This is a genomic window from Pseudomonas sp. GD03944, assembly GCF_029839275.1.
Taxonomy (GTDB): Bacteria; Pseudomonadota; Gammaproteobacteria; order Pseudomonadales; family Pseudomonadaceae; genus Aquipseudomonas.
In genome coordinates, this window is sequence record NZ_JAOCAH010000002.1 from 339,015 (window position 1) to 396,027 (window position 57,013).

A 57,013-nucleotide genomic window follows, 5' to 3' on the forward strand; every position below is an offset into this window, starting at 1 on the left:
AGAAAATCCTCGGCGCACTTGAAGAGAATCATCTGGCCCTTTACCGGCTCTACGGGCAACTCGATGCCCAACGTCCCCAGCAGCTCGGCACTCCAGGCGCCCGCTGCCAATACAACTTGCTTGCCGCGCACATCACCCTGTTCGGTCCGCACGCCCCGGATACGCTCCCCTTCTCGGATGAAACCCGTCACTGGACACTGCTCACGTACCGTGACATTCGGCATCTGCTGCAACGCTGCCCGCAGCGATTTGACCAGGCGCGGATTGCGCACGTTGGCCACATCAGCCATGGCCACCGCTCGCGTGTAGCCCTCGCCTAGCACGGGCACCGCCTGGTAGACGCGCACCATCTCGACCCGACACAGCGGCCGTTGCTCACGCTCGGCCCACGCCAGCGCATCGGCCTCGTCGTCCAGATCCAGCCAGTACAAGCCTGTTACCTGCACTTCTGGATCGATCCCAGTCTCCGCCGACAGACGCGCGCCCAACTGCGGATAGAAATCCTGCGACCAATGCGCCAGCGCCGTCACCGCTGGGCTGTAGCGCCAGGGGTAGAGCGGCGAGACGATACCGCCACCGGCCCAGGAAGACTCACGGCCGGCCTCGCCTCGCTCCACCAGACAAACCGAGACCCCAGCCAATGCCAGCATGCGGGCACTCAGCAAACCGATGACCCCGCCACCGAGAACAATCACTTCATACGTGTTTTCAGTACTGTGCATTCACGCAACCTGTTCTAGTCTTACTCCAGCAACACCCATCACCCACTCTGGCAAGGACGCTGGAATATGGATCGTTATGCTTGCGGCATTTCGCTTGTCGAATGCCTGTGTACCCTGATCATTGTCAGCATTATCGCAATGATCGCATTGCCCCCGCTCAATACGATGCTGGAAAACAGCAATCGCACCCAAGCCACCAACCAACTGCTCGCCACCCTGCACTTCGCACGCAGCACGGCCGTCTATCAACGAGGCGTGGTTACCGTCTGCCCCGGGGTGACGCAATGCACCGGTGAGCGGGTTTGGAGCGAGTCCCTGATGGTCTTTCACGACACGAATCGAAACGGTCAGCTCGACATGGGCGAACAGGTCATTCGCCTGGAAAGTCTGCTCGATGATTATTCTTGGCGCTGGGCGAGCTTCCGCCAAGGCACCTTCATTCAGTTCGAGGCCAACGGCACCACCCTGGCCCACAACGGCACCTTCACCCTGTGCAAGGAACAACAGCCCCAACGCCAGGTGGTCATCAGCCTCTCGGGCCGCGCCCGGACCCAGGCACCCGCCGGGACCGCTCGTTGCTAAGCGCCGACATTCCGTGGACTTCGTCACAGATAGCGGGCGACAGCAGCGTGTTCCGCTCCTGTTGGTAGCAAAATGCGCCCGCTTGTCCGCCGCGACTAAGCGCAACGCACGCGCGTTGCTAAATTACGCTGGCACAGTAACCCGACCTTTCGGTGCGGGTCGACGCAGAATGATGGTGGGGAACTCATGGGATCAAACAAAGGGTTTACGTTGATCGAGCTGATGATCGTGCTCGCACTCATCACCATCATCGCGCTCATCGCCGCTCCCGGTTACCAAGGGCTGATGTCCGGTAACCGAATGATATCCGTCAGCAACAACCTGATGGGAGCGCTACAGCTTGCACGTAGCGAAGCTGTTACACGCAACCAGTCTGTGTCCGTCTGCAGCAGCAGCAACCAAACCAGCTGCGGCGGCAGTTGGGCGGATGGTGGGATCGTTCTCCTCGCCAACGGAGAAGTTCTAAGAGTGCTGACACCACTTCCAAGCGATATCGCAGTGAATGGCAATACCATCCAATACAACAATGAAGGCCAACTGGCTGCTTCATCAGCACTGACCGTGACGAATAGCGGTGGCGCAAGAACCGTTCAAGTCAATCGAATTGGACAGGTTTCAATCTGTAAAGGGAGCAGTTGCTGATGCAAGCAACATTTCGCAGCAAAGGATTTACCCTGATCGAGGTAATGATTGCATTGATTATCCTCGCAATCGGTCTGCTGGGTATGGCGACCCTGATGACCCAGAGTTTGCAGTCCAGTGAAAGTGCCTATTCTCGTGGTCAAGCCACCCTACTGGCTTACGACATTATCGACCGGATGCGGGCTAACAAGGTACTCGATACCTCCAAACCCTTTCAGAACTATCGTGTCAGCCACGCCACTCTGGGCAATAACTATACGCTGGCCAACCCATCCTCTTGCCCCAACACGGTATGCGCGGCGGATTGCGAAGGGGCGGAAAAAGCCACGAGCGACCTCACTCAATGGTGCCGAGCCCTAAACTCAAGCTTGCCTAACTTACTCCCGGCAACGTCCATTGTCCGCAACGGCACGAATGGCTACAGAGTGCGGGTGGAATGGCAAGAGCCTAGTGGAGAAACCAGCAATGTAATTGTGGAGGCCGAACTGTGAACAATCACCAACAAGGCCTATCTCTTATTGAACTGATAGTTGCCATTTTTATTAGTACCCTCCTTATCTTGGGCGTAACAGAACTGTTCTCCCAAACATCAGCTGCTGATCGGGACAATACAGAACTTGCTCGCATGCAAGAGAGCGGGCGCTTGGCACTGGAAATCATTGGCCAGGATGCTCGCCGCTCTGGCTATCAAGGCTGTGTTGCTGCAGATACCGAAACTCCATTCCCAGGAGGCGGGACTCTGCCGAATGACGCGGTATCCAGCACCGCTGCGAACACCGTAACGTTCCGTTATGCCACACCGAGCAGTGGCTGCGGCACGGTTGCACTCAACTTTGAGCCTGCAATTATTTATACCAGTGCCAATAACACGATCAGCCGCAACAATGATCCCATTTTGGACAATGCGGCGATGCAAATCAATTTCATCCCTGCCGGTAACCCTGCCTTGGCCAAAGCGATAAATATTCAAATCACTGTTTTTGATTCGCGCCAAGGTAACGACAACCTGGGAAATCGGACATTCAGTGCCACTTACGAACTACGGAATCGTCTGTAATGAACGGTTATGCCAAACAGAACGGTATTGTCCTGCTTGTCAGTCTTGTGCTGCTGCTGATGCTGACAGTGATCGCGATCACTGCTGCCTCTCAATCCAATCTGCAGTTGCGCATTTCCTCTAACAGCGAGCAGAAGAATGGTGCATTTCAAGCGGCTGAAAGTGGGATACAACGCTGGACGGCCCAATACTTCGCGATGGATAACAACAATAGCTTCCCGCCCCCGATCGAGACACCAGTAGCACTGGGAACTAAAGAGCAGTTCAGTGTGGCCGTCGTCTACGCAGGCCCTTGCCCAGGGAGCGGAGGTCGCGTTGGTCTCAATTGCTTCGATATCCAGAGCACTGGAAAAAACTGTGACGCAGGAGGCGACTGCCGGACCACCGCCTTACATCGACAAGGTGGCCAGCGCCGCCAGCTCCAGCAGTGACCCTATCGACACCGTATTCTCTCTGGGCCCAGCGAGGCCAAGGAACAGTTACATGAAAAGCACCCATTTCCTGCGCACGACGCTGTCCTCTTGCCTGGCCGTAGCCCTGGTATTGCAAAGCGCGGTCAGCTTCGCTGACGACACTGAAATTTTCTTCGGCGGCCCTAGCGCCAGCGAGGGCATCAAGCCCAACGTCCTGTTCATTCTGGATAACTCCGGCTCCATGGCGTGGCGCCTGGATCGGGACTCCACACCGACGAACTCTTCGCACGGCCCGAGTCGCATCAATGTGTTGAAAGAGTCGTTCAACGACATCATCAGCAATACCAACAACATCAATGTCGGGGTCATGGCGCTTAACCCGCGCACTGACTATGGCAACACCCGCCTGGTCTACCCGGTTGAAAATATCGATGGACCCGTTGGTATCGCGGCGGCCACACCGGAAATCATCGTGTCGGCGGACGATGCCAGCCGACAGGGCGCAACCACCACCATCGACTCCCCCACGCTGGTCATGGGGCATATCAACAATCACCCGGGCAGCACGGTAATTCGTGACCTGGGCAACACCAGCACCTACTCGAATGACAATTCGTCCTATTACCTGAAAGGCAATTACAGCTGCTCGGTGAAAATCGGTACGGCACGTGATTATTGCGACACCGGCACCAAAACACAGCTGAACGCACGTAGCAGCAGCGCAGGGCAGACCGGTATGTTCCTGTTTCGCAACCTGAACATCCCCGCTGGTGCCACCATCGTCTCGGCCACCCTGACGCTGACACCGTCCAATACGCAGACCGCGGCCAATCGCCCTGCCCTCAACATCAAGCTTGAGAACACCAAGACACCGGCGGCAATCAACGACGCCACCCCGGCAAATGACCGGGACTTCTCGATCAGCCGGGACTACACCGCTGCCAGCCTACCTACCTGGACGGCCAATACCCCCTTCGCCATCGACGTCAAGACCAACCTGATGGACACCCTGAAGGCAGGAGCTCCGGCTAACGATCCCATCGGTGATATGGCGCTCCAGATTCGTTCAACCAGCAATCGGGACTACACCTACTACGTAGGTGATCACGCCAGGGCGCCTGTCCTGACGATCGTCTACACCGGCTTTTCCGGAACAATGCGCGAGACTGGCCTGCGCTTCCAGAACGTCGCGGTCCCCCAAGGGGCAACCATCACCTCGGCACGTATCGACTTCGTACCCGCCAGTTCGGATGACCGCCCCGTTACCTTCGAGGTCACCGCGCAGGCTGCCGGGGATGCGGCTCCTTTCAGTGCCTCTGAAAATTTCATGGGTCGCGCCAAGACAACCCTGACTACTTGGGCTCCTGCCGAATGGCGGACGGAAAACCCGCCCGCCTATATCGAAGGACCGAGCGTCATTCAACAGGCGCAGGAAGTGGTCAGCAATGGCAGTTGGTGTGGCAACAACTCCATGGCGTTCTTCTTCCAACCGAGAACGGGTGACGGCAACCGCACCACCTACAGCGTGGATGGCTCGCCCCTCAAACCGGTACTGAAGATCACCTATGAAGGCGGTACCAATGGCTGCTTCCGACCCGTTCTGGAAGCCCGGGTCACCGCTCCCAAGAACGATGCACGCCAGTACACGGCAGAATCCTGCAACTGGTGGGGCCAATGCACAACCAGCCAACCAGTGGTCATCAACGAAGAGGCGATGCCATTTGGTAGCAACACCACGCACATCGGTGCCCGTTATGAAAACCTGCCTGTAGTCCGTGGCGCCCAGGTAGTCGATGCCCAGGTCATTGTTACCCGCAGCGGCACCAGCGGCAGCTCAAACGTCACAGTGCATGTGGAAAACACAGGTAATTCCAGTGAGCTGCTGACCAATAACAACAACCTGGGAGCCCGAACCCTGAGCACCGGTGTCGCCTGTACGCTCACTGGTGCTCAAACCATTTGCAGCGGAACCGCACTGACCACCGCCTTGCAAGCGGTATTCGCCCGTACCGGCAGCGGTGCCAATGGCTGGACTGATGGTAATGCTCTATCGATCGTCCTCAAGCCAACCAGCGACAGCGGCTACAGTACAGTGGCCTATGACAGTAGCCCGTCGGAGTCCATCAAGCTGCGCTTGAAACTCGGCACCGGCGGTTTGGGCACCAACTTCCGCACAGTACGGACCCACGTCAACAGCTTGGTACAAGGCATGAACGCCAGCGGCGGCACGCCAATCGTGCCAGCCCTCTATGACGGTGCGCGCTATCTGTCGGAGAAATATCATGCTGGTAACAACCCAAGCCCTATGACGAGTTCCTGCCAGGCAACCCATCTGGTCTTGCTGACCGACGGTAAGCCGGAAGGCACCTCCAACGACGCCACCAATGGCATCGCCAGCCTGGCAGGGAGCTGCAGCAGCAGCGGATTGGGTTTTGCCGATGAACGCTGCGCCCGCGAACTGGTGCGCTGGATGGCCAAGACCGACCAATCCAGTTTTGCCGGTGACAACCATATCCTGACCCATACCGTTGGTTTTGCGCTTGACGCACGCGGCGCAACAGAAGCGGCACAAATCAAGACATTCCTGGCTGATCTGGCACGAGAAGGTGGTGGCGGTTTCTACTCTGCTGAGAACGCATCATCTCTCTCCAAAGCCTTCAACCAGATCCTGCAGCAGGTACTGGCAACCGACACCACGTTCGTCAGTGCCAGCGCCCCAGTCAACACCTTCAACCGTCAGGACAACAAGGACGAACTGTATTTCTCGCTGTTCCGTCCGTCCGTCACAGACCGGTGGATCGGCAATCTCAAGCGCTATGGCATGGCTACTCGTAACGGCGGTGCTTACATCGTCGATCAGGACGGTCTGGCCGCTATCGATACCAACACTGGCTTCTTCCGTAATGACGCCCGTAGCTGGTGGTCCACCAGCAACGACGGCAGCAACGTGGGGGCAGGTGGTGCCGCCTCTCGCTTGCCGACTCCCAACAGCCGCAACCTGCTGACCAACGTGTCGACCAACAACGCCCTGACGGCGATCACCACGGCCAACGCAGAACTCACCGCCGCCAAGATGGGGGCGGCCAATGCGACCGAACGGGAAAACCTGATTACCTATATTCGGGGTTACGATCCCAACGATCCAGCGGTCGAGCGCAAGTCCTTGGGCGACCCGATTCACGCCACCCCAGCCCTGGTGACCTACGGATGTAATGCCACAACCAATGGCGTTTGTACCAGCGAACAACAAAGCGCGATTTTCGGCACCAACGAGGGCTTTGTGCAGATGTTCGACACCGCGACGGGTGTAGAGCAGTTTGCGTTCATGCCAAACGCCCTGCTGCCAAATATCAAGCGCCTGCGTGCCAATGCCGCCACTGGCAGCAACAGCCATATGTACGGCATGGACAACACCGTGACCGTATGGGCCAACGATGCCAACAACAATGGAGTGATTCTCAACGGCGGCTCCGCCGAAAGCGGCGAATTCGTTTACGCCTACGCCACCATGGGCCGCGGCGGGCGCGGCATTTACGCCCTCGATATCACCAACCGTACTTCACCCAAACTGCTGTGGCAGATCCAGGGCGGTACTGGAGCGTTCGCACGCCTCGGCCAAACCTGGTCGGCCCCGGTGAAGACCAAGATCAAGGTCGGAGGCACCATCACCGACGTACTGGTCTTTGGCGGCGGCTACGATCCCGATCAGGACAATGCCACCATCCGCACCGCTGACGACCAGGGCAATGACCTGTTCATCGTCAACGCCAGGACTGGCGCACTGATCTGGTCGGCATCCGGCGCCGGCATCACCGGCATGAACTACAGCATCCCCAGCGGCGTCAACGTGGTGGGCCTGCAAGCCAACAGTCAGGGTCAGGTATTTACCGATCCAGACGGCCTGGCCGGACAGATCTTTGTGGGCGACATGGGGGGCCAGGTATGGCGCTTCCATGTGAAGAATGGTGCGAGCGGCAATGGCCTGGTAACCGGCGGCCTCTTCGCCAGCGTCGCCGGAGCGGATGTTGCCAGTGCTCGACGGTTCTACCATGAACCGGAAGTTGCACTGGTCACTGTCGAAAACAAGCTGCAACTCACAGTCAACATCGGCTCCGGTTACCGTGGTCATCCGTTGAACAAGGTCATCGATGACCGCTTCTATTCATTCCGTACGGAAAATCTCGGGGGTACCGGTGGCGTTCTGACCGAAGCCGACCTTTACGATGCTACCAGCCTTACCCAGGCGACCGCGGAACAGCGTAAAGCACTGCTCACCAAGAATGGCTGGTATATCCGACTGGTGCCCGATGGTGAGAAGGTGCTCTCGCGCCCGCTGGCCATCGACGGTAAGCTCTACTTCAATACCTACGAACCCAAGGCCAACCAGAACTCCTGCCAGGCGGCCACCGGTGTGACCCGTGCCTACGCAGTCAACTTGCTGGATTCGACGGCGCTGAGCACCACGCGCTATGTGGTGGCCAAGGGCGGCAGCTTACCCTCCAACCCGCAGGTCTATTGCAAAGGCAATAGTTGCTACGTCTACAATGATCCGTCTCAACTGATCCCTCGGAACGAGCCGCCTAACTGCAATAACTCACCCAACCCAGAGAAATGCCGCTGTGATAGCAACCCTGACTTTTGTGTCTGGGCTCCTTCGACGCCCCGCACCTACTGGATTGATGAACAGTGAGAGAAGGTTCAATGAACAAACAAAACGGATTTACTTTACTAGAACTGGTGATCGCAATTGTCATCATTGGAATACTGGTGGCTATTGCAATCCCCCAATACACGAGCTATCTAGAAAAGGCGGCCTGTGAAGATGGAAAATCACTGCTACTTCAAGGTTCTGCGGTAATGGAGCGCAGCAGGGCACGTAATAATGGTGCTTACAACGCCAACGTTGCTCTTCCAGGAAACACCAAGGAATTCGGAATAGCAGTGGGAAGCGTCACTGCCAGCGCCTACACCCTAACAGCTACAGCTATTGGACGCCTCAGTGGTGACCTGACACTCACAGCGACCAACGCACGCAATGGCTCCCTTAAGGCGAAGTGCAGTTGGTAGTGATCTAATCAGCAAATATAAAGCCGGCTAATTAGCCGGCTTTTTTATTACCACCAGAAAGCAGATCAAACCGCCTTCACCCTCAACTCCTTCGGCATGGAGAACGTCACGTTCTCTGGACGGCCATCCAGTTCGCTCTCCCCTTCCGCGCCCCATTCGCGCAGGCGCTCGACTACGCCGCGCACCAGCACCTCAGGGGCGGAAGCACCGGCGGTGATGCCGATGCCGACGGCGCCTTTGAACCACTCTTGTTTGAGGTCTTCGGCACCGTCGATCAGGTAGGCCGGGGTACCCATGCGCTCGGCGAGCTCGCGCAGGCGGTTGGAGTTAGAGCTGTTGGGGCTACCGACCACCAGCAACACGTCGCACTCGGCGGCGAGTTGTTTGACGGCGTCCTGGCGGTTTTGGGTGGCGTAGCAGATGTCGTCCTTGCGCGGTCCGCCGATGGCCGGGAATTTCGCGCGCAGGGCGTCGATGACCTTGCTGGTGTCGTCCATAGACAGGGTGGTCTGGGTCACGAACGCCAGGGCTTCGGGATTGCGGACCTGCAGGCGCTCGACATCCGCTTCGTCTTCCACCAGGTAAATAGCCCCGCCATTGCTGGCGTCGTACTGGCCCATGGTACCTTCGACCTCCGGGTGGCCGGCATGGCCGATCAGGATGCATTCACGCCCTTCCCGGCTGTAGCGCACGACCTCCATGTGCACCTTGGTCACCAGAGGACAGGTCGCATCGAACACCTTCAGGCCACGGCGGGCTGCCTCGCCCCGTACGGCCTGGGAGACGCCGTGGGCGCTGAAGATGACAATCACATCATCCGGCACCTGGTCCAGCTCCTCGACGAACACGGCGCCGCGTGCGCGCAGGTCTTCCACCACGAACTTGTTGTGCACCACCTCGTGACGCACGTAGATCGGCGGGCCGAAGACTTCCAGGGCACGGTTGACGATTTCGATGGCGCGATCCACGCCTGCGCAGAAACCGCGAGGGTTGGCGAGTTTGATATGCATGACGACGCTCGGTACGCGAAAACGGTAGAAAGGAGTGTAACGCGGTATGCGTTCGGAGGCAGCGCAGGATAGGACTAACCAGAGGTCGCCCTATCCACAGCAGTGTTACAGGGCTTTGACGTCGATGATCTCGACATCGAAGCTCAGCGACTTCCCGGCCAACGGGTGGTTGAAGTCGATGGTCACCTGGTTGTCGTCGAAGCTTTTGACCACGCCCGGCAGCTCAGTATTGGCAGCGTCGTTGAAGATCACCAGCAAGCCCTCGGACAGCTCCATGTCCTGGAACTGGCTGCGCGGCATAACCTGCACGTTCTGCGGGTTGCCCTGGCCAAAGCCCTGCTCCGGAGCGATCGGCAGGCTGCGCTTGTCACCTGCTTTCAGGCCATAGATGGCCTGTTCGAAGCCCGGCAGCAGGTTGCCATCGCCCACCTTGAAGGTGGCCGGCTGCTTGTCGAACGTGCTGTCGACCACATCGCCGTTCTCGAGCTTGAGGGCGAAATGCAGGGTGACTTCCTTATCCGGGCCGATACGTACGTCAGTCATGGGCTACTTCTCCGGATTTCTTGCTTTTGAACATGTCCAGCGCCAGCAGGATGGCGCCAAGGCTGATGGCGGTATCCGCGATATTGAACGCCGGGAAATACCAGCGGTTCTGCCAGTGCACCAGGATGAAATCGACCACATGGCCGAACACCACACGGTCCACCAGGTTGCCCAGCGCCCCGCCCAACACCAAGGCCAAGGCAACGGCCAGCCAGGTTTCATCGGACTTCAAACGCTTGAGCCAGACCACCAGCACCACGCTGACCACCACGGCAATGGCCGCGAAGAACCAGCGCTGCCAGCCCGAAGCACCGGCCAGGAAGCTGAATGCCGCGCCGGTGTTGTAGGCCAGCGTCCAGCTGAAATAGTCCGGGATCACCACGATCTGCTGGTACATGGTCAGGCTGTTGTCGAAGTAGAACTTCGTCACCTGGTCGACCACGAACACCAGCAGGCTCAACCACAGCCAGGACAACCGCCCGAAGCGACTGGTGTTAAGCATAGTGACGCACCTCACCAGCCCCTTCGATGTTGTCGACGCAACGGCCACAGATTTCCGGATGCGCCGGATTCACACCGACGTCTTCACGGTGGTGCCAGCAACGACCGCACTTGGCGTGGCCCGACTTGACCACTTTGAGTTTGAGCCCCTCGACCTCGGTGTCCACCGCATCGCTCGGCGCACTGGCAAGTGGCGCCAGGCTGGCGGTCGAGGTGATCAGCACGAAGCGCAGCTCGTTGCCCAGCTTGTTCAGGTCGGCCATCAGGCCGTCTTCGGCATACACAGTGACTTCAGCCTGCAGGTTGCCGCCAATGGCCTTGGCGTTACGCTGATTCTCCAGCTCCTTGTTCACCGCTGTCTTGACCGCCATCACCCGATCCCAGAATTCGCGATCGAGCTCGAAGCCCTGGGGCAGCTCGCTCAGGCCCTGGTACCAGCCGTTGAGCATGACCGACTCGTTGCGCTCGCCCGGCAGGTACTGCCACAGCTCATCCGCGGTGAACGACACGATCGGCGCGATCCAGCGCACCAGCGCTTCGGCGATGTGGAACAGTGCGGTCTGGCAGGAGCGCCGCGCCACGCTGTCGCTGGCGGTGGTGTACTGGCGGTCCTTGATGATGTCGAGGTAGAAGCCGCCCAGTTCCTGCACACAGAAGTTGTGCACCTTCTGATAGACGTTCCAGAAGCGGTAGCTGTCGTAGGCCTCTTCGATCTCGCGCTGCAACAGCAGCGCGCGGTCCACGGCCCAGCGGTCCAAGGCCAGCATGTCCTCGGCAGGCAGCAGGTGCTGTGCTGGGTCGAAACCGCTGAGGTTGGAGAGCAGGAAACGCGCGGTATTGCGGATACGGCGATAGGAGTCGGCGCTGCGCTGCAGGATGACCTTGGACACTGCCATCTCGCCGGAATAGTCGGTGGACGACACCCACAGGCGCAGGATGTCCGCGCCCAGGCTGTCGTTCACTTCCTGCGGCGCGACCACGTTGCCCAGCGACTTGGACATCTTGCGGCCGTTCTCATCCACCACGAAGCCGTGGGTCAGCAATTCCTTGTACGGGGCATGGCCATCGATGGCGCTGCCGGTCAGCAGGGACGAGTGGAACCAGCCACGGTGCTGGTCGGAGCCTTCCAGGTACAGGTCGGCGCGCGGCCCCTCGGCATGGCCCAGCGGGTGCGAGCCGCGCAGCACATGCCAGTGGGTGGTGCCGGAGTCGAACCAGACGTCCAGGGTGTCGCTGATCTTGTCGTAGTCGGCCGCCTCGTCACCGAGGAGTTCGGCTGCATCGAGCTTGAACCAGGCTTCGATGCCTTCCTGCTCGACGCGCTTGGCAACGTCTTCCATCAGCTCGGCGGTACGCGGGTGCAGTTCACCGCTGGCCTTGTGCAGGAAGAAGGGAATCGGCACGCCCCAGTTGCGCTGACGCGAGATGCACCAGTCCGGACGGCCGGCGATCATGCTGTGCAGGCGCGCCTGGCCCCAGGCTGGCACGAACTGGGTCTGCTCGATCGCAGCCAGCGCGCGCTCACGCAGCGGCGCCCCCTGGTTCGGCTGTTTGTCCATGCCGACGAACCACTGCGCCGTAGCGCGGTAGATCAGCGGCGTCTTGTGGCGCCAGCAATGCATGTAGCTGTGCTGGATGGCTTCGTGCTTGAGCAGCGCGCCCACTTCCTGCAGCTTGGCGACGATGGCCGAGTTGGCCTTCCAGATGAACTGGCCGCCGAAGAACGGCAGGTCAGCGACATACACACCGTTGCTTTGCACCGGGCTGAGGATGTCATCGTTGCTCATGCCGTAGCGTTTGCAGGAGTGGAAGTCGTCTTCACCATAGGCAGGCGCCGAGTGAACGATACCGGTACCCGCGCCCAGCTCCACGTACTCGGCCAGGTAGACCGGCGCGAAACGCTCGTAGAACGGGTGACGGAAGCGGATCAGCTCCAGGGCGGCACCCGGTGCGATCGCCAGAACGCTGCCTTGCAGGCCGAAGCGCTGCAGGCTGCTCTCGACCAGTTCTTCGGCCAGCACCAGCAGCTTGTCGCCGGTATCGACTAGGGCGTAGTTGAATTCCGGGTGGACGTTGAGCGCCTGGTTGGCCGGGATGGTCCAGGGTGTGGTAGTCCAGATGACGATGCTGGCCGGCTTGCTCAGCGCCGCCAGGCCGAAGGCTGCCGCCAGCTTGTCGGCATCCTCGACCAGGAACGCCACGTCGATGGCATCGGATTTCTTGTCCTGGTACTCGACCTCGGCTTCCGCCAGCGCCGAACCGCAATCGAAGCACCAGTTGACCGGCTTCAGGCCCTTGAACACGAAGCCTTGCTTGACCATTTCCGCCAGGGCGCGGATTTCCCCAGCCTCGTTGGCGAATGCCATGGTCTTGTAGGGGTTATCCCAATCACCGAGCACACCAAGGCGCACGAAATCAGCCTTCTGCCCCTCGATCTGCTCGGCGGCATAGGTGCGGCAACGCTCGCGGGTCAGGTCGGACGGCTGGTTCTTGCCGAAGGTGGTTTCCACCTTGTGCTCGATCGGCAGGCCGTGACAGTCCCAGCCCGGCACGTAGGGTGCGTCGTAACCCGACAGGGTCTTGGAACGGGTGATGATGTCCTTGAGGATCTTGTTGACCGCGTGCCCGATGTGGATGCTGCCGTTGGCGTAGGGAGGGCCGTCGTGCAGGACGAACTTCGGCCGCCCTTCGCCTTGCTGACGCAGCTTCTGATACAGGCCAATCTCGTTCCAGCGCTGCAGAATCTGGGGTTCGCGCTGCGGCAGGCCGGCCTTCATCGGGAACTGGGTATCGGGCAGATTCAGCGTGGCTTTATAGTCGGTCGTCATCTCAGGCTCTTAGGTCAGCGGTTGGCACTATGTTCACGCGCCCCAATGGGCACGGGCGGCGGCAATATCGGCAGCAATTGCCGTCTTCAGGGCCTCGAGCGAGGCGAAACGCTGCTCATCGCGCAGCTTGTGGTGGAAAGCCACCGTCAAACGCCGGCCATACAGGTCTCCGGCAAAATCCAGCAGGTGCACCTCGAGGTGGGCGCTGCCGTCGCCGGCCACGGTCGGGCGCACGCCAATATTGGCCACTCCCGGCCAGGGCTGGCCATCTACTTCGGTACTGACCAGGTACACCCCGGTCAATGGCACGCGCCGGCGCTTGAGCTGGACGTTGGCGGTCGGCGCATTCAATTGCCGTCCCAGCTTCTGCCCGTGCAGCACGCGGCCGGCAATGCGGAAAGGCCGACCGAGCAGCTTCTCGGCCAGAACGAAATCCCCCGCCGCCAGCGCTTCGCGTACCCGAGTGCTGCTGACCCGAATCCCGTCGAGCTCGACCGTGGTCGCTGCCTCGACGGTGAAACCTTCCTGCTCGCCGGCAGCGGCCAGGAAGGCGAAGTCGCCGGCACGGTCGCAGCCAAAACGAAAGTCGTCGCCGACCTCCAGGTGCGCGACGCCCAGCCCTTCGATCAGCACCCGCTGGACGAACGCCGCGGCACTCAGCTCCCGCAGACGCGGGTTGAAGCTCAGGCACAGCACCCGGTCGACACCCTCGGCGGCAAGCAGCGCCAGCTTGTCACGCAGGCGAGTCAGACGGGCCGGCGCAGTGTCCGGCGCAAAGAACTCTCGCGGCTGCGGCTCGAAAATCACCACGCAACTGGGCAGGTTCAACTCGACCGCGCGCTCACGCAAACGCGCCAAGATGGCCTGGTGGCCACGATGGACGCCGTCGAAATTGCCGATGGTGGCGACACAACCCCGATGCTGGGGCCGCAGGTTATGAAGGCCTCGAACCAGCTGCATAGCGCGCTTCTTGCTCATAAAGTGGTCGATTATACGCACACCCGCCGACAGACAACAGTTGGCGACTGCTCAAGAAATGGCCCGCCGGGTGAAGTCACGCAAGCGGAAGCCGAGCACCAGCAACATGCCGAAGTACGCCACTAGCCCGGCGACCACCAGCGCGCCCAGGCGCAGGAAACGCAGCAGCATGCCATCGGCGGACCAGGCCGGCATGAAGTGCATGCCCACCAACAGCACACCGGCCATCACGGCCACCGCCAGCGCCACCTTGAACAAGAAGGGCATCCAACCGGCCTGGGGCTGGAAAATATCGCCCTTGCGCAGCTGCCAGTAGAGCAGCCCGGCGTTCAGGCAGGCGCCCAAACCGATCGCCAGGGCCAGTCCCACGTGCCCCAACGGCCTCCAGAGCGCCAGGTTCATCAGTTGGGTGGCAATCAGCGTGACGATGGCTATTTTCACCGGCGTCTTGATGTTCTGCTGGGCATAGAAGCCCGGCGCAAGGATCTTCACCAGAATGATGCCCAGCAACCCGACGGAATAGGCCACCAACGCCTGCTGGGTCATCAGCGCATCGTGGCTGGTGAACTTGCCATACTGGAACAGGGAAACCGTCAACGGCTCGGCCAGCACCGCCAGGGCGACGGCACTCGGCAAGGCCAGGAGAATGCACAGCCGCAGCCCCCAGTCGAGCAGGCGCGAATACTCACTGCGGTCGGAGCCGGCGTAGGTCTTGGACAGCGCCGGCAGCAGGATCGTCCCCAGAGCGACACCGAGTACGCCGGAGGGCAGTTCCATGAGGCGGTCCGCGTAGTACATCCAGGACACCGAGCCGGCCGCCAGAAACGAGGCGAAGATGGTGTTGATGATCAACGAAATCTGGCTGACCGACACGCCAAAGATCGCCGGCCCCATCAACTTCATCACCCGCCATACGCCGGTGTCTTTCAGATTCAGCCGCGGCAGCACCAGCATGCCGATCTTTTTCAGGTGCGGCAGCTGGTAGAGCAATTGCAGCAAGCCGCCCACCAGCACGGCCCAGCCCAACGCCATAATCGGCGGATCGAAATACTGAGCAAAAAACACCATGAACACGATCATGCTGACGTTCAGCAGCGTCGGCACGAACGCCGGTACGGAAAAGCGGTTCCACGTGTTGAGCACGGCCCCGGCCAGCGACGACAGGGAAATCAGCAATATATAGGGGAAGGTCAGGCGCAGCAGGTCGGTGGTTAGCTCGAAACGGTCCGGCTCATCGGCAAAGCCTGGCGCAGAGGCCCAGACGATCCACGGCGCAGCCACGATCCCCAGCAGCGTGACCAGCGCCAGCACCAGGGTCAGCAAACCACTGACATAGGCCACGAAGGTACGGGTCGCCTCCTCGCCCTGCTGGGTCTTGTACTCGGCCAGGATCGGCACGAACGCCTGGGAGAACGCGCCCTCGGCGAAGATTCGGCGCAACAGATTCGGCAGCTTGAACGCCACGACGAAGGCGTCCGAAGCGACGCCGGCGCCGAACACCCGCGCGATCAGGGTGTCACGCACGAACCCCAGAACCCGGGACAGCATGGTCAGGGAGCTGACGGCGGCCAGCGACTTGAGCAGATTCATGTACTATTTCGACTTCTGTGGACGAGCACCTCAGCAGACGATCCACCGGCGCACGAAGGCGTCGAGTGTAGCGGTCTGCCACTGGTCAGGCCAGCACAGGTAAACGCCAACGGGCTTGACAGGCGCACTTCATCTCGGCATGATTCGCGGCCTTATTTGTTTGTATCCCCCCAGTTTTCGAGGAGCTTGACGGTGGCCAATACACCTTCTGCCAAAAAACGCGCAAAACAGGCTGAGAAGCGTCGTAGCCATAACGCCAGCCTGCGCTCCATGGTCCGTACCTACATCAAGAACGTGGTCAAGGCTATCGACGCCAAAGACCTCGATCTGGCCAAGAAGGCCTACACCCTGGCTGTTCCGGTCATCGACCGCATGGCTGACAAGGGCATCATCCACAAGAACAAAGCTGCTCGCCACAAGAGCCGCCTGAACGGCCACATCAAGGCCCTCGGCGAAGCTGCTGCAGCCTGATCGCAGCATGTTCTTGAAAAACCGGCCTGATGGCCGGTTTTTTATTGTTCGCGATTAATGCAAGGCCCTTTTATTTCTCAGGCCAGGGCAGGATCGGTATCGCAGTGACCGCATTCTGCGGACTGCCTTCGATGATTCGGTCGCTATAGACCAGGTACACCAGCGTATTGCGCTTCTCGTCGAAGAAACGCACCACCTGCATGGTCTTGAAGACCAGCGAAGTGCGCTCGCGGAATACTTCCTCACCCTCCTCCAGCTCAGCCTTGAAGCGGATCGGCCCGACCTGCCGACAGGCAATGGATGCCTCGGCACGGTCCTCGGCCAACCCCAAACCACCCTTGATCCCGCCGGTCTTGGCGCGCGACAGGTAGCAGGTCACCCCCGCCACCTTGGGATCATCGAAGGCCTCCACCACGATCTTGTCGTTCGGCCCCATCCACTTGAACACCGTGGAAACCTCGCCGATCTCCTCAGCCGACACGAACAGCGGCAGCGACAGGCATACCGCAAGCACACCCTTGAACAGGCGCATGGAGACGCTCCTTATCAGACCAGAATCAGGTTATCGCGGTGCACCAGCTCCGGCTCATCGACATAGCCGAGCAGCTTCTCGATGGCATCCGACGGCTTGCCGATGATCTTCTGCGCCTCAAGCGCGCTGTAGTTGGCCAACCCCCGGGCGATCTCGCGACCTTCCGGCGACACGCACACCACCATTTCACCGCGACGGAAACTGCCCTGCACGGTTTTGACCCCTACCGGCAACAGGCTCTTGTGATCGACCGTCAGCGCCTTGACCGCGCCCGCATCCAGCACCAGCGTGCCACGGGTCTGCAGGTGGCCCGCCAGCCATTGCTTGCGCGCCGCCAACAGGCTGCGCTCAGGCGCGAGCAACGTACCCAGGCGCTCACCAGTCTTGAGGCGCGCCAACACCTGTTCGATCGCACCGCCCACGATCACCGTGTGCGCACCGGATCGGGCCGCCAGACGCGCCGCGCGCAGCTTGGTCTGCATGCCGCCACGACCCAGCGCACCACCAACACCGCCCGCCACGGCATCCAGCGCCGGATCGTCGGCGCGCGCTTCGAAAATCAGCTCGGCATCGGGATTGTGCCGTGGGTCGGCGTTATACATGCCGTCGCGATCCGTCAAGATCACCAGCAGGTCCGCCTCGACCAGGTTGGCCACCAATGCCGCCAGGGTGTCGTTGTCGCCGAAACGGATTTCATCGGTGACCACGGTGTCGTTTTCGTTGATCACCGGAATCACGTCGAGATCGACCAGGGTCCGCAGCGTACTGCGGGCATTCAGGTAACGCTTGCGATCCGACAGGTCATCGTGGGTCAGGAGAATCTGCGCGGTGCGACGTCCGTGCTCGGCAAAGCTCGACTCCCAGGCCTGGATCAACACCATCTGACCAATTGCCGCCGCGGCCTGCAGCTCGTGCATGGCACTGGGGCGCGACGCCCAGCCCAGGCGGCTCATGCCCGCCGCCACGGCGCCGGACGACACCAGCACCAACTCGACGCCCGCTTCGCGCAACGCCACCATCTGCTTGACCCAGACAGCCATGGCAGCCCGATCGAGCCCCTTGCCGTCAGCCGTCAGCAGCGCACTGCCAATCTTCACCACCCAGCGCTGAGCACCGGTTACCTTGTCACGCATGATCATCCAACCCCAGCAGCGACCCGTGATTACAAAAACGCCGCAATTAAGCGGCGCTGGAAATGGCTCGACACTGCACAGAAGACAGAGCGAGCCCGTATCAAGTACGGCGAAATCAGTCACGAGTGCCTAGTGTACTGCTGTACACGGGCATTTCGAGCCCTATTTCACCGGTCCGTGACCGGGCACGATCGCCTCAGCAAGCATCAGTCCCGGACATAGATGATTTCCGGACCGTCGTCCCCGTCTTCCTCATCCCAGAAGCTGTCGTCATCATCCTCGTCGCCAACCGCACGGACACCCGCACGACGCAGCGCACGCTTGTCATCCAGGGCCTGCAACTGAGCGCGCGCTTCGTCCTCGATACGCTGATCGAGCGCCGCAACCTCGGCCGCGAACTCCGGATTCTCCTGGATACGCTCCGAGCGCGCCTCGAGGTATTCCATGATGTCGTAGCACAGCTTCTCGGTACCCTCGCGGGCCAGCGCCGAGATCACATAGACCGGACCTTCCCAGTTCAAGCGCGCAACCACCTCGGCAACCCGGGCGTCACGCTCTTCATCCAGCATCTGGTCAGCCTTGTTGAGCACCAGCCAGCGGTCACGATCAGCCAGCGCCGGGCTGAACTTGGTCAGCTCCTCTACGATCGTTACCGCAGCCTCGCCCGGATCGGACAGGTCCAACGGCGCCATGTCCACGAGATGCAGCAACAGACGAGTACGCGCCAGGTGCTTGAGGAAGCGAATCCCCAGACCCGCACCTTCGGAAGCACCTTCGATCAACCCCGGAATATCGGCGACCACGAAGCTTTTGTAGCGCTCCACGCTGACCACACCCAGATTCGGTATCAGGGTGGTGAACGGATAATCCGCCACCTTCGGCTTGGCGGCCGACACGGCACGAATGAAGGTGCTCTTGCCGGCGTTCGGCAAGCCGAGCAGGCCCACGTCAGCCAGCACTTTCAGCTCCAGCTTCAGATCACGGGCATCGCCGGGCTTGCCCGGCGTCGTCTGACGCGGCGCACGGTTGGTACTGGACTTGAAGCGGGTGTTGCCCAGACCGTGCCAGCCACCTTGAGCCACCAGCAAGCGCTGCCCCGGCTTGACCAGGTCGCCAATCACTTCCTGGGTGGACGCATCGATCACCGTCGTCCCCACCGGAACCGGCAGGATCAGATCCTCGCCCTTGGCACCCGTGCAGTCGGTACTACCGCCCTTCTCACCGTTCTGCGCCTGGAATTTGCGCGTATAGCGGTAGTCCACGAGCGTGTTGAAGTTCTCAACGGCCTCGATGAACACCGAGCCGCCATCACCACCATCACCGCCGTTAGGGCCGCCTTTCTCGATGAACTTCTCACGACGGAAGCTCATCATCCCGTTACCGCCGTCACCGGCCTTTACATAAATCGATACTTCATCGACGAATTTCATGGGTACGCCTCCCGCCGTAAACGCGGGTCAACTGAAACATAAACACCAGGCTCTTGCCGGATGACCCCGCGCATGTCGCGCGGCAGCCCGGGTAATCGGGCAAGAACCCCTAGGATACAGAAACAAAAAAGCCCCGTCGCAAGGACAGGGCTTTTCCAGCAGCCTCGCGATTAAGCCGCGACGACGCTCACGTAACGACGACCGAAGGCGCCTTTTACTTCAAACTTGATCACGCCTTCGATTTTCGCGAAGAGGGTGTGATCCTTACCCATGCCAACGCCGTAACCAGCGTGGAATTGGGTGCCGCGCTGACGCACGATGATGTTGCCTGCCTTGATAGCCTGGCCACCGTACATCTTCACGCCAAGTCGTTTGGCTTCTGAGTCGCGACCATTGCGGGTACTACCGCCAGCTTTTTTGTGTGCCATGAGTTCAATACTCCTGTTAAGGGATCAGACCGAAATGAATCAGGCCTGGATACCGGTGATTTTGATCTCAGTGAACCACTGACGGTGGCCCTGACGCTTCATGTGGTGCTTGCGGCGACGGAACTTGATGATGCGCACTTTATCGTGACGACCTTGCGAAACGACTTCAGCCACAACCTTGGCACCGTCAACAACCGGAGCGCCGATTTGCACGTCGTCGCCGTTGCCGATCAACAACACGCGATCGAAAGTCACGGCTTCGCCAGTGGCGATTTCGAGCTTTTCGATCTTGAGGAATTCGCCTTCGGTGACTTTGTATTGCTTGCCACCAGTAACAATTACTGCGTACATGGTAAATCTCCGTTGATCCTGCTCACCCAGCGCTTTATAGGAATAATGTCGGCTGGCATGGCTGCTCGGGGCCGGAAAGCACCCTTGCAATTGCGTAAGGCAGGGAAATACCCAGGGGGAAGTTCAGGGTGCGCGATTGTACGCAAGCCGCCACGCCAGTGCAAGGCCTGCCTGGGCTTGCCTTGACAGCCCCCACCCTGCCCCCTAGCATGCCGCGCATCCGAGGCGGGCCACGGCTACGCCAATCGCTGCAAACACGCCTTACGGAGCACCTGTCGCTGATGCAACAACCCCAGGCTTTCTACCGCGTAGTTGCGGACGACTTCACCGCCGTCGACGGCATCATCCGTCAGCAGCTCGTCTCGCGCGTACCGCTGGTGGAAAAGATCGGCGACTATATCATCTCAGCCGGCGGCAAACGCCTGCGCCCGCTGCTCGTCCTGCTCAGCGGCAAGGCCCTGGGCCTTGAAGGCGACAGGCTGCGCCTGCTGGCGGCCACCATCGAATTCCTGCACACCGCCACCCTGCTGCATGACGATGTCGTCGACATGTCCGACATGCGCCGCGGCCGCAGCACTGCCAACGCCCAGTGGGGCAACGCCCCCAGCGTACTGGTCGGCGACTTCCTTTATTCCCGCTCCTTCGAAATGATGGTCGAACTCGGCTCGATGCCGGTGATGAAGATCCTGTCCAAGGCCACCCGCGTGATCGCCGAAGGCGAAGTGCTGCAGCTGTCGAAGGTTCGCGACGCCAGCACCACCGAAGAAACCTACATGGAAGTCATCCGCGGCAAGACCGCGATGCTCTTCGAGGCCTCGACCCACAGCGCGGCTGCCCTGGCAGACGCGTCGAGCGAGCAGACCGAAGCGCTGCGCACCTTCGGCGATCACCTGGGTGTCGCCTTCCAGCTGGTGGACGACCTGCTCGACTACCGCGGCGACGCCGCCACCCTGGGCAAGAACGTCGGCGACGACCTGGCCGAAGGCAAACCCACCCTCCCCCTGATCTACACCATGCGTGAAGGCACCGCCAACCAGGCGGCCCTGGTACGCCAGGCCATCCAGAAAGGCGGCATCGAGAACCTCGAAAGCATCCGCGAAGCCGTAGAAGCGTCTGGCTCCCTCGATTACACCGCCCAGCTGGCACGGGACTACGTCGAACGCGCCATCGCCTGCCTGGATGCGCTGCCGGACAACGAATACCGCGATGCCCTGATCGAGCTGAGCCGCTTCGCCGTCGCCCGCACCCACTGAGTCGACGCCGCATGAAAAAAGCCCGTCCCCGTGACGGGCTTTTTTATGTCACGACGAAAGGCAGCGATTAAAGCTTGCTATAAATATAATAAGAATTATTCTCATCTAACCACTTGAAAGGGAGATGAGTCATGACCTACTTGATCGATGCCTGGCTGGACCGCCCGCACCCCTACCTGCGCATATTGCATCGTGAAACTGGCGAAGTCTGCGCGGTGCTGGAAGAGGAGGCACTGGACGAATTGCGCGACCAAGGTGACCTGGATATCCATGAACTGAATTCCAGCGAGCCACTGGTGCTGAAGGAGCTGGTCCGCAGCCTGTTTCTCTACTGCTACGCACGGGCGCTGCGCTGATCGGAGCGCCCCTTCAGCAGCCCACCACAACGTTGCGGGGGCTACCGAAAGGCGGTGGAAGGGGCGAAACACCCTCCACCGGAACGGGGTTACAGGACGTCCAGCAACTCGACGTCGAACACCAGCACGCTGTGCGGCGGGATGCTGCCAACACCCTGGGCACCGTAGGCCAGCTCGCTCGGTACGTACAGGCGCCACTTGCTGCCGGCGTTCATCAGTTGCAGGGCTTCGGTCCAGCCGGCGATCACGCCGCCCACCGGAAACTCGGCCGGCTCGCCACGCTCGTAGGAGCTGTCGAACACGCTGCCGTCGATCAGGGTGCCGTGGTAGTGAGTACGCACGGTATCTTCCCGGGACGGCTTGGCACCCTCACCGGCGGTCAGCACTTCATACTGCAGACCGGAAGCCAGCACGGTGATGCCATCACGCTTGGCGTTTTCGGCGAGGAACTCACGGCCGGCGCCGGCTGCCGCTTCGGCCTTGGCCTGAGCTTCTGCCTGCATGATGTCGCGGATGACCTTGAAGCTGGCCGACAGCTCGGCCTCGCTGACGCGGCTGGCCTGACCGTGGAACGCATCGTTCAGGCCGGCCAGGATCGCTTCCAGGCTGACGCCCGGCGGTGGGTTGTCGCGCAGTTGCCCGCCAAGCTGACGGCCGATGCCGTAACTGACACGGCCTTCGTCGGAAGACAGGTCGGGGCTGAAGGTGAATTCGGACATGAAAGGCTCCGCTTGGGGCTACGAAAAGGCCGGCCAGACTAGCACACAAGTGGCCTTCTGCCGCGCAAGGCGAGCGTGTCAGCCCCGGGCACGGGGCAGCATGCCCGCCATCACCTCGTCCTTGTCGACGAAGTGGTGCTTCAACGCCACCAGCACATGGCCACCGACCAGCGCCCCGCAGGCCCAGGCGGTCCAGGTGTGCATCAGCTTGGCCAGGTCGTACAGGTCGGGATTGGGCGAGACCAGCGCCGGCACCTGGAGCAGCCCCAGCATCATGATCGGCTTGTCCGCCACCGAGCTCCAGAACCAACCGGACACCGGCAGAGCAACCAGGGCCACCACATAAAGCAGCACATGTCCCACCAGCGCCCCGCGCTGCATCAACGGGCTCATGCTGCCCGGCAACGGCGGCGCCGGATGGGTCAGGCGCCAGGCGATGCGCGCGACCACCAGGATCAGCAGGGTGCTGGCCAGCGCCTTGCGCAGGATGGTCAGGCCATGATCGGGGTTCAGCTCATCACGCCAGTGCACAGCGACGATGCCGATCAGCCAACTCCCGATCCAGATAGCCGCGACGACCCAGTGCAGACATTTGGCGGTACCGGTGTAGGTGGTGGAGTGTGCCGTGCTCATGCTGCCTCGCGTGTCCGGGTAAGAAAGGCCGGCATTATTGCCAAGGCATTTCGATCGATAAAATCGTAATTTCGGCCATATCAATCGAATAACCTGACAAATAGCCAAGCCGGTGTCGAAACAAAAACGCCCGACCTCAACGAGGCCGGGCGCTTGTTCAGCGAGACGGGTATCAGTCGTGCTTGGTCAGCTTGTCCAGGTAGCCCATGGCGAAGGCCGAAACCACGAATGTCATGTGGATGATCACGTACCACATCAAGTAATCGGTCTCGTAGTTCTTGGCATCCATGAACACCCGCAGCAGGTGGATCGAGGAAATCGCCACGATGGAGGCCGCTACCTTCATTTTCAGCGAGCTGGAGTCCATCTTACCCAGCCAACTGAGCTTTTCCTTGCCTTCATCGATGTCCAGCTGGGACACGAAGTTCTCATAGCCGGAAATCATCACCATCACCAGCAGACCACCCACCAGCGCCATGTCGATCAGCGACAGCAGCACCAGGATCAGCTGGGCCTCGGCCATGGAGAACACCGCCGGCAGGATGTGGAACACTTCCTGAAAGAACTTCAGCGCCAGGGCCAGCAACCCGAGCGACAGGCCGAAATAGATCGGCGCCAGCAGCCAGCGCGACGCATACATCGCATTTTCGAGAAAGCGTTCCATGGGGCCTCGTAAGGGGTGTGATCAGAACAGGCGGCGAGTATACCCAGCCCCGCATGACGGACAAGAGGCACCCTGCCGCAGGCGCCCAGCGCTTATCCCCAGGAGCTGTGGATAACCTTGTGGAGAGATGCAGGATGAGTGGCGCAAACGCACGCACGTCCAGCGTTGCCGCCAGCCGTACAAAAGCTGATCAACCCGCGCGTCAGGTTTCCGGACGGAACTGGTAATGGCCCGGGTGGCTGCATCGCTCGCCGTTCAGGCGTCGCAGTTCGGCCTGCATGTGCAGGCGCCAGATGGGCAGCTCGTGGCATTCGCTGTAACCCTGCACGCAGAGGCTCTCGGCAATGCCAGCCAGCACTCCTTCAGCGACGAAAGGCCCGCAGAACGGGCCCTGGGCTTTGATGGCGGAGGGTTGCGCGCCCGACATACCAGCGACGCAGATGAGTGTCCAGAGTCCCTTCTCACCAGCCAGAGGCAGCACCACGCATTCGATACGCGTCACCAGGCCCAGGCACCGACGGATGAGGCAGAGGTTGCGCGGCATCGCGGCGGCCCTCATGAGATCCAGACTCCAGCCTACACCCGCCGATGCGGATCAGGAAGCCAGGAGTTATCCCCGGTTACTGTGGATAAGTGTGTGGATGACAGGTGGGCAAGCAACGCGGGACCGCGTCATGTGGCGCCCACCGGCAACCGCTCAATGACTGATCAATCATCGAGCGGAGGCTGGCATCTGCACTCACGCCTCGGGCTTTTTCGCCCGGGGCTTCTTCTCCTTGACCGGCGCCTCGGCCTTGAGTTCCTCCTTCCGGGGTTCCTCCTTCTCCTCTTCGCCCATGCCGATTTCGGCGATCTCCCGCAGGCGCTCGAGCACCCGCGCATTGACGCTGCCTTTGGGAAACTGCCCTTTCTCGTTCGGGCTGCCCGCGTCTTCGCCCACCAGCAGGCTCAGGGCCTCGTCGACATGACGCACCGCATAGACGTGGAACTGCCCGGCACGTACGGCCTGCAGCACCCGCTCATCGAGCATCAGGGTCGCCACGTTGGAATGCGGAATGATCGCGCCCTGCTCGCCCGTCAGCCCCCGCGCCTCGCACAGGCGGAAGAAGCCTTCGATCTTCTCGTTGACCCCACCCACCGCCTGCACTTCGCCGAACTGGTTGATCGAACCGGTGATGGCGAAGCACTGCTTGAGCGGCGTGCGCGACAAGGCGGAAATCAGGGTGCAGACCTCGCCAAGGGAGGCGCTGTCACCGTCCACGTACCCGTAGGATTGCTCCAGGGCAATGCTGGCGGAGATTTCCAGGGGGAATTCCTGGGCATAACGGCTGCCGAGGAAGCCGGTGAGGATCATCACCCCCTTGGAGTGGATCGGCTGGCCGAGGTTGACCTCGCGCTCGATGTCGACGATGCCGCTGCCGCCCGGGTAGACCGTGGCGGAAATTCGCGCCGGCACACCGAACGCCGAATCGCCCACCTCCAGCACGGTGAGGCCGTTGCACTTGCCCACCGCGGCACCCACGGTGTCGATGAGGATGATCCCGGCGAGCATGTCGTCGATGATTCGCGCCGACACCCGCCCGGTGCGCGTGGCCTTGGCCTTCAGCGCCCGCTCGATATGGCCGACGTCCGTCACAGTCTCGCTGGCCAGTTGGCGAATGAAATCGGCCTCGCTGACCAACTGGAACAGGTCACCGATACGCGCCGACAGCCGCCCCTGGTGCTCGGCCAGCCGTGCACTGTAGGTCGCGAGGCGTGCCACCGCGGCCGCAGTGAGCGGCGCCATGCCTTCCTCGGTGGTGCGGGTTTTCATCAGTTGGGCAAACTGCTCCAGGCTTTCATCGCCCAGCGGAATGTCCTCGTCGAAATCGACCAGCACCCGGAACATCTCCTGGAAGTCCGGATCATGGTCCTGCAGGGCGTAATAGAGTTGCCGGGCGCCGATGATGATCACCTTCACCTGCAGCGGAATCACCTGCGGGTTGAGAGTCACGGTGGCGATACGCCCCAAATCGCCCAGCGGGGATTCCATCTTCAGCTTGCGCGAGTGCAAGGCGCGCTTGAGCGCATCCCAGACGAAGGGTTCGCCGAGCATCTTCTCCGCTTCGAGGATCAGGAACCCGCCGTTGGCGCGGTGCAGCGCGCCCGGACGCAGCTGGCGATAGCTGGTGTAGAGCGCGCCCTGGTCGGTGTTGTATTCGATGCGACCGAACAGGTTGTCGTAGGTCGGGTGCGACTCGAAGACCACCGGCGCACCGCCATGGGCATGGTGCCCCACCACGAGGCTCGGGCAATACTGCTCCTCGAGCATCTTGCGGGTCTGGGCATCGGCCTTCTCTACCTCGACCAACTGATCGACCACGGTCTTCAGCAGGTTGACCTGCACGGCCTGCAGGTAACCGCAGACCCCGGCGTTCTCGGCGTACTTCTCCGACAACGGCGCCAGCAGCGGCTGCAGCGCCACGGTGATGGTCTCTTCGTTCAACTGGCGCAGCTGATTGCTCGACTCACGCTTCCACTGCGGCAGGCTCGCCAGCTCTTCGTTCAGGCGCTCCTCGAGGGCCGCGATGTCGGCATGGAAGCGCTCGCGCTCGGCTTCCGGCAACTGAGCGAACTCGGCTTCGTCCAGCGCCTTGCCATCGAGCATCGGGGTGAAAGCGATGTTGCTGCTGTCGCGGTACAGGGCCACGCCCTTCTCCAGCGACAGGCGCTCGATCACGTCCAGGGCCAGGTCGTAGCGCTTGTTGAACGCGCGGTCGATGGCGCTTTTCTTCTGCTGGAACGACGGATGCTCGAAGACCGCCGGGAAGGTCGCCAGCAGGTTGTCGATCAGGCTATTGATGTCCGCCAGGAACTCGCCGGCGGTACCGGCTGGCAGTTCCAGCGCACGCGGCTCGCGGGGCTCGTCGAAATGGTTGACGTAGACGCGGTCGGCCGGCGTCTCCATGCGCTTGGCTTCGGCCTTGAGGTAGCGCTTGACGAAGGAAAACCGGCCGGTCCCCGGCTCGCCCATGACAAAGACGTTGTAACCGGGGCGCGGCATCGCCACGCCGAACTGCAGGGCTTCCACCGCCCGCTCCTGTCCCAGGACGCCGCGGAAGGGCTCCAGATCATCGGTGCTGGTGAAGTTGAACTGCTCGGGGGCGAAGGGGCGGGTTAGCGCATCGGGTGCCAGCCGCAAACGGGCTGCAACGGAATCGGACATCGGTAATCCTTAACGAAAGGCACAGGCCAGGGAAATCATGGGCGCTTCACACGGCGCCGACAAGCCATAAGAACGGCAACCGCGGGCAAAATCCCCTCGCCCGCCCGTCGCGGGCCTGCACCGTCAGGCACCGGGGTAGCTCAGGTCGTCGAGCGGCGGTGCCCAGGGTGCGCGCCCATCCTGTGCAGGCGGTCACAGTGCCCATACGGCCCCCTGTAAAAACTTGCGCAAATGAGCGGCCTGAACATGCTTGACAGGCTTCCATCGCTTCGCCAAAGCTCCAGCGTCGCCATACCGAGAAGAACAACGCCCTTGAAACGGATTTTGGCTTTTCTTGCCCTGTGCAGCAGTGTCCACGCCCTGGCCTCGCCTTCCGCCTCCGATGAGCGCCTGAACGCCCTGAGCAACGATCCGTACTGGATCGCACTCGGCCACTACGAGACCGGCAAGTTCGGTGGGTGGCGCAGCTACGTGGACGACGATGAATTCTTCCTCGCCGAGAACGGCGACAGCGACCCCGCCGCCGAACTGCGGGCCACCCTGGCCGCCATTCAGCAGCCGCTCGGTGCCGATGACGACAAACACCCCCAGTGCGTGTACCCAGCCCGCACCCGCTGGTTGCGCCAGCAGCTCAACCTGCAGGACCTGCCGCAGCCGACCTGCAACGAGTACCGCACCTGGTACCGCGATGTCGCCCCGCACAGCACCGTGCTGGTGTTTCCCGCGGCCTACCTGAACAGCCCGTCCTCGATGTTCGGCCACACCCTGCTGCGCATCGACCAGGCCGACGTGGACAGCAACAACACCGCCCTGCTCAGCTACGCGCTGAACTTCGGTGCCTTCATCGAAGGGGCGGACAACAGCATCCTCTATGCCTGGAAAGGCCTGATGGGCGGCTACCCCGGCCTGTTCGCCCTGGTGCCCTACCGGGAGAAGCTGGCCGAATACCGCAGCCTGGAAAACCGCGACCTCTGGGAGTACCGCCTCAACCTCACCCCGGAAGAAACCGGGCGCATGGTCGAGCACGTCTGGGAACTCAAGCAGATCCGCTTCGACTACTTCTTCTTCGACGAAAACTGCTCCTATCGCCTGCTCGAATTGCTGGAAATCGCTCGTCCGGGCATCGAGCTGACCGAGCACTTCCCGCTCACCGCCATCCCCACCGACACGGTGCGTGCGATCAAGGACGCTGGCCTGGTCGACCGGATCGACTACCGCCCCTCCCGCGAGCGTGAACTCCTGGCTCGGGCAGAACCGCTCAGCGCCGACGAACAGGACTGGGTGCTGAGCCTGGCCGATGATCCACAGGCCTTGGAAGACAGCGCGTTCAAAGCATTGCCCACCGACCGCCAGTCGCTGATCCAGGACGCCGCCTTCCGCCTGCTGCGCTACCGCAACACCGGCGAAGCCCGTGATCCGGAAACCGCCCGGCACAGCTTCACCCTGCTCAAAGCCATCAACCAGAACCCGCCGCCGCCCTTCGAGATCGAACGCCCCGGCCTGCCGGAGCAGGGCCATGAATCGCGCACCTGGCAGCTGGGCGCCGGCAGTCGCGACGACCGCGCCTTCGCCGAATATGGCCTGCGCATGGCCTACCACGACCTGAACGACAACCTGTACGGCTTCCCCCTCGGTGCGCAGATCGAAATCCTCCAGCTCAAACTGCGCCAGTACGAAAACAACCATTGGCAGTTGCAGCGCCTCGACCTGGCCAGCATTCGCTCCTTCACCCCACGCAACCAGCTGCTCAAGCCTTGGTCATGGCAAGTGGCGGGCGGCCTGGAGCGTGTACTGGGCAAGGATGGCGACGAAACCCTGGTCAGCCATATCAATGGCGGTGCCGGCATCACCTGGGAATTGAGCGACGAACTGCTGGGCTTTGCCCTGGGCACCGTACGCGTCGAACACAACGAAGACTTCGCCGCCTTCGTCTCCCCCGCTGCCGGCTTCAACAGCGGCATCCTGTGGCGCAACGACATGGGCAACCTGCTGCTGGAAGCCAAGGGCGACTACTTCCACAACGGCGAAGTACGCCGCAGTCTGAGCCTGGCCCAGCAATGGGAAATCAGCCGTAACCTCGGCCTGCGCCTCAGCGCCAAACGCGACTTCAGCCACCTGGCCAGCCCGGAAAGCGAAGTGATGCTGGAACTGAAGTGGTACCACTACTGATCCAGCCGTCAACAGGCTTCGCACGGCTACAGGGGGACAGCTCCCTGTAGGCACGGGCTTGCCCGCGAGCGCCATCGACCAGCACCCACCCATGCACTCAGCCCCACCAAAACACGACCACCCAGACCGTGCCTGTTTTCACCCCTAAAAGGACCCGCCATGCGCACACCGCTACGCTTGCTCTCCAACGGAATGATCCTGTTCGCCACGCTCGGTCTCACCGGTATGGCTCATGCCGAGATCAGCTTCGGCTCGTTCGGTAGCAGCAGCTCAGAACACAGTCTGGTAACGAGTTCCGGACATCCCGAAAGCACAAAAATCAGTCGATCGAGCATCAAGGTGATGGGACCTGGAAGACTCGTTCAGGCAGCAGAAAGAAGACCAGAGAAAGCTTGCGGAGATGCAAAGTAAGCTCGACGCACAGGAGCGCACCCTCAAGGACCTGCGCGGAAGCTCCAGCAGCCGCAGCCTCGAAGAACTGGAAAGAAAAGTGGACAAACTGGCCCAGCTCGAACGAAAACTGGATGAGCAGGCGCGCACGATCGACTCGCTGAGACGGGAGCTGGAACAGCTCAGCCGAAAGGTCAATTGATCGCCAGATAATAAAAAACGGGGCCGATGGCCCCGTTTTCATAGTTGGCAAAGCCGAGGTCGGCAGCCAACCGGATACACCGGCTCTCGCCGGACGCCTGCCGACTTGGGCACGCAGGGTACGGTGGGAAGGTGAATCAGACACCCAGCTCGATAAGCACCGCACCGCGACGAGGCTCGCTGCAGCGAACCTCGACAGACAGAAAACGCTGCAACACCTGCAGGTTGCTAGTCATGTGCTCCGTCATCCTGGGAGTGGTGAAACTCCCGCCGCCCGCCAGCGCCATGGGCAGCAACAACTGATCGGCTAGGTGTTCCGCCACTGCCGTTCCACTCTGCAGCCATTCACGCGCCTGCTCGATGGCGAGATCAGCCACCCGCTCGGCCCGCACGCCATTCTGACCGAAGGCACTGAACAGCTCCGTGACCTGCTCGCAGGCAACTTCCAGCAACAGGGCATTGCCCGGTCCTTCGTCCTGGTCCAGCCAGACGAATCGCAGGTCCTCCTGCGGCCACTTCATCCGGCTGCCAACCCGGGCCAGCTCGCGCTCCGCGACATGCCCCGGAACACCGGCGAGCAGCGCCCTGGCGTGCTGCTGCACCACCGACCCAGGCTCCAGCAGATGCAGCGGCTGCAAGGTGGACGGCTCGACACTCGTCACCACGGCGCCGCCGCCCGCCGGCGCAAAGCCGTGACGCAGCAGACTCATATCGGCCTGGGCGCCCATGCGCCGCAACAGCGGCAGCCAGGCATGCAGCAGGAAATCCGCCGGGGGTGCCAGGGGATTGTGGGTGCCTCCACTGATATGCAGCGTGCTCGGTGCGTCCGCCTGCAGCAATGCCGGAAGTAACGTCTGCAGCACCAGGGTGCAACTGCCGGCGGAACCGATCGCCACGTTGTACTCGCCGCCACGAATACCCGACGGCGCAAAGAGTAGCGTCTGCGAGCCCAGCTCCGCCCCCTCGACCTGGGCCGAGCTGATCTGCGCCGCTGCCAGCACGGCGCTCAGGTGCTGGCGCTGCAGGCCGGGACGGCTGCGCTTGGCGCGGATATTGCGCATGTGAAACGGCCGTCCGGTGATCATCGACAGGCTCAGCGCACTGCGCAGCACTTGGCCTCCGCCGATGGCGCCGTCCAGTTCGAGAATGTCCTTGTTCATCTGTATAAATCCTTGTTGTTCGATCATTGCCGCGCTACGTGGCAGCGCCTCTCTGGACGCTATGGGGCCCAGGTAGCAAGCGGTAGCCCGGGTTGAGCCTGCGAAACCCGGGACTGCCACCCTCGTATCGCTGCGCTCGACCCAGGCCACGAAACATCGCCCGCTCAGGCGTAGCGCTTCACCATCTCACGCAGGTAGGCATCGAGCCGGCTGCTGTCCGCGTGAGTACGCGGCAGGCTCGGCACCGGCCGCTCCAGTTGCGCCTCGATGAAGGCGTGCAAGACCGGACGACGCGGGCCATAGGCCGACTCGTCGGCACTGCGTTTGAGCGCCAACAGTTCGTCGACTTCCTCCAGCAGCGCAGGATCATCCACGGTCTGCAGCAATTCGGCGAAGGTCATCGGCGGTCGGCCGCGGCCCTGGTCAATCCAGCGCACGGCCAGCAGCGGCCGCAGTACATAGAAGTACTTCTTGAAACGCACGGACTCGCCTTGCAAGTAACCGCGGAAGTTCTTCCGAGCCATCGACAGGTAGTGGTTGCGCGCCGCCGGTGGGCTGTAGAACTGCTCGGCCAGCTCTCGCAGGCGCGCCGTCGCATTGTCTTCCTGGCAGTACACCAGGGGCGAGTCGAGCCACTCCAGCAGCGTCGGGTTGGACTTGCGCAGCAAACCGAGGGTCTTGCGCAGCTCCCAACCGCTGACATCCAGCTCATCGTCCAGCGGACGCTCGATCACGTCGCGTGGTTCGTCGACCTGGACGAACCAGTCCGGCTTCTCCACATAGACGAAACGTACGTCGTAGTCGCTGTTGGTCGAGGCGAAACCCCAGGCGCGGCTGCCCGACTCGCAGGCGTACAGCACCTTGACGTTGCGCTCGCGCTCGACCCGTTCGAGCTCTTCCAGCACCCGCTCGCGCATGGCGGCGCTGAGCGGGTGGCGTTGTTGCATGTCCATGTCTTTCCATCCTTGTTCAGTCTGTCGCGCTGGCGGCCAGCGCGGACAATGTCCGACGTCGCGGGTTGTATAACGTGAGGCACCAGATGCCCCACCATTCCTTGCCGTCGTCGAAATAGTCGCTCCAGGCGCTGCGCTGTGGCTCTTCATATGCGTCCCCGACCCAGTCGAGCACCTGCAGCTCTTCATCGGGATACAGCCGCAGCATTTGTAGCCACTCGCGAAAGTCCGCCACTTGCAACTGCGTGCCGTACGGCGGGTTGCGGAAGTTGCGGCACAACAGGCCATCCTCGCTGACCAGCTCATGTAGCTCTATATGGTTGAGAGTCGTCGGGCGTGCTTGTGCAAAATCGGGTGTCAAATCGGGCCAGCGCTGTTTAGCAAAGCGGGAGTCCTGGGCAATCAGCTCCAGTCGGCCAAGACGAGCGCGCTCCTCGATAATCTCGAACAGTATTTGCAGTGCCCGTCTATGTTCCTCCTCGCCAGGCGTGGCGGTCGGGTCGAGCGTGGTCACCACGAAGTCGAACACGCAGCCCGCCTCTTCCAGGCGGGTGCGCAGTTCATCGAGCCGCTGGCTTTGCATCGGTTGCAGCATGGCCTCACCTCATCCTTTCACGCACACCACCTGACGCAGGGTGTGCACCACTTCCACCAGCTCGCGCTGGGCGTCCATGACCTGGTCGATGTCCTTGTAGGCCATCGGAATTTCGTCGATCACGTCGGCGTCCTTTCGGCACTCGACGTGGGCCGTGGCCTTGATCTGGTCGTCCACGGTGAACAACTTCTTGGCCTTGGTTCGGCTCATCGTTCGTCCGGCACCATGGCTGCAGGAGCAGAACGCCTCCTCGTTACCCAGGCCGCGAACGATGAAGCTCTTGGCCCCCATCGACCCCGGGATGATCCCCAGTTCGCCTTTTTTCGCCGATACCGCGCCTTTGCGGGTCACCAGCACCTCTTCACCGAAGTGGCGCTCCTTCTGCACGTAGTTGTGGTGGCAGTTCACCGCCTCCAGTGCCACGTCGAACGGCTTGGTGATCACCCCACGGGCCGCCCCGATCACCGCGTGCATCATCAGCGCGCGGTTCTGCTTGGCGAAGTCCTGGGCCCAGCCCACCGCTTCCACGTAGTCGGCGAAGTGCTGGCTGCCTTCCTCGAAGTAGGCCAGGTCGCGGTCCGGCAGGTTGGCGATGTGCTGACGCATATCGGCCTGGGCCAGTTCGATGAACAGGTTGCCGATGGCGTTACCGACGCCACGCGATCCACTGTGCAACATGAACCAGACGCGGCCTGCCTCATCCAGGCAGACCTCGATGAAGTGGTTACCGGTTCCCAGGGTTCCCAGGTGCTTTCGGTTGTTGGTCTTCTCCAGCTTCGGGTATTTGTCGGTGATCACCTTGAAACGGTCGCTGAGGGCCGACCAGGCGTGGTCGGTCATCTCCGGCACGTTTTCCCAGGCGCCCTTGTCTCGGCCACCGCGGCCGGAGGTACGCCCGTGTGGTACGGCCTTCTCGATGGCGGCGCGCAGACCGGCCAGGTTGTCCGGCAGGTCGTGTGCCATCAGCGAGGTGCGCGCGGCGATCATTCCGCAACCGATATCCACCCCGACTGCCGCCGGGATGATCGCGCCAACCGTGGGAATCACGCTGCCGATGGTCGACCCCTTACCCAGGTGCACGTCCGGCATCACAGCCAGGTGCTTGAAGATGAAGGGCATCTTCGCGGTGTTCATCAACTGCTGCTTGGCGTCCTCCTCGACCGGAACGCCTTGCGTCCACAGCTTGATCGGTTTGCCGTTGGCGACTTCCAGCAGATTGTAGGTGTTCTCTTTCATGTCCATTTCCTTCGTTGCCAAGCAGGTCCGTGTCAGGCCTGCTTCAGCGTTACCAGTCCATTCAATACCTGATCCAACCCGCCAAATACCGAGATGCGGTCGATCCGTTCGGCGACTCGTTCCAGGGTTTCCAGCTCCTTCAGGCGCAGGGCGGTAGGGTTGTCTTCCATCACCTTGGCCGTGTTGAGCAGCGAGCGGGTCGCCGATGTTTCCTCGCGGCGGCGGATCACATTGGCCTGCGCCGCTTTTTCCGCCTCTACCACCTGAGCCAGCAGGGCCTTCATTTCACCCGGCAGGATGATGTCGCGCAGCCCGAGGCCGCTGACTTCGATGCCGGTGCCCGCCATCCGCTCCTTCAGGTAGGCGCCGACCGATTCGTCGATCACCTGCTTGTTCTCCAGCAGCTCATCCAGCGAGCGTGTGCCCACCGCCGCCCGCAGGCCGAATTGCAGTTCACGGTAGAGGTGTTCCTGCGGCTTGGACAGGCGCGAGAACGCCGTCAGCACGTCGCTATAACGCCAGTTGGCAGCCAGGTTCAGGCGCAGGCTCACCTTGTCGCGGGTGAGGATTTCCTGACCGCTGACTTCCAGGGCCTGGATGCGCGTATCGATCAACTCCACGCTCACCTGGCGGTTGTAGCGCCAGAAACCGTACTGGCCTGCCGGCAGCAATTCGATGACTGCGCCATCGACCTTCAGCACGCCAACCTGATAGGCCGGTACCTGAGCCATCAGCATCGCCTCTACACCGATCACGCTGCGGCCACGCAGGTTGCCCTGTAGCTGTTGCAGCAGGGCTTGTTGCACACGGTAATCCTGGCTCAGGTCGATGCGTTGCAGGCGCTGCTCTGTCTGACCTTTCCAGTACAGCCGGCGGCTGCCCGGCGCCAGGATTTCCACCAGTACGCCGTCCTCGTAACGCAGGCCCGCTTCGTTCTCGAGCAGATCCATGCGGGTGAAGTAACGTTCGACCAGCGCGGGTTCCGACTGGCGTAGATAGCCACTCAGGCGGTGCTCGAACAGCGGGGTATTCAGGCTGAAGGTTTCCACGCTCAGGCGGTTGTACAGATCCAGATGGCGATAGGTGCCCGGCTCGAGGATGGCCAGGAAGTCGCCTTCGGAGTACAGCAGGCCACGTTCGTTCTTTTTCACGGTAAAGCGCTTCAGCATTTTCATTATCTCTTCCTTCTTCTCTATATCCTGGGTTGCCGGTGTTTGCCGTCCCGTCGAGTGGCGAAGAGGGAGTTTGCGAGAGGCTGACGCTGTGGGCTTCCTGCCCGCTTGGCCTAGTCCTTCGGCCAACGTCTGCCTTGTCACAAACCCGATCCTCGTACCGGGCGGGTCGGCGCTGGCTTCGAGTCCCTGGCGTTTCCGGCCATTCTGGCCGCTCTGCGCCTGTCCCGTTGCCACACCGGCGGGGTGTTGCATTCATGAGTAGCTGCCTTAACAGGGCAGTGTTCGAGCGGGAGTCGAACCCGCGACAGGCCATCTTCTGGATGGCTGCTCTACCCGACTGAGCTATCGAACGGCGCGGGCAGGATTCGAACCTGCGACGGCTCCAGCTAAGTGGAGTGCTCTACCGGACTGAGCTACCGCGCCATTGACCTTCACTGCTGCAGCGGCATGCACGAAGCCGACACCTGGGGGTGGGCTCGGGCACCGGCGGGAGTTGAAGTCCCTGCCCGTGGGCTACATCAGTGATGCGGTCGAGAGGTATATAGCGAGAGGCGTGCCAGTTCTTTCCGGTCTTGCCGGACTCCTTTTAACCCATTGATAAATAATGATTTTATATTTACATCGTGATCGCCTTGTATTTTTCCGGCGATTGATTTTCGGATTTACTGATACTGTTATATCGTTGATTATCTTTTTGGATAGAAAATGAAGACAAGGAAAACGGTCGCCATTGGCTTCATCGGCACCACCCTCGACCGGGTGGGCAAGGGCGCCAATCGCTGGAACAAATGGCGGCCCAGTATCGGCCTGTGTCAGCAGCCGGACCTGCTGATCGACCGCCTGGAGCTGATCCACGGCACCGACGCGCGCGACATCAGCCTGGCCGAGCGGATTCGCGCCGATATTCAGCAGATATCCCCCGAGACCGAGGTGCGCCTGCACATGATGTGCCTGCATAACCCCTGGGACTTCGAGGAGGTCTATGGCGCGCTGCACGACTTCACCAGCAACTATGCCTTCGATACCGAGCACGAGGACTACCTGGTGCACATCACCACCGGTACCCACGTCGCGCAGATCTGCTGGTTCCTGCTGACCGAAGCGCGCTACCTGCCGGCACGACTGGTACAGACGTCCCCCACACGCAGGCGTGCCGAGGTCGATCCGGTCACGGGCACCCATGCACTGATCGACCTCGACCTGTCGCGCTACGACCGCATCGCCACACGCTTCCAGCATGAACGGCTGGAGGGGCTGGCGTTTCTCAAGTCCGGTATCGCCACGCGCAACGCGGCCTTCAACCGTTCCATCGAGCAGATCGAGCGGGTTGCCGTGCGTTCTTCGGCACCCATGCTGCTGATCGGGCCAACCGGTGCGGGCAAGTCGTTTCTTGCCCGCCGCGTGTACGAGCTCAAACGCAGCCGACACCTGGTGGATGGCCGTTTCGTCGAGGTCAACTGCGCCACCTTGCGCGGCGACGGCGCCATGTCCGCCCTGTTCGGGCACATCAAAGGTGCATTCACCGGGGCCCAGAACGCTCGTGACGGTCTGTTGCGGGCTGCTGACGGCGGCATGCTGTTCCTCGACGAGATCGGCGAGCTGGGCCTGGACGAACAGGCCATGCTGCTCAAGGCGGTCGAGGAAAAACGGTTCTTTCCCATGGGCTCGGACAAGGAAGTGAGCAGCGACTTCCTGCTGATCGCCGGCACCCATCGCGACCTGCGTACGCGGGTGGCCGAAGGGCTGTTTCGCGAAGACCTCTATGCACGAATCAACCTGTGGACCTTCGACCTGCCAGGCCTTGCCGGGCGACGCGAGGACATCGAGCCGAACATCGATTTCGAGCTGGAGCGCCACGCCCGCGAACAAGGGCGGATGGTGCGCTTCAACCTGGAGGCGCGCCGCCGCTACCTGGCCTTCGCCAGCTCCAGCGAGGCAGCCTGGCAAGGCAACTTTCGTGAGTTGTCGGCCTCGATCACGCGCATGGCGACTCTGGCCGACAGCGGGCGGATCGATGAAGCCCAGGCGCAAGAGGAAATCGAACGTTTGCGTCGGGCCTGGGGCCTTGCCGCAGAGGATGACGGACTATCGAGCCTGCTGGGCGCCGAGGCGGCCAATCTCGACCTGTTCGACCGCTTGCAGCTCAAGGCGGTGATCGACGTGTGCCGTCAGTCCGACAGTTTGTCCGATGCCGGGCGGCGCCTGTATGACGTGTCGCGCCAGGCCAAGGCACAACCCAACGATGCCGACCGGCTGCGCAAGTACCTGGCGCGGTTCGGACTGGAATGGCAAGCCATTCGACACCGCACCTGAGGCACCGCGTTCAGTGGCGGGAGCGGGAATACGCCAAACAAAAACGGGGCCAATGGCCCCGTTTTTTTGTTTGCAGCAGCGGCGCTTACTGCGCCAGCTTCTTGTGCCGTACCCGGTGCGGCTGGGCGGCGGCGTCGCCGAGGCGTTTCTTGCGGTCGGCTTCGTACTCGGTGTAGTTGCCTTCGAAGAAAATCACACCGTCGTCCTCGTAGGAGAGGATGTGGGTCGCCACGCGGTCCAGGAACCAGCGATCGTGAGAGATCACGACGGCGGCGCCGGGGAAGTCCAGCAGCGCATCTTCCAGCGAACGCAGGGTTTCCACGTCGAGGTCGTTGGACGGTTCGTCGAGCAGCAGGACGTTGGCGCCCTCCTTCAGGGTCAGGGCCAGGTGCAGACGGCCGCGCTCACCACCGGAGAGGTCCTTGACGAACTTCTGCTGGTCGGCGCCCTTGAAGTTGAAACGGCCCACGTAACCGCGGGACGGGACCTCGTAGTTGCCGATCTTGATCATGTCCAGGCCATCGGACACGGCTTCCCAAACGGTCTTGCTGCCGTCCAGGTCGTCGCGGCTCTGGTCGACGCACGCCAGTTGCACGGTTTCACCGATCTCGATGCTGCCGGAGTCCGGGGTTTCCTTGCCCATCAGCATGCGGAACAGGGTCGATTTACCGGCACCATTACCACCGATCACGCCAACGATGGCGCCCTTCGGCACGCTGAACGACAGGTCTTCGACCAGTACGCGGTCGCCGTAGCCCTTGGTGACGTTCTTGAATTCGATGACCTTGTCGCCCAGGCGCGCGCCGGCCGGGATGTAGATCTCGTTGGTCTCGGCGCGTTTCTGGAATTCCTGGGACTGCATTTCCTCGAAGCGCTGCAGACGAGCCTTGGACTTGGACTGGCGGGCCTTGGCGCCTTTGCGCACCCACTCCAGTTCTTCCTTCATGGCCTTTTCATGGGCCGACTGCTGCTTGGATTCCTGCGCCAGACGGGCCGACTTGGCCTCCAGCCAGCCGGAGTAGTTGCCTTCGTACGGGATGCCCGCGCCGCGGTCGAGTTCGAGGATCCAGCCGGCGACGTTGTCCAGGAAGTAACGGTCGTGGGTGATCGCCACCACGGTGCCCGGGAAATCGTGCAGGAAGCGCTCCAGCCAGGCCACCGAGTCGGCGTCCAGGTGGTTGGTCGGTTCGTCGAGCAGCAGCATGTCCGGGGCCGAGAGCAGCAGGCGGCACAGGGCCACGCGGCGCTTCTCACCACCCGACAGCACCGAGACCTTGGCGTCCCAGGCCGGCAGGCGCAGCGCGTCGGCGGCAACTTCCAGCTGGCGCTCCAGGTTGTGGCCGTCGCTGGCCTGGAGGATGGCCTCCAGCTTGGCCTGCTCGGCAGCCAGCTTGTCGAAGTCGGCGTCCGGCTCGGCGTAGGCGGCGTAGACCTCATCCAGGCGCGCCTGGGCATCCTTGACGCCGCTGACCGCTTCCTCGACCACTTCGCGCACGGTCTTGTTCGGGTCCAGCTGCGGCTCCTGCGGCAGGTAGCCGACATTGATGTCCGGCATCGGGCGGGCTTCGCCGTCGAACTCGGTGTCCACGCCAGCCATGATGCGCAGCAGGGTCGACTTACCGGCGCCGTTGAGGCCCAGCACGCCGATCTTGGCGCCCGGGAAGAACGACAGGGAAATGTTCTTGAGGATTTCACGCTTCGGCGGCACGACTTTGCTCAGCCGGTGCATGGTGTATACGTATTGAGCCATGGAAGACCTTGGTTCTATAGACAGAAACTGGGAGGCCGGGGCGGCCATGAACAGATGATGGCGAACGGCCCCTGGCGGAGGACGAATCGCTTCGCCCGGCGCTGTCAGGCAGGCGCCCCGTTTTCCGACGGAGCACATTGCAGGCATGCGCGCGTGCGGCAAAGCTACCGGAATGCGCGGTACAGGGCAAACGACGCTCGTCGGACGAGCTGGCACTTTGCCACAGTTGTGGCATCCTACCCGCCCCGCGCGCGCCCGTTTCTTTACCGGCCTGCTTTCCAGGCCGTAGCTGCAGGATTTCCACCACGTGCCCAGCAACACCACGCCTTCTCTACCACGTGCACCCGGCGAGCCGCAGGCGGCGCCTCTGCGCAGCCTGACCAAAGGTGCCTTGGTCATGCTGGTCGTGGGCATGCTGGTCCTGCTGTTCTGGCAGTTGCAGCTCGAAGCGCGGCAGCGCCAGGACAGCCTGCGCCAGCTCAATCACGCGTACGCCTCGCAACTGGCCAGCCACCTGAGCCTGAGCATGCAGCTCAAGGCCCATGCCGGCCTGGCCATGCTGCGCCAGAGCGACAGCATGGCAGCCGGCGGCGCCTCCGTGCAGACCCTGCACAACCTGCGGGCGGTCTTCCCGACCTTGCGCAGCATCGCCTGGCTCGGGCCGCGCGGCGGCGTGCTCGGTGACAGCGACGGCAAGGCCGACGACGCCCTGTACCTGGCCAACCTGTTCCAGCGCAACCAGGGCGCGCCCTATCACTATGCGTTCAGCGCCCGCGAAGGCGGCCAGCTCTACCTGCTGCTGCGCCAGGAGGCAGGCAAGGAGGCTAGCGGTTACTGGGCCCTGCGCCTGGGCACCAGCTCGCTGCAGGGCTGGCTCAAGGATCACCGCCAGCCCCCGCACCAGTGGCTGCTCGAAGACCGCCTGGCGCAGCGGGTCATCGCTCACCAGGACGAAGCGCCGTCCGGCGGCTACCCGGTTTTTCCGCCGATCACCGCCGAGGAACTGGCGCAGAGCATCCTGCTGATTCCGCTCCAGGGCAGCGACTGGCAGCTGCGCGCCCTGTTCGATGAGCGCCACGTACGCGCCGAGTTGCTGCCGGACCTGGCCGGCAAGTTCCTGCTGTTCACCCTCTGCACCCTGCTCACCCTGCTGGCGCTGTACCGCCTGCTGCGCGAGCAGAGCACGCTGCACGCGCTCAACGCCGCCTCGCGACGCTCCCTGCACCAGGCGGCCAGCGCCCTGCGGGTTATCGAGGAGCGGGTACTGATCACCGATCACAACGGGCAACTGAGCTACCTCAACCCCCAGGCCGAAGAGCTGTTCGGCCTGCGCAGCGAGGACGCCCATCACTGGCATCTGTTGCAACTGCTGCCGCGGCTGAACCCGCTGCTGCTGCACAGCACGCCGTTCATCAGCGACAACGGCCCGGACCTGGTGGAAATCCAGCAAGGCGGCGTCACCCGCCTGCTTGGCGTGCACCGCAGCGACCTGGGTGATGAATCCCGACGCCTGGGCTACGTGTGGGTGCTGCGCGACGTCACCGAAGAGCAGCAATCGACCCGGGTGTTGCAGGAAGCCCGCCGGCGCTACCAGGACATTTTCGAAGGTTCGGGCACGGCGCTCTGCGTGCTGGACATGGCCAGGCTGCACGAGTACCTGCGCCAGCAGGAGGTGTACGACGCGCCGACCCTGGAACACTGGCTGCAGGACAATCCGCAGCGGCACAGCCACCTGCTGGAGCTGCTGCGCGTCACCGAGAGCAACCAGGTTGCCCTGCGTCTGCTGGGCGTGACCTCCAGCGAGCAGGCCTGGGGTCAGCTGATCAACCATGGGCCGCTGCGCCCGGACGGCTTCCGCATGAAGCTGATCGGCGCCCTGCTCGAAGGCGCCAGCCAGGTGGAGCTGGAAAGCCAGCTGACCACGCCCACGGGCCAGGTCCGTCACCTGTGGCTGGTGGTTCGCCTGCCCGACAGCCCGCAAGACCTGCATGCCGTGACCCTGAGCATCAGCGACATGACCAGCCGCAAGCGCATCGAGCTGTCGCTGATCGAGCGCGAGCGGTTCTGGGCGGAAGTGGTCCGGGCCGTCCCCGACACGCTCTACGTGCACGACCTGATCGACAAGCGCGTGCTGTTCAGCAACCACCACCTGGGGCTGCAGCTGGGCTACAGCGCGGCCGAACTCAAGGAGATGGGCGAGCACTTCTGGGAACGCATCCTCCACCCCGACGACAGCGACTACTACTGGCGCATCCGCAACCTGCAGAAGGTGGTGGGCAACGGCGTACTGCTCGAATCGATGGTGCGCTGGCGGCAGCGGGACGGCGTCTGGCGCACCTTCAGCATCCGCGAGCAGGCCCTGGCGCGGGACGAGGCCGGCCGGGTCAGCCGCCTGATCGGCGTGGCCAAGGACATCACCGAACAGATCGAGCGCAGCGACTCGTTGCGCGACAGCGAACAGCGCTACCGCCTGTTGGCGGAAAGCACCAGCGACGTGATTTTCTCCACCGACAACGGCCTCGAACTCGACTACGTCAGCCCCTCGGTGCAGAGCGTGTTCGGCTACTCGCCGGAGTGGATCATCGCCAACAACATCCACAACCTGGCGGCCAATCCGCAGCAGATGGCCGGGCTCTACATGTTCCTCGACCGGGTGCGGGCCGCCCTCGGCAGCCGCCAGCGCCTGGCCACGCTGCGCAGCGAATTCCAGTCGCAGCATTTCGTCTTCGATTGCCTGCGCGCCGACGGCCGCAAGTTCCCGGTGGAACTGCGCCTGGTGCCCATGTGGGACGAACACGAGCGTTTCGAAGGCCTGCTCGGCGTGGTGCGCGACATCAGCCAGCAGCGGCGTGCGGAAAAAGACCTGCGCATGGCCGCCACGGTGTTCGAGCACTCCACCGCGGCGATTCTGGTCACCGACCCGGCGGGCTACATCGTTCAGGTCAACAAGGCGTTCACCCGGGTCAGCGGCTACAGCTCGGCCCAGGTGCTCGACCAGTTGCCGGGCATGCTCACCGCCGACCGCCAGCAGGCCAGCCACCTGCACTACATCTTGTCCCAGCTCAACCAGCGCGGCAGCTGGGAGGGCGAGGTCTGGCTGAAACGCCGCGACGGCGAAAGCTTCCCCGCCTGGGTCGGCATCACCGCGGTGCAGGATGAGGAAGGCGACCTGGTCAGCTACGTCTGCTTCTTCAGCGACATCAGCGAACGCAAGGCCAGTGAACAGCGCATCCATCGCCTCGCCTACTACGACGCCCTGACGCACCTGCCCAACCGCACGCTGTTCCAGGACCGCCTGCACACCGCCCTGCAGCATGCCGAACGGCATCAGGAGTGGGTGGTGCTGATGTTCCTCGACCTGGACCGCTTCAAGCCGATCAACGACTCCCTGGGCCACGCTGCCGGTGACCGCATGCTCAAGGACGTGGCCGTTCGCCTGGCCGCCTGCGTCGATGACGACGACACCGTGGCGCGCATGGGCGGCGACGAATTCACCCTGCTCCTGCAATCGCGCGGCAGCCGCGACGGTGCCCTGAACCGGGCCATCCACGTGGCCGAGCAGATCCTCGACAGCCTGGCCCGGCCGTTCGTCCTCGAAGGGCGCGAGTTCTTCGTCACCGCCAGTATCGGCATCGCCCTCAGCCCGCAGGACGGCAACGAACTGAGCCAGTTGATGAAGAACGCCGACACCGCGATGTACCACGCCAAGGAGCGCGGCAAGAACAACTTCCAGTTCTACCAGTCGGCCATGAACGCCAGCGCCCTGGAGCGCCTGGAACTGGAAAGCGACCTGCGCCATGCCCTGGAACAGGGCGAGTTCATCCTCTACTACCAGCCGCAGTTCTCCGGCGACGGCATGCGCCTGACCGGCGTCGAGGCGCTGCTGCGCTGGCAGCACCCGCGCCGCGGCCTGGTGCCACCGGAGGCGTTCATTCCGGTGCTGGAAGAGCTCGGCCTGGTGGTGCAGGTGGGCGACTGGGTGCTCAGCGAGGCCTGCCGCCAGCTCAAGGCCTGGCACCAGGAGAAGATCCGCGTGCCCAAGGTGTCGGTCAACCTGTCCGCCCGCCAGTTCACCGACGGCGGCCTGGAGCAGCGCATCGAGCGGATCATCGACAACAGCGGGATCGCCGCGGCGTGCCTGGAGCTGGAGCTGACCGAAAGCATTCTGATGCACGATGTGGGCAGCGCCCTGAACACCCTCTCGCGCCTCAAGCGCCTGGGGGTGTGCATCGCCATCGACGACTTCGGCACCGGCTACTCGTCGCTCAACTACCTCAAGCAGTTCCCCATCGACGTGTTGAAGATCGACCGCAGCTTCGTCGACGGCCTGCCCCAGGGCGAGCGCGACGGGCAGATCGCCCGGGCGATCATCGCCATGGCCCATAGCCTGGACCTGGCGGTGATCGCCGAGGGCGTGGAAACCCAGGCCCAGCTGGAATTCCTGCGCGCCCACGGCTGCGACGAGGTACAGGGCTACCTGCTGGGCCGGCCGATGCCCGCCAACCTGTTCGCCGACGAATTCAGCGGCATCGCCTCTCTGGTTCTCACCTGAACCCCGGCGGGCCTGCGGGACATGAACCCCGCTTGTCCGCCATATGACCGACCTTCATATGCCTGATGCTGGCCTTTGAGGTAGAATCCGCCCCCTCTTTCATCCGCCCAGCTGATTTTTCAGGGGATTGCCATGTTCAGCCGTGATTTGAATCTCGCCCGTTTTGACGCCGAATTGTTTGCTGCAATGGAGCAGGAAGCCCAGCGCCAGGAACATCACATCGAGCTGATCGCCTCGGAAAACTACACCAGCCCGGCGGTGATGGAAGCCCAGGGCTCCGTGCTGACCAACAAGTACGCCGAAGGCTACCCGGGCAAGCGCTACTACGGTGGTTGCGAGCATGTCGACGTCGTCGAGCAACTGGCCATTGACCGCGCCAAGCAACTGTTCGGCGCCGACTACGCCAACGTCCAGCCGCACGCCGGCTCCCAGGCCAACGCCGCCGTCTACCTGGCCCTGCTGTCGGCCGGTGACACCATCCTGGGCATGAGCCTGGCCCACGGCGGTCACCTGACCCACGGCGCCAGCGTCTCCTCCTCCGGCAAGCTGTACAACGCCGTGCAGTACGGCATCGACGCAAACGGCCTGATCGACTACGACGAAGTCGAGCGCCTGGCGGTCGAGCACAAGCCGAAAATGATCGTGGCCGGTTTCTCCGCCTATTCCCAGGTCCTGGACTTCCCGCGCTTCCGCGCCATCGCCGACAAGGTCGGTGCCTACCTGTTCGTCGACATGGCCCACGTGGCCGGTCTGGTCGCCGCTGGCGTCTACCCGAACCCGGTGCCGTTCGCCGACGTGGTCACCACCACCACCCACAAGACCCTGCGCGGTCCGCGTGGCGGCCTGATCCTGGCCAAGGCCAACGAAGAAATCGAGAAGAAGCTGAACTCCGCCGTCTTCCCGGGCGCTCAGGGCGGCCCGCTGGAGCACGTGATCGCCGCCAAGGCCGTGTGCTTCAAGGAAGCCCTGCAGCCTGAGTTCAAGGCATACCAGCAGCAAGTGGTGAAGAACGCCCAGGCCATGGCCAGCGTGTTCATCGAGCGTGGTTTCGACGTCGTCTCCGGCGGTACCCAGAACCACCTGTTCCTGCTGTCGCTGATCAAGCAGGAAATCTCCGGTAAGGACGCCGACGCCGCGCTGGGCAAGGCCTTCATCACCGTGAACAAGAACTCGGTACCGAACGACCCGCGTTCCCCATTCGTCACCTCCGGTCTGCGCTTCGGCACCCCGGCCGTCACCACCCGCGGCTTCAAGGAAGCGGAGTGCAAGGAGCTGGCTGGCTGGATCTGCGACATCCTGGCGGACCTGAACAACGAAGCGGTGATCGACGCCGTTCGCGAGAAGGTCAAAGCCATCTGCAAGAAGCTGCCGGTTTACGGCTAAGCGCTTAACCGCAGCAACAAAAAGCCCGGCATATGCCGGGCTTTTTCGTTTCAGGCGTCGGCTAGTCGGCCACCACCGCCGCGAAGCCTTCGCGAATCTGCGCCTCCGGCAGGCTGTCGCCGATGAACACGATCACGCTCTCGCGCGCTTCATCCGCGCCCCACTCGCTGTCGTAATCGAAGCCGTACAGCCGCAGCACGCCCTGGAAGACCATGCGCCGGGGTTCGCCGGCGATCTCCAGCACACCCTTGTAGCGCAGCAGGGAATTACCGTGCTCCTCCAGCAGCGACTCCATGAAGGCGCTCAGCTTGTCGATGTCCAGCGGCTCGCTGCTGCGCAGCACCAGGGTGCCGATACGGTCCGGGCTGTTCGCCGGCGCCACGGGGCGCAGCGTCAGGGCCGGGCCGACATCAGCATTGAGGTTGAAGCCGCGCACATCCAGCAGCTCCGCCAGGTCGATGCGACCGTGCTCGACCACGCGAATCGGCGCACGGCGGTTGATGCGTTGCAGGCGCTGGCTGAGCGCCTCGAAATGCGCGTCATCCACCAGGTCGCGCTTGCTCACCAGGATGCGGTCGGCGAACCCGACCTGGGCCTGGGCGATGGTCTCGCTCAGGTGGCGCTCGGCATTGGCGGCGTCCACCAGGGTGATGATGCCGTCGAGCACGTAGCGCTCGCACAGTTCGTCATCGGCAAAAAAGGTCTGCGCCACCGGCGCCGGGTCGGCCAGCCCGGTGCACTCGATCACCAGCCGGTCGAAGGCAATCTCCCCGGCGTCCAGGCGCTCCAGCAGCAGGAACAGGGCCTTCTCCAGCTCCACGTGGATCGAGCAGCATACGCAGCCATTGGCCAGGGTCATCACCTGCACCGGGTCATTGCCCAGCAACTGACCGTCGATCGGCGTTTCGCTGAACTCGTTTTCGATCACCGCGATCTTCAGGCCGTGCTCGGCCTTGAGGATATGGCGCAGCAAGGTGGTTTTTCCGGCCCCGAGAAAACCACTGAGCACGGTGACCGGAATGGGCAAATTCGACATGAAAACAGGACCCTCGAAATGAAACGCGCCACGACGAGGCGTGGCGCGTGTTGATTGCAGTGGACGCTCAGCAGCAACGCACGGGTCGTCCCTTGCCTCCACCATACCGGGCTTCCTGGCGTTCGCGGAAGAACGCCTCGTAGCTCATCACCGGTTTGTCAGGGTGTTTGTTGCGCATGTGCTCGACGTAGGTGTCGTAGTCAGGCATGCCCACCAGCATACGGGCAGCCTGCCCCAGGTACTTACCCATACGGCTCAGGTCGTTGAACATGCGCAGCCTCCTCAGGCGTCCGGAATCGGTTGGTAAGGCGCTTCCTGGTCCGTGCGCTCCGGTTTGATCCAGGCGCGGCGCCCCACTTTCAGGGCATAGAACAGGATGCTCATGACCACGCACAGGAACAGCACGGTCAGGGTCGCGTTGGTGTAGGCGTTGAAGATCACGTGCTGCATCTGGCCGATGTCCTTGGCCGGTGCCAGTACCTGACCGGCATCCAGCGCGGTGCTGTACTTGTTGGCCAGCGCCAGGAAGCCCACGGCCGGGTTCGGATCGAACAGCTTGATCAGGCCCGCGGTGGTGGTGCAGATCAGCAGCCAGGTGGCCGGGATCAGGGTGACCCAGACGTAGCGCTGGCGCTTCATCTTGATCAGCACGACCGTCGCCAGCATCAGCGCGATACCGGCCAGCATCTGGTTGGAGATGCCGAACAGCGGCCACAGGGTGTTGATCCCGCCCAGCGGATCGACCACGCCCTGGTACAGCAGCCAGCCCCACATCGCCACGCAGCCTGCCGTGGCCACCACGTTGGCGCCCCAGGACTCGGTTTTCTTCAGCGACGGCACGAAGTTGCCCAGCAGGTCCTGCAGCATGAAGCGCCCGGCACGGGTACCGGCGTCCACTGCGGTGAGGATGAACAGCGCCTCGAACAGAATGGCGAAGTGGTACCAGAACGCCATGGTGTTCTCGCCCGGCAGTACGCTGTGCAGGATCTGCGCGATGCCCACGGCCAGGGTCGGCGCACCACCGGCACGGGCCAGGATGGTGCTTTCGCCGATGTCATCGGCCACCTGCTGCAAGGCTTCCGGGGTGATCACGAAGCCCCAGCTGCTGACGGTGGCGGCGACGCTCTGCACGTCGGAGCCGACGATCGCCGCCGGGCTGTTCATGGCGAAGTACACGCCCGGCTCGATCACCGAAGCGGCAACCATGGCCATGATCGCCACGAAGGATTCCATCAGCATGCCGCCGTAGCCGATGTAGCGGGCATGGGCTTCGTTGGCCAGCAGCTTGGGCGTGGTGCCCGAGGAGATCAGCGCGTGGAAGCCGGACACCGCACCGCAGGCGATGGTGATGAACAGGAACGGGAACAGCGTGCCCTTCCACACCGGGCCGGTGCCGTCGGTGAACTGGGTCAGCGCCGGCATTTTCAGCTCGGGGGCGATGATCAGGATGCCGATCGCCAGGCCGACGATGGTGCCGATCTTGAGGAAGGTCGACAGGTAGTCGCGCGGCGCCAGGATCAGCCACACCGGCAGGACCGCGGCGACGAAGCCGTAGCCGACCAGCATCCAGGTGATCTGCACGCCGGTGAAGGTGAAGGCCGGGCCCCAGACCGGGTCAGCCGCCACCACGCCGCCGAGCCAGATCGAGCCCAGCAGCAGCGCCACGCCGATCAGCGAAATCTCACCGATGCGGCCAGGGCGGATATAGCGCATGTAGATGCCCATGAACATCGCGATCGGGATCGTCGCGATGACCGTGAACATGCCCCACGGGCTTTCGGCCAGGGCCTTGACCACGATCAGCGAGAGCACCGCCAGGATGATGATCATGATCAGGAAGCAGCCGAACAGCGCGATCGTGCCTGCCACCTGGCCCATTTCCTCGCGCACCAGTTCGCCGAGCGAACGGCCGTTACGGCGGGTGGAGATGAACAGCACCATGAAGTCCTGGACCGCACCGGCCAGCACCACGCCGGCGATCAGCCAGAGCGTGCCGGGCAGGTAGCCCATCTGCGCCGCGAGCACGGGACCGACCAGCGGACCGGCGCCAGCGATGGCGGCGAAGTGGTGGCCGAACAGGATGTGCTTGTTGGTGGGAACGTAGTCGAGGCCGTCGTTGTTGAGTACGGCCGGGGTCGCGCGGGTCGGGTCGAGTTGCATCACCCGATTGGCGATGAAGAGACTGTAGTAGCGGTAGGCAACCAGGTAGATGGCGACCGCAGCGACCACTATCCACAAGGCGTTGATCGATTCACCACGGCTCAGCGCCACAGTACCCAGGGCAAATGCACCCAGCACTGCGACGGCGAACCAGGCAACATGGCTGGCCAGTCGAGTCATTGAGGGTCTCCTGCCGCGCACCGGTGGCGCCACGGCAATCATTGTTATTGTAGGAGCTCCGGCGACGGAGCCGACCTACTATCCCTGTATGAAACCTGCGGCGACATTCGCAGAACTACTGGCCGGCACTACGTAGTTCTACGCAGTGCAATCCACAACAACGTTCCGGCTATCCTGTGTCGTCGTGTCGCTTCCTAAGGATAGCTCGGCCTGCGCCAGGCGCACGGCCACGCAAGCGCGCAAGAACGGTAGACACAGCCCGTCCCGGTGGGCCTCCATCCAGTTTCCCGAGTGTCCGGCATGCAACTCAAACACAAGATCGTGGCGTTCGGCATCCTGCCCCTGCTGCTGGCTGTCGCCGTGGTGTGCGTCCTGGTGGTGGTGCAGAACCAGCGACTGGGCGAACAGCAGGCCCGGCTGATCGAAAGCAGCATCCTCAGCAGCAAGCAGGCCGAGCTCAAGCACTACGTGGAAATGGCCACCAGCGCCATCGCCCCCCTCTACGACAGCGGCCGCAACGACCCGGAAACCCGCCAGCAGGCACTGGCCATCCTGGAGCGGATCAGCTTCGGCAGCGATGGCTACTTCTTCGTCTACGACAAGGACGGCAAGAGCCTGATGCACCCGCACCAGGCGGACCTGGTCGGCAAGAACATGTGGAATATGACGGATCCGGACGGCCTGCCGGTGATCCAGGCCCTGCTGAGAACCGCCAGGAGCGGCGACGGCTTCCAGCGCTACGACTGGCAGAAACCCTCCACCGGGCAGGTCTCGGACAAGCTGGCCTACGTGGTCATGCTCGACCGCTGGGACTGGATGTTCGGCACCGGCATCTACATCGAGGACGTGGAGCATGCGATCCAGCAGGCCCGGGAAGAAGTCTCGAGCGGCATTCGCACGACGATGCAGGCCATCGTGGCAGTGGCCTTGGTCGCGGTGCTGCTGGTGTTCGCCTGCGGGATGATGCTCAACGTCAGCGAGCACCGCCTGGCCGACCGCAAGCTGCAGCGGCTGACCCAGCGCATCGTCACCTCTCAGGAAGAAGAGCGCGCGCGGGTCTCCCGGGAGCTGCACGACGGCATCAGCCAGCTGCTGGTGTCGGTCAAGTTCCAGTTCGAACTGGCCAGCCAACAGCTGGCCTCCGGCGACGCTCGGGCCGCCGACACCCTACGCCAGGGCACCGAACGCCTGGTGGCGGCGATTGGCGAAGTCCGCCGTATTTCCCACGACCTGCACCCGTCCTTGCTCGACACCCTGGGCCTGCCGTCCGCCATCGGCCAGTTGGTATCGGAGTTCCAGCAGCGCAGCGGCCTGAGCGTCGACTACCGCAATCAGCTGGGCGATATACGCCCGGCGCCCGGGGTGACGGTGGCGCTGTTCCGGGTGCTGCAGGAAGCGCTGGCCAACATCGAACGCCACGCCCGGGCCCACCACGTGGAGATTCTGCTCGATGGCCGGGCCCGCGAGGTGCTGCTGCGGATTCGCGACGACGGCAGCGGCTTCAACCCGCGCCAGGCCGACCAGCACAGTGGCGGCATCGGTTTGCGTAATATTCGCGAACGGGTCGAGCACTTCGGTGGTCAGTTCACCATCCACTCGACACCCGACGGAACCGAGCTGAGCGTGCTGCTGCGCCCGGAACCCGCCTGGAAAGACGCCGACGCGCCGGAGCACCTGCCGCAATGAACGACCCCGCCTCGATTCGAATCGCCCTCGTCGACGACCACACCCTGGTCCGTGACGGCATACGCGCCCTGCTGACCATGGCGGGGTTCGCGGTCATCGGCGAAGCCAGTGGCGGGCGCGAGGCCCAGGAGCTGCTACAACGTGAAGTGCCGGACATCCTGCTGATGGACATCGGCCTGAAAGACAGCAACGGGCTGGAACTGACCGCCACGCTGAAGAAGCAGTACCCGGCGCTCAAGGTCCTGATCCTGAGCATGTACGACCACCAGGAATACGTGAGCAATGCCCTGCGGGCCGGGGCCTCGGGTTATGTGCTGAAGGACGCCCCGTCACGGGAAATCATCGCCGCCATCGAAGTGCTGGCCGTCGGCGGCCAGTTCTACAGCGGCGGCATTGCGCAGAAATTGACCACCGAGGAGCCGCAGGAGCATGAGCTGACCCCACGCGAGCGCCAGGTGCTGCTGATGATGGCTCAGGGGCTGAACAACAAGGCGATGGCCCGCGAGCTGCAGATCAGCGTGCGCACCGTGGAAACCTACCGGCTGAACATTCGCCGCAAGCTGGATATCGAGAAGCCCGCCGATCTGGTCAAACATGCGCGGGAACACGGCTGGTCACCGGAGTGACCGACGGCCAGGGCGGCCGCTGAACGAGGCGGGAACGACACGATGACGAGGCTGCCGGTGGCAGCCTCGTCACGCTGCCCTGAACGGATCAGGTCGGTTGTTTGGCGTAACGGGCCAGTTGGGCATCCTGGCTCATCACGTCCAGGGTGGCCGCCAGCACTTGCTCGCTGGTCACTTCAGCGCCGCTGAAGATGGTGCCGAAGTTCTGGTGGGTGACCTTGGCGAAGTGCGCGCGGTCAGCGGCTTCGACACCCAGCAGGGTGGCATAGGCATCCAGCGCCTCGCCCTGGCCCTGGGCCATGTCTTCAGCGATCGAGTCGAGCATGCCATTCATCGCCAGCATCGAACGGCCGCCGTAGCCCAGACGCACGGTGGTGTCGCAGCCGTTGGTACCGGAAGTCATGCCGAAGGTGGCGTTACCCGAAGTGCCGTTGGTGGTGGTGGCCAGGAAGTGCGGAACAAATCCACGTTGTCCTTCGAATAGCATGTTGCCCCAACCGCAGCCATTACCGCCTGCCGCATCGGCCTGGGCCGCCACGCTGGCCGCACTCAACAAACCGAAAATCAACCCTTTGCTCAGCAGTCGCTTATTCATACTGGAGATGCTCCGCTCATAAATAGTAATAAAACCGCTCTAGCAGCTTTGGCGACGTATGCCCACCTGTCAAACCGCCCCCCTGAAAATCCGCCCGGAGGCCACCAAATCTGTGACGTCGGCCCAACATTTGCCGCCGCAAAGTTCTGCCGGGCGCACGCGCCTTGGCTATAGTGGTTGAAACCGCGCAGGAGTGTTTTTGCATGAGCAACGCAGCCAACGATCGTCGGCGCTTCCACCGCATCGCCTTCGATGCGCCCACCGAGCTCGTGCAAGGGTCACGGCGCTGGGCGGTCGAACTGCACGATATTTCGCTCAAGGGCCTGCTGGTCAGGCTCCCCGAGGGCTGGAACGCCGATCCACATCAGCCGTTCGACGCGATCATCGAACTGGGCGGCGGCACGCAAGTGAAGATGGAAGTGGTGCTGACCCGCAGCCAGCGCGACCTGCTCGGCTTCGTCTGCCGGCACATCGACCTGGACTCGATCAGCCACCTGCGCCGTCTGATCGAGCTCAACCTGGGCGATGAAAGCCTGCTCGAGCGTGAGCTGGCGGCCCTCGGCGAGGACGACTGAACGCCCTCGCCGTTTACCGGCCCTATTCGAACAGCGCGTCCAGGGCCTGTTCGAGCCGGGTCACGGCAATCACCTGCAACCCCGCCGGCGCCTCTTTCGGCGCATTGCCCTTCGGCACGATGGCGCGCTTGAAGCCATGCTTGGCCGCCTCCTTGAGGCGTTCCTGACCGCTCGGTACCGGGCGGATCTCCCCCGACAGCCCCACCTCACCGAACACCAGCAGGTCGTGGGCCAGCGGCCGGTTGCGCAGGCTGGATATCACCGCGGCCATCAACGCCAGGTCCGAGGCGGTTTCCAGCACCTTGACCCCGCCCACCACGTTGAGGAACACGTCCTGGTCATAGGTGGGAATGCCGCCGTGGCGGTGCAGCACCGCCAGCAGCATGGCCAGGCGGTTCTGGTCGAGGCCCAGAGTGACGCGGCGCGGGTTGGCCAGGTGGCTGGTGTCGACCAGGGCCTGCACCTCCACCAGCATTGGCCTAGTGCCCTCCCAGGTGGCCATGACGATGCTGCCGGGCACTTCTTCCTGGGCGCGGGTGAGGAAAATCGCCGACGGGTTGGTGACCTCCTTCAGGCCCTTGTCGGTCATGCCGAAGACGCCCAGCTCGTTGATCGCGCCAAAGCGGTTCTTCACCGCCCGCAACAGGCGCAGTCGGCCATCGGCTTCGCCTTCGAAATACAGCACCGTGTCGACCATGTGCTCCAGCACGCGCGGCCCCGCCAGGGCGCCCTCCTTGGTCACATGGCCAACCAGGAAGATCGCCGTGCCGCTCTGCTTGGCGAAGCGCACCAGCAAGGCGGCGCTTTCGCGCACCTGGGCCACCCCGCCGGGTGCCGATTGCAGTTGTTCGGTGAAGATGGTCTGGATCGAGTCGATGACCATGACCTTGGGCTTTTCCACCCGTGCCGTGGCGATGATGGTCTCGATGCAGGTCTCGGTCATGACCTTGAGCTTGTCTTCCGGCAAGCCCAGGCGCCGGGCGCGCATGGCCACCTGTTGCTGCGATTCCTCGCCGGTGACGTACAACGCCGGAAAGCGCGTGGCGACGTTGCACAGGGTCTGCAGCAGGATGGTCGACTTGCCGATCCCCGGGTCGCCGCCGATCAGCACCACCGAGCCGTCCACCAGGCCGCCGCCCAGCACGCGGTCCAGCTCGCCGGAGGCGGTGGAGAAACGCGGCATTTCCTCGACGCTGACCTCGGCCAGGGTCTTCAGCTGCGCCTGCTGCCCGGCCCAACCGGTGCGGCCGCTGGGCGTGCCGGACGCAGCGTCGAGCACGGTTTCCACCAGGGTGTTCCAGGCACCGCATTCGCCGCACTGGCCGGCCCATTTGGGAAAGGTGGCACCGCATTCGGTGCAGCCATACATGCGCTTGGCCTTGGCCATGGGAAGAGTCGTCCTGCCTGATGAGCGAAGGCCGAAACGATACCGAACAACTGGATAAATTTACAGACCTTGGGAATCGAGCGACGCGAATGCCGGGCACCGCGAAGGGGCGAAACAAAGTGGCGCGGCCGCGGACGGACCGCGCCAGGGCGGGCGGTGGCGTCTAGCCGTAGGTCAGTTTCTGGACGATCTTGTCCTTGAGCAGCACCCGCTCGCGACGCAGGCGTCCGAGGGTTTCATCGTCGAACGACTGGGTGCCCGACTCGAGGCCGACGATGCGTTTGTCCAGGTCCTGGTAACGCCCCACCAGGCCATCGAATCCCGGATCGCTCTTGCGCAGTTCGGTCAGCTGGTCCCCGAACTCGCGAAACTCCTCACGCAGATTGTGCTCGGCAGTCATGGGTCACTCCTCTTGGTGTGGATGTTCAAGGATTGACCTTAGACCATCGGCCGCGACTGCAACCGTCCGACCGGCTGTCGTCAGCCGCCGCAGTTGCGACCACAGTTGCAGCAGTCGCCCTTGGCCTTGTGCTGCAGGCGCACCAGGTCTTCGCGCAGACCGGAGCGGCGCAGCTTGAGGGCGGACAGCGGTACGCCATCGGGCCGCTCGATGCCGTCCTCGATGCGGGCGATGCGGCGCACCACGTCTTCGTACTGCTCGGCCAGGGCGGCGTAGGCCGGGTTGCTGCGCAGCCGCTGAAAGTCCGGCTCGGCCTGGCTGGAGTAATCGATGTGCATGGCGATGCTCCCATTTGCTGAAATTTCTGCCACTCTAATTTGGTATCCGGCGTGACCTGTTGATCCGCGTCAATGGCGGCGCAGAGGCGCGGCGCAGGGCCGTTGCGCCCGTGCCAGCGCTATCGCCCCTGGCGGTCACTGGATAGACTGGCCGCGAGACTGAACCGTCCGCGCGTGACAGAGTCCGTTAAGCAACACCCTTCCTGCCAAAACCCGCCTCACATCAAGGAGCAGTCCATGAGCATTCTCAGCGAATTCAAAGCCTTCGCCGTCAAGGGCAACGTGGTCGACATGGCCGTCGGTATCATCATCGGCGCGGCCTTCGGCAAGATCGTCTCGTCCTTCGTCGGCGACGTGGTCATGCCGCCGCTGGGTATCCTGATCGGCGGGGTGGACTTCTCCGACCTGGCCATCGTGCTCAAGGAAGCCCAGGGCGATCTGCCCGCCGTGACCCTGGCCTACGGCAAGTTCATCCAGACGGTCATCGACTTCACCATCATCGCCTTCGCCATCTTCATGGGCATCAAGGGCCTGAACAAACTCAAGCGTGCCGAAGAGGCCACGCCGAGCGCCCCGCCTGCGCCGACCAAGGACCAGGAACTGCTCAGCGAAATCCGTGACCTGCTCAAAGCCCAGCAGAACCGGGAATAAAAAAACGGCGCCTACTGGCGCCGTTTCTTCATGGGTCGGTATTACTCGGCCTTGGGCTTGAGCAGCAGCTTGGCCACCCGACGCTCCTTGACCTCGATGACCGTCAGCGTCCACTCGGCGTACTCCACCTGGTCGCCGATCAGCGGCAGGCGATCGAGCAGGCTCATCACCAACCCCGCCAGGGTCTGGTAGTCGTCGGTGGCCTTGGCCTTGAAGCCGACGCGGTCACGCAGCACCGCCAGGTTGAGCGCACCACTGACGCGGTAGCCGCCGTCGACGGTCTCGATGTCCGGCCCATCCACTTCGCTGGCATCCGGCAACTCGCCGGCAATCGCCTCGAGGATGTCGGTCAGGGTCAGCAGGCCTTCGAAACCACCGAACTCGTTGACCACGAAGGCCACGTGGGTCGACGCCTGGCGCATCTGCTCCAGGGCGCTGAGCACCGAGGCGCTGTCCGGCAGGTTGACCGGCGCACGCACCAGGCTTTCGATGTCCGGCTGCTGGCCCTTGAGCAATTCCTTGAACAGCTCTTTCTTGTGGATGTAGCCAAGCGGCTCGTCCGCGGCATCGCCACGCGACACCAGCAGGCGCGAGTGCGGCGACTCCAGCAGTTTCTGATGAATGATTTCCACCGGGTCGTCCAGGTTGATCCGGTCGACTTCCATGCGGTCGGTCATCGCCTTCTGGATCGACTGCTCGGCCAGGCTCAGTACGCCACTGATCATCACCCGTTCACGGCGGTCGAACAGCACCGCTTCGCCTTCACCGCCCTCGAGCATGTCGGCGATGTCCTCGCCCACTTCGTCGGCCTGGACCTTGCCACCCAGCAGGCGCATCACCGCATGGGCGGTGCGCTCACGCATGCCACGTTCGCCCTGCAGGCTGCGCTTGCGGCGCGAACGGGCCAGCTGGTTGAACACCTCGATGAGGATCGAGAAGCCGATGGCCGCGTACAGGTAGCCTTTCGGAATATGGAAACCCAGGCCTTCGGCGGTCAGGCTGAAGCCGATCATCATCAAAAAGCCCAGGCACAGCATGATCACGGTCGGACGGGCGTTGACGAAGGCGGTCAGCGGCTTGCTGGCGACGATCATCAGACCGATGGAGACGATCACGGCGATCATCATCACTTCCAGGTGTTCGACCATGCCCACGGCGGTGATCACCGCGTCCAGGGAGAACACCGCGTCGAGCACGATGATCTGCGCCACCACCGGCCAGAACTTGGCGTAGGTGCGCGCGCCGCCCGGCTGGTGCACGCGCCCTTCGAGGCGTTCGTGCAGCTCCATGGTGGCCTTGAACAGCAGGAACACGCCACCGAAGAGCATGATCAGGTCACGCCCGGAGAAGGTCTTGCCGAACACGTCGATCAACGGGTCGGTCAGGGTCACCAGCCAGGCCATGCTGGCCAGCAGGCCCAGGCGCATGATCAGCGCCAGGCTCAGGCCGATCACCCGCGCGCGGTCACGCTGCTCGGGCGGCAGCTTGTCGGCGAGGATGGCGATGAACACCAGGTTATCGATGCCCAGGACGATTTCCAGGACGATCAGGGTCAACAGGCCCAACCAGGCCGTGGGATCAGCGATCCATTCCATTTAATGCGGTGCTCTCTCGGGTAAAAATCGGACACGGCAAAGCGCGCGACGCAGGGATGCGACACGTACGCAAGCGGTTGTCTGTGGGGAAAAACGTGCAGCACAGCGCTGCCGGAGGGACGTACGCCGGGAGGCGTCGCCGGAGGGAATCCGCGCCCTCAGCCTTGATGGTGAGGGCGGTCTACAACTGTCACTGTCCATGAGATCCGTGAACGGTAATAACGGCCGACCAATCTAATCCACTTGGTCACATCTGCTAAAGCCCCATTCGTAACTTTTTTTTACCAGTAGCTTTCCACCGCCACCTGGCCCGGCCGCCGCGAGAGGCTCAGTTGCAGGTCACGCTGCTTCAGGCGCTGGCGGGTGTCGTCGATCATCTGGGGATTGCCGCAGATCATCAGGCGCGAGTGCTCGGGGCTCAGGTTCAGGCCGGCGGCCCGCTCCAGTTCGCCGCTGTCGAGCAGCGTGGTGATGCGCCCGTGCAGGCAGCCCGGCGCCTGTTCCCGGGTGACCAACGGCAGGTAGACCAGCTTGTCGGCGTATTCGGCCAGGTGCTCCAGCTCGCGCAGGCCGTGGATCAGCGGCTGGTACGCCAGCTCGGCGGCGGTACGCGCGCTGTAGACCAGCACGATGCGCTCGAAGCGCTCCCACACCTCGAAGTCCTGCAGGATCGACAGGAACGGCGCCAGGCCGGTGCCACTGGCCAGCAGCCAGAGGTCGCGCCCGCCGATGAAGCGGTCAAGGGTGAGGTAACCGAAGGCCTGCTTGTCCAGCAGCAGGTGATCGCCGGTCTTGAGCT

General features: G+C 62.7%; 52 protein-coding genes and 1 tRNA gene (2 of these 53 only partly in view). 20 read left to right on the top strand and 33 right to left on the bottom strand.

Features of this window, described 5'->3' with window-relative positions; genetic code table 11:
- On the bottom strand, positions 1-722 hold the 5' portion of the coding sequence (gene thiO / locus N5C28_RS05280) for a glycine oxidase ThiO (protein ID WP_279820838.1). 397 nt of this gene lie to the left of the window's left edge; 722 of the gene's 1,119 nt are visible here — the first part of the coding sequence; its start codon is at positions 720-722; its stop codon lies off the left edge, out of view.
- A gap of 66 nt (positions 723-788) precedes the next feature.
- On the opposite strand from thiO, the gene N5C28_RS05285 reads away from it, so the two are divergent.
- The 7 genes from N5C28_RS05285 (at position 789) to N5C28_RS05315 (ending at position 8,483) form a co-directional block, all read left to right on the top strand.
- Positions 789-1,304, top strand: coding sequence for a GspH/FimT family pseudopilin (locus tag N5C28_RS05285; protein WP_279820839.1), 516 nt, complete (start codon positions 789-791; stop codon positions 1,302-1,304).
- A 186-nt stretch (positions 1,305-1,490) separates the two neighbouring features.
- Positions 1,491-1,946 carry a GspH/FimT family pseudopilin gene (locus N5C28_RS05290; RefSeq protein ID WP_279820840.1) on the top strand — a complete coding sequence of 152 codons (456 nt, stop codon included), beginning with the start codon at positions 1,491-1,493 and terminating at the stop codon, positions 1,944-1,946.
- Positions 1,946-2,437: a type IV pilus modification protein PilV gene (pilV, locus tag N5C28_RS05295; protein WP_279820841.1), complete on the top strand. Its 492-nt coding sequence runs from the start codon at positions 1,946-1,948 to the stop codon at positions 2,435-2,437. Before N5C28_RS05290 ends, pilV begins: the two co-directional genes overlap by 1 nt.
- A complete protein-coding gene (locus N5C28_RS05300) occupies positions 2,434-3,003 on the top strand; it encodes a prepilin-type N-terminal cleavage/methylation domain-containing protein (protein WP_279820842.1) in 570 nt (189 codons plus the stop codon). The genes pilV and N5C28_RS05300 overlap by 4 nt, the downstream gene beginning before the upstream one ends.
- Complete coding sequence (locus N5C28_RS05305; RefSeq protein ID WP_279820843.1) at positions 3,003-3,434, top strand: PilX N-terminal domain-containing pilus assembly protein; 432 nt, start codon at positions 3,003-3,005, stop codon at positions 3,432-3,434. Before N5C28_RS05300 ends, N5C28_RS05305 begins: the two co-directional genes overlap by 1 nt.
- A gap of 52 nt (positions 3,435-3,486) precedes the next feature.
- Entirely contained in the window at positions 3,487-8,106 is a 4,620-nt protein-coding gene (locus N5C28_RS05310; protein WP_279820845.1) for a PilC/PilY family type IV pilus protein, read from the top strand.
- A gap of 11 nt (positions 8,107-8,117) precedes the next feature.
- Positions 8,118-8,483, top strand: a complete 366-nt coding sequence (locus N5C28_RS05315; RefSeq protein ID WP_279820846.1) for a type IV pilin protein — start codon at positions 8,118-8,120, stop codon at positions 8,481-8,483.
- Positions 8,484-8,548: 65 nt separating this feature from the next.
- Here the strand turns inward: N5C28_RS05315 and ispH are convergent, their stop codons facing one another.
- The 6 genes from ispH to murJ form a co-directional block, all read right to left on the bottom strand.
- Positions 8,549-9,493 (bottom strand): 4-hydroxy-3-methylbut-2-enyl diphosphate reductase, encoded by a 945-nt coding sequence (gene ispH / locus N5C28_RS05320; RefSeq protein WP_279820847.1) that lies wholly within the window; start codon positions 9,491-9,493, stop codon positions 8,549-8,551.
- A 105-nt stretch (positions 9,494-9,598) separates the two neighbouring features.
- Positions 9,599-10,036 carry a peptidylprolyl isomerase gene (locus N5C28_RS05325; RefSeq protein ID WP_279820848.1) on the bottom strand — a complete coding sequence of 146 codons (438 nt, stop codon included), beginning with the start codon at positions 10,034-10,036 and terminating at the stop codon, positions 9,599-9,601.
- The gene (lspA, locus tag N5C28_RS05330) at positions 10,029-10,538 is read right to left on the bottom strand and encodes a signal peptidase II (RefSeq protein WP_279820850.1); all 510 of its coding nucleotides are present in this window, start codon (positions 10,536-10,538) and stop codon (positions 10,029-10,031) included. Before lspA ends, N5C28_RS05325 begins: the two co-directional genes overlap by 8 nt.
- A complete protein-coding gene (gene ileS / locus N5C28_RS05335; protein WP_279820852.1) occupies positions 10,531-13,365 on the bottom strand; it encodes an isoleucine--tRNA ligase in 2,835 nt (944 codons plus the stop codon). Before ileS ends, lspA begins: the two co-directional genes overlap by 8 nt.
- A gap of 33 nt (positions 13,366-13,398) precedes the next feature.
- Positions 13,399-14,325, bottom strand: a complete 927-nt coding sequence (gene ribF / locus N5C28_RS05340; RefSeq protein ID WP_279820854.1) for a bifunctional riboflavin kinase/FAD synthetase — start codon at positions 14,323-14,325, stop codon at positions 13,399-13,401.
- A 69-nt stretch (positions 14,326-14,394) separates the two neighbouring features.
- Positions 14,395-15,933: a murein biosynthesis integral membrane protein MurJ gene (murJ, locus tag N5C28_RS05345; RefSeq protein ID WP_279820856.1), complete on the bottom strand. Its 1,539-nt coding sequence runs from the start codon at positions 15,931-15,933 to the stop codon at positions 14,395-14,397.
- A gap of 192 nt (positions 15,934-16,125) precedes the next feature.
- Here murJ and rpsT point away from each other — a divergent pair, with 192 nt between their 5' ends.
- On the top strand, positions 16,126-16,404 hold the full coding sequence (rpsT, locus tag N5C28_RS05350; protein ID WP_279820858.1) for a 30S ribosomal protein S20: 279 nt from the start codon (positions 16,126-16,128) through the stop codon (positions 16,402-16,404).
- Positions 16,405-16,474: 70 nt separating this feature from the next.
- Here rpsT and N5C28_RS05355 read toward each other — a convergent pair whose 3' ends face one another.
- The 5 genes from N5C28_RS05355 to rplU form a co-directional block, all read right to left on the bottom strand.
- Entirely contained in the window at positions 16,475-16,936 is a 462-nt protein-coding gene (locus N5C28_RS05355; RefSeq protein ID WP_279820860.1) for a CreA family protein, read from the bottom strand.
- Positions 16,937-16,950: 14 nt separating this feature from the next.
- Complete coding sequence (proB, locus tag N5C28_RS05360) at positions 16,951-18,069, bottom strand: glutamate 5-kinase (protein ID WP_279820862.1); 1,119 nt, start codon at positions 18,067-18,069, stop codon at positions 16,951-16,953.
- Positions 18,070-18,275: 206 nt separating this feature from the next.
- Positions 18,276-19,499, bottom strand: a complete 1,224-nt coding sequence (cgtA, locus tag N5C28_RS05365) for an Obg family GTPase CgtA (protein WP_279820863.1) — start codon at positions 19,497-19,499, stop codon at positions 18,276-18,278.
- Between the two features lie 170 nt (positions 19,500-19,669).
- Positions 19,670-19,927, bottom strand: coding sequence for a 50S ribosomal protein L27 (rpmA, locus tag N5C28_RS05370; RefSeq protein ID WP_053134655.1), 258 nt, complete (start codon positions 19,925-19,927; stop codon positions 19,670-19,672).
- A 39-nt stretch (positions 19,928-19,966) separates the two neighbouring features.
- Positions 19,967-20,278 carry a 50S ribosomal protein L21 gene (rplU, locus tag N5C28_RS05375; protein WP_279820864.1) on the bottom strand — a complete coding sequence of 104 codons (312 nt, stop codon included), beginning with the start codon at positions 20,276-20,278 and terminating at the stop codon, positions 19,967-19,969.
- 281 nt (positions 20,279-20,559) lie between these two features.
- Here rplU and N5C28_RS05380 point away from each other — a divergent pair, with 281 nt between their 5' ends.
- A complete protein-coding gene (locus N5C28_RS05380) occupies positions 20,560-21,531 on the top strand; it encodes a polyprenyl synthetase family protein (protein WP_279820865.1) in 972 nt (323 codons plus the stop codon).
- Between the two features lie 131 nt (positions 21,532-21,662).
- Positions 21,663-21,887, top strand: a complete 225-nt coding sequence (locus N5C28_RS05385) for a hypothetical protein (RefSeq protein WP_279820867.1) — start codon at positions 21,663-21,665, stop codon at positions 21,885-21,887.
- Positions 21,888-21,976: 89 nt separating this feature from the next.
- On the opposite strand, the gene N5C28_RS05390 is transcribed toward N5C28_RS05385, so the two are convergent.
- The 5 genes from N5C28_RS05390 to N5C28_RS05410 all read right to left on the bottom strand — a co-directional run bounded on the left by N5C28_RS05390 (position 21,977) and on the right by N5C28_RS05410 (position 27,108).
- Positions 21,977-22,606: an FKBP-type peptidyl-prolyl cis-trans isomerase gene (locus N5C28_RS05390; protein ID WP_279820868.1), complete on the bottom strand. Its 630-nt coding sequence runs from the start codon at positions 22,604-22,606 to the stop codon at positions 21,977-21,979.
- Positions 22,607-22,684: 78 nt separating this feature from the next.
- Positions 22,685-23,239, bottom strand: a complete 555-nt coding sequence (locus N5C28_RS05395; RefSeq protein ID WP_279820870.1) for a cytochrome b — start codon at positions 23,237-23,239, stop codon at positions 22,685-22,687.
- A gap of 172 nt (positions 23,240-23,411) precedes the next feature.
- The gene (locus N5C28_RS05400) at positions 23,412-23,903 is read right to left on the bottom strand and encodes a TIGR00645 family protein (protein ID WP_279820872.1); all 492 of its coding nucleotides are present in this window, start codon (positions 23,901-23,903) and stop codon (positions 23,412-23,414) included.
- 202 nt (positions 23,904-24,105) lie between these two features.
- Entirely contained in the window at positions 24,106-24,447 is a 342-nt protein-coding gene (locus N5C28_RS05405; protein WP_279821075.1) for a hypothetical protein, read from the bottom strand.
- A 195-nt stretch (positions 24,448-24,642) separates the two neighbouring features.
- The gene (locus N5C28_RS05410; RefSeq protein WP_279820874.1) at positions 24,643-27,108 is read right to left on the bottom strand and encodes an AAA family ATPase; all 2,466 of its coding nucleotides are present in this window, start codon (positions 27,106-27,108) and stop codon (positions 24,643-24,645) included.
- A gap of 312 nt (positions 27,109-27,420) precedes the next feature.
- On the opposite strand from N5C28_RS05410, the gene N5C28_RS05415 reads away from it, so the two are divergent.
- The 3 genes from N5C28_RS05415 (at position 27,421) to N5C28_RS05425 (ending at position 29,869) form a co-directional block, all read left to right on the top strand.
- Positions 27,421-29,277, top strand: a complete 1,857-nt coding sequence (locus N5C28_RS05415; protein WP_279820876.1) for a DUF4105 domain-containing protein — start codon at positions 27,421-27,423, stop codon at positions 29,275-29,277.
- Positions 29,278-29,436: 159 nt separating this feature from the next.
- On the top strand, positions 29,437-29,688 hold the full coding sequence (locus tag N5C28_RS05420) for a hypothetical protein (protein ID WP_279820878.1): 252 nt from the start codon (positions 29,437-29,439) through the stop codon (positions 29,686-29,688).
- Positions 29,678-29,869, top strand: coding sequence for a hypothetical protein (locus N5C28_RS05425; RefSeq protein ID WP_279820880.1), 192 nt, complete (start codon positions 29,678-29,680; stop codon positions 29,867-29,869). Before N5C28_RS05420 ends, N5C28_RS05425 begins: the two co-directional genes overlap by 11 nt.
- Before the next feature lie 136 nt (positions 29,870-30,005).
- Here N5C28_RS05425 and rtcA read toward each other — a convergent pair whose 3' ends face one another.
- The 6 genes from rtcA to N5C28_RS05455 form a co-directional block, all read right to left on the bottom strand.
- The gene (gene rtcA, locus N5C28_RS05430) at positions 30,006-31,028 is read right to left on the bottom strand and encodes an RNA 3'-terminal phosphate cyclase (protein ID WP_279820882.1); all 1,023 of its coding nucleotides are present in this window, start codon (positions 31,026-31,028) and stop codon (positions 30,006-30,008) included.
- 164 nt (positions 31,029-31,192) lie between these two features.
- A complete protein-coding gene (locus tag N5C28_RS05435; protein ID WP_279820884.1) occupies positions 31,193-31,981 on the bottom strand; it encodes a nucleotidyltransferase domain-containing protein in 789 nt (262 codons plus the stop codon).
- Positions 31,982-31,997: 16 nt separating this feature from the next.
- Positions 31,998-32,576, bottom strand: a complete 579-nt coding sequence (locus N5C28_RS05440) for a hypothetical protein (protein ID WP_279820886.1) — start codon at positions 32,574-32,576, stop codon at positions 31,998-32,000.
- Between the two features lie 9 nt (positions 32,577-32,585).
- The gene (locus N5C28_RS05445; protein WP_279820888.1) at positions 32,586-33,812 is read right to left on the bottom strand and encodes an RtcB family protein; all 1,227 of its coding nucleotides are present in this window, start codon (positions 33,810-33,812) and stop codon (positions 32,586-32,588) included.
- A gap of 32 nt (positions 33,813-33,844) precedes the next feature.
- Entirely contained in the window at positions 33,845-34,987 is a 1,143-nt protein-coding gene (locus N5C28_RS05450; protein ID WP_279820890.1) for a slipin family protein, read from the bottom strand.
- Positions 34,988-35,337: 350 nt separating this feature from the next.
- Positions 35,338-35,410: transfer RNA gene (locus N5C28_RS05455), tRNA-OTHER, on the bottom strand.
- 282 nt (positions 35,411-35,692) lie between these two features.
- Between N5C28_RS05455 and rtcR the strand changes: the two genes are divergently transcribed.
- Positions 35,693-37,300: an RNA repair transcriptional activator RtcR gene (gene rtcR, locus N5C28_RS05460; RefSeq protein ID WP_279820892.1), complete on the top strand. Its 1,608-nt coding sequence runs from the start codon at positions 35,693-35,695 to the stop codon at positions 37,298-37,300.
- Between the two features lie 85 nt (positions 37,301-37,385).
- On the opposite strand, the gene ettA is transcribed toward rtcR, so the two are convergent.
- Positions 37,386-39,050, bottom strand: a complete 1,665-nt coding sequence (gene ettA, locus N5C28_RS05465; RefSeq protein WP_279820894.1) for an energy-dependent translational throttle protein EttA — start codon at positions 39,048-39,050, stop codon at positions 37,386-37,388.
- A 397-nt stretch (positions 39,051-39,447) separates the two neighbouring features.
- Between ettA and N5C28_RS05470 the strand changes: the two genes are divergently transcribed.
- A complete protein-coding gene (locus N5C28_RS05470; protein ID WP_279821076.1) occupies positions 39,448-43,602 on the top strand; it encodes an EAL domain-containing protein in 4,155 nt (1,384 codons plus the stop codon).
- Positions 43,603-43,734: 132 nt separating this feature from the next.
- The gene (glyA, locus tag N5C28_RS05475) at positions 43,735-44,985 is read left to right on the top strand and encodes a serine hydroxymethyltransferase (RefSeq protein WP_279820896.1); all 1,251 of its coding nucleotides are present in this window, start codon (positions 43,735-43,737) and stop codon (positions 44,983-44,985) included.
- Positions 44,986-45,046: 61 nt separating this feature from the next.
- Here glyA and yjiA read toward each other — a convergent pair whose 3' ends face one another.
- From yjiA to N5C28_RS05490, 3 genes are all read right to left on the bottom strand, one after another.
- Positions 45,047-46,021 carry a GTPase gene (gene yjiA, locus N5C28_RS05480; protein ID WP_279820898.1) on the bottom strand — a complete coding sequence of 325 codons (975 nt, stop codon included), beginning with the start codon at positions 46,019-46,021 and terminating at the stop codon, positions 45,047-45,049.
- Between the two features lie 67 nt (positions 46,022-46,088).
- Positions 46,089-46,292, bottom strand: coding sequence for a YbdD/YjiX family protein (locus N5C28_RS05485; RefSeq protein WP_279820899.1), 204 nt, complete (start codon positions 46,290-46,292; stop codon positions 46,089-46,091).
- An 11-nt stretch (positions 46,293-46,303) separates the two neighbouring features.
- Positions 46,304-48,361: a carbon starvation CstA family protein gene (locus N5C28_RS05490; RefSeq protein WP_279820900.1), complete on the bottom strand. Its 2,058-nt coding sequence runs from the start codon at positions 48,359-48,361 to the stop codon at positions 46,304-46,306.
- Between the two features lie 300 nt (positions 48,362-48,661).
- On the opposite strand from N5C28_RS05490, the gene N5C28_RS05495 reads away from it, so the two are divergent.
- Positions 48,662-50,047: a cache domain-containing protein gene (locus N5C28_RS05495; protein WP_279820901.1), complete on the top strand. Its 1,386-nt coding sequence runs from the start codon at positions 48,662-48,664 to the stop codon at positions 50,045-50,047.
- The gene (locus N5C28_RS05500) at positions 50,044-50,673 is read left to right on the top strand and encodes a response regulator transcription factor (protein ID WP_279820902.1); all 630 of its coding nucleotides are present in this window, start codon (positions 50,044-50,046) and stop codon (positions 50,671-50,673) included. Before N5C28_RS05495 ends, N5C28_RS05500 begins: the two co-directional genes overlap by 4 nt.
- A gap of 88 nt (positions 50,674-50,761) precedes the next feature.
- On the opposite strand, the gene N5C28_RS05505 is transcribed toward N5C28_RS05500, so the two are convergent.
- Entirely contained in the window at positions 50,762-51,268 is a 507-nt protein-coding gene (locus N5C28_RS05505) for a DUF3015 domain-containing protein (protein WP_279820903.1), read from the bottom strand.
- A gap of 203 nt (positions 51,269-51,471) precedes the next feature.
- Here N5C28_RS05505 and N5C28_RS05510 point away from each other — a divergent pair, with 203 nt between their 5' ends.
- A complete protein-coding gene (locus N5C28_RS05510) occupies positions 51,472-51,843 on the top strand; it encodes a PilZ domain-containing protein (protein ID WP_279820904.1) in 372 nt (123 codons plus the stop codon).
- A 22-nt stretch (positions 51,844-51,865) separates the two neighbouring features.
- Here the strand turns inward: N5C28_RS05510 and radA are convergent, their stop codons facing one another.
- The 3 genes from radA to N5C28_RS05525 all read right to left on the bottom strand — a co-directional run bounded on the left by radA (position 51,866) and on the right by N5C28_RS05525 (position 53,968).
- Positions 51,866-53,230, bottom strand: a complete 1,365-nt coding sequence (radA, locus tag N5C28_RS05515) for a DNA repair protein RadA (RefSeq protein ID WP_279820905.1) — start codon at positions 53,228-53,230, stop codon at positions 51,866-51,868.
- A gap of 163 nt (positions 53,231-53,393) precedes the next feature.
- Positions 53,394-53,630: a DUF465 domain-containing protein gene (locus N5C28_RS05520; protein WP_279820906.1), complete on the bottom strand. Its 237-nt coding sequence runs from the start codon at positions 53,628-53,630 to the stop codon at positions 53,394-53,396.
- A gap of 80 nt (positions 53,631-53,710) precedes the next feature.
- Positions 53,711-53,968: a DUF465 domain-containing protein gene (locus N5C28_RS05525; RefSeq protein WP_279820907.1), complete on the bottom strand. Its 258-nt coding sequence runs from the start codon at positions 53,966-53,968 to the stop codon at positions 53,711-53,713.
- 237 nt (positions 53,969-54,205) lie between these two features.
- Between N5C28_RS05525 and mscL the strand changes: the two genes are divergently transcribed.
- Complete coding sequence (gene mscL / locus N5C28_RS05530; RefSeq protein WP_279820908.1) at positions 54,206-54,619, top strand: large-conductance mechanosensitive channel protein MscL; 414 nt, start codon at positions 54,206-54,208, stop codon at positions 54,617-54,619.
- A gap of 41 nt (positions 54,620-54,660) precedes the next feature.
- On the opposite strand, the gene N5C28_RS05535 is transcribed toward mscL, so the two are convergent.
- Positions 54,661-56,214 (bottom strand): TerC family protein, encoded by a 1,554-nt coding sequence (locus tag N5C28_RS05535; protein WP_279820910.1) that lies wholly within the window; start codon positions 56,212-56,214, stop codon positions 54,661-54,663.
- A gap of 281 nt (positions 56,215-56,495) precedes the next feature.
- On the bottom strand, positions 56,496-57,013 hold the 3' portion of the coding sequence (locus N5C28_RS05540) for a ferredoxin--NADP reductase (RefSeq protein WP_279820911.1). It continues 259 nt past the right edge of the window; 518 of the gene's 777 nt are visible here — the last part of the coding sequence; its start codon lies beyond the right edge, outside the window — the gene reads right to left on this strand; its stop codon occupies positions 56,496-56,498.

Bases quoted from the DNA above. Each gene is read 5' to 3' on its own strand.
- N5C28_RS05285 (WP_279820839.1), top strand. From the start codon at position 789: ATGGATCGTTATGCTTGCGGCATTTCGCTTGTCGAATGCCTGTGTACC.
- N5C28_RS05290 (WP_279820840.1), top strand. From the start codon at position 1,491: ATGGGATCAAACAAAGGGTTTACGTTGATCGAGCTGATGATCGTGCTC.
- pilV (WP_279820841.1), top strand. From the start codon at position 1,946: ATGCAAGCAACATTTCGCAGCAAAGGATTTACCCTGATCGAGGTAATG.
- N5C28_RS05305 (WP_279820843.1), top strand. From the start codon at position 3,003: ATGAACGGTTATGCCAAACAGAACGGTATTGTCCTGCTTGTCAGTCTT.
- N5C28_RS05310 (WP_279820845.1), top strand. From the start codon at position 3,487: ATGAAAAGCACCCATTTCCTGCGCACGACGCTGTCCTCTTGCCTGGCC.
- N5C28_RS05315 (WP_279820846.1), top strand. From the start codon at position 8,118: ATGAACAAACAAAACGGATTTACTTTACTAGAACTGGTGATCGCAATT.
- ispH (WP_279820847.1), bottom strand. From the start codon at position 9,493: ATGCATATCAAACTCGCCAACCCTCGCGGTTTCTGCGCAGGCGTGGAT.
- N5C28_RS05325 (WP_279820848.1), bottom strand. From the start codon at position 10,036: ATGACTGACGTACGTATCGGCCCGGATAAGGAAGTCACCCTGCATTTC.
- lspA (WP_279820850.1), bottom strand. From the start codon at position 10,538: ATGCTTAACACCAGTCGCTTCGGGCGGTTGTCCTGGCTGTGGTTGAGC.
- ileS (WP_279820852.1), bottom strand. From the start codon at position 13,365: ATGACGACCGACTATAAAGCCACGCTGAATCTGCCCGATACCCAGTTC.
- ribF (WP_279820854.1), bottom strand. From the start codon at position 14,325: ATGCAGCTGGTTCGAGGCCTTCATAACCTGCGGCCCCAGCATCGGGGT.
- murJ (WP_279820856.1), bottom strand. From the start codon at position 15,933: ATGAATCTGCTCAAGTCGCTGGCCGCCGTCAGCTCCCTGACCATGCTG.
- N5C28_RS05355 (WP_279820860.1), bottom strand. From the start codon at position 16,936: ATGCGCCTGTTCAAGGGTGTGCTTGCGGTATGCCTGTCGCTGCCGCTG.
- proB (WP_279820862.1), bottom strand. From the start codon at position 18,069: ATGCGTGACAAGGTAACCGGTGCTCAGCGCTGGGTGGTGAAGATTGGC.
- cgtA (WP_279820863.1), bottom strand. From the start codon at position 19,499: ATGAAATTCGTCGATGAAGTATCGATTTATGTAAAGGCCGGTGACGGC.
- rpmA (WP_053134655.1), bottom strand. From the start codon at position 19,927: ATGGCACACAAAAAAGCTGGCGGTAGTACCCGCAATGGTCGCGACTCA.
- rplU (WP_279820864.1), bottom strand. From the start codon at position 20,278: ATGTACGCAGTAATTGTTACTGGTGGCAAGCAATACAAAGTCACCGAA.
- N5C28_RS05380 (WP_279820865.1), top strand. From the start codon at position 20,560: ATGCAACAACCCCAGGCTTTCTACCGCGTAGTTGCGGACGACTTCACC.
- N5C28_RS05385 (WP_279820867.1), top strand. From the start codon at position 21,663: ATGACCTACTTGATCGATGCCTGGCTGGACCGCCCGCACCCCTACCTG.
- N5C28_RS05390 (WP_279820868.1), bottom strand. From the start codon at position 22,606: ATGTCCGAATTCACCTTCAGCCCCGACCTGTCTTCCGACGAAGGCCGT.
- N5C28_RS05395 (WP_279820870.1), bottom strand. From the start codon at position 23,239: ATGAGCACGGCACACTCCACCACCTACACCGGTACCGCCAAATGTCTG.
- N5C28_RS05400 (WP_279820872.1), bottom strand. From the start codon at position 23,903: ATGGAACGCTTTCTCGAAAATGCGATGTATGCGTCGCGCTGGCTGCTG.
- N5C28_RS05405 (WP_279821075.1), bottom strand. From the start codon at position 24,447: ATGCCGCGCAACCTCTGCCTCATCCGTCGGTGCCTGGGCCTGGTGACG.
- N5C28_RS05410 (WP_279820874.1), bottom strand. From the start codon at position 27,108: ATGTCCGATTCCGTTGCAGCCCGTTTGCGGCTGGCACCCGATGCGCTA.
- N5C28_RS05420 (WP_279820878.1), top strand. From the start codon at position 29,437: ATGCGCACACCGCTACGCTTGCTCTCCAACGGAATGATCCTGTTCGCC.
- N5C28_RS05425 (WP_279820880.1), top strand. From the start codon at position 29,678: ATGCAAAGTAAGCTCGACGCACAGGAGCGCACCCTCAAGGACCTGCGC.
- rtcA (WP_279820882.1), bottom strand. From the start codon at position 31,028: ATGAACAAGGACATTCTCGAACTGGACGGCGCCATCGGCGGAGGCCAA.
- N5C28_RS05435 (WP_279820884.1), bottom strand. From the start codon at position 31,981: ATGGACATGCAACAACGCCACCCGCTCAGCGCCGCCATGCGCGAGCGG.
- N5C28_RS05440 (WP_279820886.1), bottom strand. From the start codon at position 32,576: ATGCTGCAACCGATGCAAAGCCAGCGGCTCGATGAACTGCGCACCCGC.
- N5C28_RS05445 (WP_279820888.1), bottom strand. From the start codon at position 33,812: ATGAAAGAGAACACCTACAATCTGCTGGAAGTCGCCAACGGCAAACCG.
- N5C28_RS05450 (WP_279820890.1), bottom strand. From the start codon at position 34,987: ATGAAAATGCTGAAGCGCTTTACCGTGAAAAAGAACGAACGTGGCCTG.
- rtcR (WP_279820892.1), top strand. From the start codon at position 35,693: ATGAAGACAAGGAAAACGGTCGCCATTGGCTTCATCGGCACCACCCTC.
- ettA (WP_279820894.1), bottom strand. From the start codon at position 39,050: ATGGCTCAATACGTATACACCATGCACCGGCTGAGCAAAGTCGTGCCG.
- N5C28_RS05470 (WP_279821076.1), top strand. From the start codon at position 39,448: ATGCTGGTCGTGGGCATGCTGGTCCTGCTGTTCTGGCAGTTGCAGCTC.
- glyA (WP_279820896.1), top strand. From the start codon at position 43,735: ATGTTCAGCCGTGATTTGAATCTCGCCCGTTTTGACGCCGAATTGTTT.
- yjiA (WP_279820898.1), bottom strand. From the start codon at position 46,021: ATGTCGAATTTGCCCATTCCGGTCACCGTGCTCAGTGGTTTTCTCGGG.
- N5C28_RS05485 (WP_279820899.1), bottom strand. From the start codon at position 46,292: ATGTTCAACGACCTGAGCCGTATGGGTAAGTACCTGGGGCAGGCTGCC.
- N5C28_RS05490 (WP_279820900.1), bottom strand. From the start codon at position 48,361: ATGACTCGACTGGCCAGCCATGTTGCCTGGTTCGCCGTCGCAGTGCTG.
- N5C28_RS05495 (WP_279820901.1), top strand. From the start codon at position 48,662: ATGCAACTCAAACACAAGATCGTGGCGTTCGGCATCCTGCCCCTGCTG.
- N5C28_RS05500 (WP_279820902.1), top strand. From the start codon at position 50,044: ATGAACGACCCCGCCTCGATTCGAATCGCCCTCGTCGACGACCACACC.
- N5C28_RS05505 (WP_279820903.1), bottom strand. From the start codon at position 51,268: ATGAATAAGCGACTGCTGAGCAAAGGGTTGATTTTCGGTTTGTTGAGT.
- N5C28_RS05510 (WP_279820904.1), top strand. From the start codon at position 51,472: ATGAGCAACGCAGCCAACGATCGTCGGCGCTTCCACCGCATCGCCTTC.
- radA (WP_279820905.1), bottom strand. From the start codon at position 53,230: ATGGCCAAGGCCAAGCGCATGTATGGCTGCACCGAATGCGGTGCCACC.
- N5C28_RS05520 (WP_279820906.1), bottom strand. From the start codon at position 53,630: ATGACTGCCGAGCACAATCTGCGTGAGGAGTTTCGCGAGTTCGGGGAC.
- N5C28_RS05525 (WP_279820907.1), bottom strand. From the start codon at position 53,968: ATGCACATCGATTACTCCAGCCAGGCCGAGCCGGACTTTCAGCGGCTG.
- mscL (WP_279820908.1), top strand. From the start codon at position 54,206: ATGAGCATTCTCAGCGAATTCAAAGCCTTCGCCGTCAAGGGCAACGTG.
- N5C28_RS05535 (WP_279820910.1), bottom strand. From the start codon at position 56,214: ATGGAATGGATCGCTGATCCCACGGCCTGGTTGGGCCTGTTGACCCTG.